General features: G+C 71.5%; 53 protein-coding genes, 1 pseudogene and 1 riboswitch (2 of these 55 only partly in view). Of the genes and pseudogenes, 40 read left to right on the plus strand and 14 right to left on the minus strand.

Annotation, left to right across the window (positions count from 1 at the left end; all coding sequences use genetic code 11):
- The 18 genes from proS to ABZ822_RS04820 form a co-directional block, all read left to right on the plus strand.
- Positions 1–609: the end of a proline--tRNA ligase gene (proS, locus tag ABZ822_RS04735; RefSeq protein WP_360846697.1), read on the plus strand. Its footprint begins 807 nt before the window's first position; 609 of the gene's 1,416 nt are visible here — the last part of the coding sequence; the start codon falls outside the window, past its left edge; it ends in the stop codon at positions 607–609.
- Between the two features lie 246 nt (positions 610–855).
- The gene (locus tag ABZ822_RS04740; protein WP_360846699.1) at positions 856–1,446 is read left to right on the plus strand and encodes a hypothetical protein; all 591 of its coding nucleotides are present in this window, start codon (positions 856–858) and stop codon (positions 1,444–1,446) included.
- A gap of 219 nt (positions 1,447–1,665) precedes the next feature.
- The gene (gene rpsP, locus ABZ822_RS04745; protein WP_360846701.1) at positions 1,666–2,109 is read left to right on the plus strand and encodes a 30S ribosomal protein S16; all 444 of its coding nucleotides are present in this window, start codon (positions 1,666–1,668) and stop codon (positions 2,107–2,109) included.
- 2 nt (positions 2,110–2,111) lie between these two features.
- Positions 2,112–2,351 carry an RNA-binding protein gene (locus ABZ822_RS04750; RefSeq protein ID WP_360846703.1) on the plus strand — a complete coding sequence of 80 codons (240 nt, stop codon included), beginning with the start codon at positions 2,112–2,114 and terminating at the stop codon, positions 2,349–2,351.
- 178 nt (positions 2,352–2,529) lie between these two features.
- Positions 2,530–3,051 carry a ribosome maturation factor RimM gene (gene rimM / locus ABZ822_RS04755; protein ID WP_360846705.1) on the plus strand — a complete coding sequence of 174 codons (522 nt, stop codon included), beginning with the start codon at positions 2,530–2,532 and terminating at the stop codon, positions 3,049–3,051.
- Positions 3,048–3,863: a tRNA (guanosine(37)-N1)-methyltransferase TrmD gene (trmD, locus tag ABZ822_RS04760; protein WP_360846707.1), complete on the plus strand. Its 816-nt coding sequence runs from the start codon at positions 3,048–3,050 to the stop codon at positions 3,861–3,863. The genes rimM and trmD overlap by 4 nt, the downstream gene beginning before the upstream one ends.
- Positions 3,864–3,995: 132 nt before the next feature.
- Positions 3,996–4,346, plus strand: a complete 351-nt coding sequence (gene rplS / locus ABZ822_RS04765) for a 50S ribosomal protein L19 (RefSeq protein ID WP_360846709.1) — start codon at positions 3,996–3,998, stop codon at positions 4,344–4,346.
- Between the two features lie 44 nt (positions 4,347–4,390).
- Complete coding sequence (gene lepB, locus ABZ822_RS04770; RefSeq protein WP_360846712.1) at positions 4,391–5,176, plus strand: signal peptidase I; 786 nt, start codon at positions 4,391–4,393, stop codon at positions 5,174–5,176.
- Entirely contained in the window at positions 5,169–6,245 is a 1,077-nt protein-coding gene (lepB, locus tag ABZ822_RS04775; protein WP_360846714.1) for a signal peptidase I, read from the plus strand. The genes lepB (ABZ822_RS04770) and lepB (ABZ822_RS04775) overlap by 8 nt, the downstream gene beginning before the upstream one ends.
- Positions 6,172–7,083 carry a signal peptidase I gene (gene lepB / locus ABZ822_RS04780; protein WP_360847083.1) on the plus strand — a complete coding sequence of 304 codons (912 nt, stop codon included), beginning with the start codon at positions 6,172–6,174 and terminating at the stop codon, positions 7,081–7,083. Before lepB (ABZ822_RS04775) ends, lepB (ABZ822_RS04780) begins: the two co-directional genes overlap by 74 nt.
- A gap of 39 nt (positions 7,084–7,122) precedes the next feature.
- The gene (gene lepB / locus ABZ822_RS04785; RefSeq protein ID WP_360846716.1) at positions 7,123–7,872 is read left to right on the plus strand and encodes a signal peptidase I; all 750 of its coding nucleotides are present in this window, start codon (positions 7,123–7,125) and stop codon (positions 7,870–7,872) included.
- 7 nt (positions 7,873–7,879) lie between these two features.
- A complete protein-coding gene (locus ABZ822_RS04790) occupies positions 7,880–8,386 on the plus strand; it encodes an NUDIX hydrolase (protein WP_360846718.1) in 507 nt (168 codons plus the stop codon).
- Positions 8,387–8,440: 54 nt separating this feature from the next.
- Complete coding sequence (locus ABZ822_RS04795; protein WP_360846720.1) at positions 8,441–8,767, plus strand: DUF2469 domain-containing protein; 327 nt, start codon at positions 8,441–8,443, stop codon at positions 8,765–8,767.
- Positions 8,768–9,001: 234 nt separating this feature from the next.
- Positions 9,002–9,376: a YraN family protein gene (locus tag ABZ822_RS04800; protein ID WP_360846722.1), complete on the plus strand. Its 375-nt coding sequence runs from the start codon at positions 9,002–9,004 to the stop codon at positions 9,374–9,376.
- Positions 9,376–10,989, plus strand: a complete 1,614-nt coding sequence (locus ABZ822_RS04805; protein ID WP_360846724.1) for a YifB family Mg chelatase-like AAA ATPase — start codon at positions 9,376–9,378, stop codon at positions 10,987–10,989. Before ABZ822_RS04800 ends, ABZ822_RS04805 begins: the two co-directional genes overlap by 1 nt.
- Positions 10,990–11,000: 11 nt before the next feature.
- Positions 11,001–12,236 (plus strand): DNA-processing protein DprA, encoded by a 1,236-nt coding sequence (gene dprA / locus ABZ822_RS04810; protein WP_360846727.1) that lies wholly within the window; start codon positions 11,001–11,003, stop codon positions 12,234–12,236.
- A 242-nt stretch (positions 12,237–12,478) separates the two neighbouring features.
- Positions 12,479–13,315: an RNA polymerase sigma factor WhiG gene (whiG, locus tag ABZ822_RS04815; protein WP_360846729.1), complete on the plus strand. Its 837-nt coding sequence runs from the start codon at positions 12,479–12,481 to the stop codon at positions 13,313–13,315.
- Positions 13,316–13,421: 106 nt separating this feature from the next.
- A complete protein-coding gene (locus tag ABZ822_RS04820; RefSeq protein WP_360847086.1) occupies positions 13,422–13,979 on the plus strand; it encodes a helix-turn-helix domain-containing protein in 558 nt (185 codons plus the stop codon).
- Between the two features lie 297 nt (positions 13,980–14,276).
- On the opposite strand, the pseudogene ABZ822_RS04825 reads toward ABZ822_RS04820, so the two are convergent.
- Positions 14,277–14,960 (minus strand): annotated as a pseudogene (locus tag ABZ822_RS04825) (peptidoglycan DD-metalloendopeptidase family protein); the annotation flags it as partial.
- A 540-nt stretch (positions 14,961–15,500) separates the two neighbouring features.
- On the opposite strand from ABZ822_RS04825, the gene rpsB reads away from it, so the two are divergent.
- The 5 genes from rpsB to ABZ822_RS04850 all read left to right on the plus strand — a co-directional run bounded on the left by rpsB (position 15,501) and on the right by ABZ822_RS04850 (position 20,183).
- Positions 15,501–16,445: a 30S ribosomal protein S2 gene (gene rpsB / locus ABZ822_RS04830; RefSeq protein WP_360846731.1), complete on the plus strand. Its 945-nt coding sequence runs from the start codon at positions 15,501–15,503 to the stop codon at positions 16,443–16,445.
- 92 nt (positions 16,446–16,537) lie between these two features.
- Entirely contained in the window at positions 16,538–17,374 is an 837-nt protein-coding gene (gene tsf, locus ABZ822_RS04835) for a translation elongation factor Ts (protein ID WP_360846733.1), read from the plus strand.
- 193 nt (positions 17,375–17,567) lie between these two features.
- Complete coding sequence (gene pyrH / locus ABZ822_RS04840) at positions 17,568–18,353, plus strand: UMP kinase (protein WP_360846736.1); 786 nt, start codon at positions 17,568–17,570, stop codon at positions 18,351–18,353.
- A 151-nt stretch (positions 18,354–18,504) separates the two neighbouring features.
- A complete protein-coding gene (gene frr / locus ABZ822_RS04845) occupies positions 18,505–19,062 on the plus strand; it encodes a ribosome recycling factor (RefSeq protein WP_360846738.1) in 558 nt (185 codons plus the stop codon).
- A gap of 131 nt (positions 19,063–19,193) precedes the next feature.
- On the plus strand, positions 19,194–20,183 hold the full coding sequence (locus ABZ822_RS04850; protein ID WP_360847089.1) for a phosphatidate cytidylyltransferase: 990 nt from the start codon (positions 19,194–19,196) through the stop codon (positions 20,181–20,183).
- A 113-nt stretch (positions 20,184–20,296) separates the two neighbouring features.
- On the opposite strand, the gene ABZ822_RS04855 is transcribed toward ABZ822_RS04850, so the two are convergent.
- Positions 20,297–21,292 (minus strand): asparaginase, encoded by a 996-nt coding sequence (locus tag ABZ822_RS04855; RefSeq protein ID WP_360846740.1) that lies wholly within the window; start codon positions 21,290–21,292, stop codon positions 20,297–20,299.
- A 110-nt stretch (positions 21,293–21,402) separates the two neighbouring features.
- Between ABZ822_RS04855 and ABZ822_RS04860 the strand changes: the two genes are divergently transcribed.
- Positions 21,403–22,299: a hypothetical protein gene (locus ABZ822_RS04860; protein ID WP_360846742.1), complete on the plus strand. Its 897-nt coding sequence runs from the start codon at positions 21,403–21,405 to the stop codon at positions 22,297–22,299.
- Positions 22,300–22,356: 57 nt separating this feature from the next.
- On the opposite strand, the gene ABZ822_RS04865 is transcribed toward ABZ822_RS04860, so the two are convergent.
- Entirely contained in the window at positions 22,357–23,199 is an 843-nt protein-coding gene (locus tag ABZ822_RS04865) for an AraC family transcriptional regulator (protein ID WP_360846744.1), read from the minus strand.
- A gap of 49 nt (positions 23,200–23,248) precedes the next feature.
- On the opposite strand from ABZ822_RS04865, the gene ABZ822_RS04870 reads away from it, so the two are divergent.
- From ABZ822_RS04870 to ABZ822_RS04890, 5 genes are all read left to right on the plus strand, one after another.
- The gene (locus ABZ822_RS04870; RefSeq protein WP_360846746.1) at positions 23,249–23,680 is read left to right on the plus strand and encodes a DUF2000 domain-containing protein; all 432 of its coding nucleotides are present in this window, start codon (positions 23,249–23,251) and stop codon (positions 23,678–23,680) included.
- 236 nt (positions 23,681–23,916) lie between these two features.
- Positions 23,917–25,023 carry a 23S rRNA (adenine(2503)-C(2))-methyltransferase RlmN gene (rlmN, locus tag ABZ822_RS04875; RefSeq protein ID WP_360846748.1) on the plus strand — a complete coding sequence of 369 codons (1,107 nt, stop codon included), beginning with the start codon at positions 23,917–23,919 and terminating at the stop codon, positions 25,021–25,023.
- Between the two features lie 31 nt (positions 25,024–25,054).
- Positions 25,055–25,164, plus strand: a riboswitch (TPP riboswitch).
- The gene (locus ABZ822_RS04880) at positions 25,160–26,230 is read left to right on the plus strand and encodes a thiamine ABC transporter substrate-binding protein (RefSeq protein ID WP_360846750.1); all 1,071 of its coding nucleotides are present in this window, start codon (positions 25,160–25,162) and stop codon (positions 26,228–26,230) included. Its footprint overlaps the riboswitch before it by 5 nt.
- 71 nt (positions 26,231–26,301) lie before the next feature.
- Positions 26,302–27,936 carry an iron ABC transporter permease gene (locus ABZ822_RS04885; protein WP_360846752.1) on the plus strand — a complete coding sequence of 545 codons (1,635 nt, stop codon included), beginning with the start codon at positions 26,302–26,304 and terminating at the stop codon, positions 27,934–27,936.
- Positions 27,937–28,968 carry an ABC transporter ATP-binding protein gene (locus ABZ822_RS04890; protein ID WP_360846754.1) on the plus strand — a complete coding sequence of 344 codons (1,032 nt, stop codon included), beginning with the start codon at positions 27,937–27,939 and terminating at the stop codon, positions 28,966–28,968. It abuts the gene before it with no gap.
- Positions 28,969–29,009: 41 nt separating this feature from the next.
- Here ABZ822_RS04890 and ABZ822_RS04895 read toward each other — a convergent pair whose 3' ends face one another.
- From ABZ822_RS04895 to ABZ822_RS04910, 4 genes are all read right to left on the minus strand, one after another.
- Positions 29,010–30,218 (minus strand): hypothetical protein, encoded by a 1,209-nt coding sequence (locus tag ABZ822_RS04895; RefSeq protein ID WP_360846756.1) that lies wholly within the window; start codon positions 30,216–30,218, stop codon positions 29,010–29,012.
- The gene (locus tag ABZ822_RS04900; RefSeq protein WP_360846758.1) at positions 30,200–30,928 is read right to left on the minus strand and encodes an ATP-binding cassette domain-containing protein; all 729 of its coding nucleotides are present in this window, start codon (positions 30,926–30,928) and stop codon (positions 30,200–30,202) included. The genes ABZ822_RS04895 and ABZ822_RS04900 overlap by 19 nt, the downstream gene beginning before the upstream one ends.
- A 219-nt stretch (positions 30,929–31,147) precedes the next feature.
- Positions 31,148–32,788, minus strand: coding sequence for a thiamine pyrophosphate-binding protein (locus tag ABZ822_RS04905; RefSeq protein ID WP_360846760.1), 1,641 nt, complete (start codon positions 32,786–32,788; stop codon positions 31,148–31,150).
- A 203-nt stretch (positions 32,789–32,991) separates the two neighbouring features.
- Positions 32,992–34,467 carry a sodium:solute symporter gene (locus tag ABZ822_RS04910; RefSeq protein ID WP_360846762.1) on the minus strand — a complete coding sequence of 492 codons (1,476 nt, stop codon included), beginning with the start codon at positions 34,465–34,467 and terminating at the stop codon, positions 32,992–32,994.
- A 145-nt stretch (positions 34,468–34,612) separates the two neighbouring features.
- On the opposite strand from ABZ822_RS04910, the gene ABZ822_RS04915 reads away from it, so the two are divergent.
- The gene (locus tag ABZ822_RS04915; RefSeq protein WP_360846764.1) at positions 34,613–36,205 is read left to right on the plus strand and encodes a PucR family transcriptional regulator; all 1,593 of its coding nucleotides are present in this window, start codon (positions 34,613–34,615) and stop codon (positions 36,203–36,205) included.
- Between the two features lie 144 nt (positions 36,206–36,349).
- Here ABZ822_RS04915 and ABZ822_RS04920 read toward each other — a convergent pair whose 3' ends face one another.
- Both ABZ822_RS04920 and ABZ822_RS04925 read right to left on the minus strand, forming a co-directional pair.
- Complete coding sequence (locus ABZ822_RS04920; RefSeq protein WP_360846766.1) at positions 36,350–37,729, minus strand: aspartate aminotransferase family protein; 1,380 nt, start codon at positions 37,727–37,729, stop codon at positions 36,350–36,352.
- Positions 37,714–38,187: an Lrp/AsnC family transcriptional regulator gene (locus ABZ822_RS04925; protein ID WP_360846768.1), complete on the minus strand. Its 474-nt coding sequence runs from the start codon at positions 38,185–38,187 to the stop codon at positions 37,714–37,716. The genes ABZ822_RS04920 and ABZ822_RS04925 overlap by 16 nt, the downstream gene beginning before the upstream one ends.
- A 178-nt stretch (positions 38,188–38,365) precedes the next feature.
- On the opposite strand from ABZ822_RS04925, the gene ABZ822_RS04930 reads away from it, so the two are divergent.
- Both ABZ822_RS04930 and ABZ822_RS04935 read left to right on the plus strand, forming a co-directional pair.
- Entirely contained in the window at positions 38,366–39,802 is a 1,437-nt protein-coding gene (locus tag ABZ822_RS04930) for a gamma-aminobutyraldehyde dehydrogenase (protein WP_360846770.1), read from the plus strand.
- A gap of 120 nt (positions 39,803–39,922) precedes the next feature.
- On the plus strand, positions 39,923–41,122 hold the full coding sequence (locus ABZ822_RS04935) for a spermidine/putrescine ABC transporter substrate-binding protein (RefSeq protein WP_360846772.1): 1,200 nt from the start codon (positions 39,923–39,925) through the stop codon (positions 41,120–41,122).
- Between the two features lie 103 nt (positions 41,123–41,225).
- Here the strand turns inward: ABZ822_RS04935 and ABZ822_RS04940 are convergent, their stop codons facing one another.
- Together ABZ822_RS04940 and ABZ822_RS04945 are read right to left on the minus strand one after the other, a co-directional pair.
- Positions 41,226–41,906, minus strand: a complete 681-nt coding sequence (locus ABZ822_RS04940) for a glycerophosphodiester phosphodiesterase (RefSeq protein WP_360846774.1) — start codon at positions 41,904–41,906, stop codon at positions 41,226–41,228.
- Positions 41,894–42,916, minus strand: coding sequence for an adenosine deaminase (locus tag ABZ822_RS04945; protein WP_360846776.1), 1,023 nt, complete (start codon positions 42,914–42,916; stop codon positions 41,894–41,896). Before ABZ822_RS04945 ends, ABZ822_RS04940 begins: the two co-directional genes overlap by 13 nt.
- Positions 42,917–43,134: 218 nt before the next feature.
- On the opposite strand from ABZ822_RS04945, the gene ABZ822_RS04950 reads away from it, so the two are divergent.
- A complete protein-coding gene (locus tag ABZ822_RS04950; protein WP_360846778.1) occupies positions 43,135–43,914 on the plus strand; it encodes a DUF308 domain-containing protein in 780 nt (259 codons plus the stop codon).
- Between the two features lie 52 nt (positions 43,915–43,966).
- On the opposite strand, the gene ABZ822_RS04955 is transcribed toward ABZ822_RS04950, so the two are convergent.
- Entirely contained in the window at positions 43,967–44,533 is a 567-nt protein-coding gene (locus ABZ822_RS04955) for an NADAR family protein (protein WP_360846780.1), read from the minus strand.
- Positions 44,534–44,745: 212 nt separating this feature from the next.
- Between ABZ822_RS04955 and ABZ822_RS04960 the strand changes: the two genes are divergently transcribed.
- From ABZ822_RS04960 to ABZ822_RS04985, 6 genes are read left to right on the plus strand one after another with little or no spacing between them, the layout of a single operon-like run.
- A complete protein-coding gene (locus tag ABZ822_RS04960; protein ID WP_360846782.1) occupies positions 44,746–46,260 on the plus strand; it encodes a gamma-aminobutyraldehyde dehydrogenase in 1,515 nt (504 codons plus the stop codon).
- 27 nt (positions 46,261–46,287) lie between these two features.
- Positions 46,288–47,535 carry a spermidine/putrescine ABC transporter substrate-binding protein gene (locus ABZ822_RS04965; protein WP_360846784.1) on the plus strand — a complete coding sequence of 416 codons (1,248 nt, stop codon included), beginning with the start codon at positions 46,288–46,290 and terminating at the stop codon, positions 47,533–47,535.
- A 45-nt stretch (positions 47,536–47,580) separates the two neighbouring features.
- Complete coding sequence (locus ABZ822_RS04970) at positions 47,581–48,744, plus strand: ABC transporter ATP-binding protein (protein WP_360846786.1); 1,164 nt, start codon at positions 47,581–47,583, stop codon at positions 48,742–48,744.
- Complete coding sequence (locus ABZ822_RS04975) at positions 48,741–49,676, plus strand: ABC transporter permease (protein WP_360846788.1); 936 nt, start codon at positions 48,741–48,743, stop codon at positions 49,674–49,676. Before ABZ822_RS04970 ends, ABZ822_RS04975 begins: the two co-directional genes overlap by 4 nt.
- Positions 49,676–50,461 (plus strand): ABC transporter permease, encoded by a 786-nt coding sequence (locus ABZ822_RS04980; protein WP_360846790.1) that lies wholly within the window; start codon positions 49,676–49,678, stop codon positions 50,459–50,461. The genes ABZ822_RS04975 and ABZ822_RS04980 overlap by 1 nt, the downstream gene beginning before the upstream one ends.
- A 6-nt stretch (positions 50,462–50,467) precedes the next feature.
- Positions 50,468–51,907 (plus strand): FAD-dependent oxidoreductase, encoded by a 1,440-nt coding sequence (locus ABZ822_RS04985; protein WP_360846792.1) that lies wholly within the window; start codon positions 50,468–50,470, stop codon positions 51,905–51,907.
- A gap of 47 nt (positions 51,908–51,954) precedes the next feature.
- On the opposite strand, the gene ABZ822_RS04990 is transcribed toward ABZ822_RS04985, so the two are convergent.
- Positions 51,955–52,584 carry a phosphatase PAP2 family protein gene (locus tag ABZ822_RS04990; RefSeq protein WP_360846794.1) on the minus strand — a complete coding sequence of 210 codons (630 nt, stop codon included), beginning with the start codon at positions 52,582–52,584 and terminating at the stop codon, positions 51,955–51,957.
- 379 nt (positions 52,585–52,963) lie between these two features.
- Positions 52,964–54,313: a 4-aminobutyrate--2-oxoglutarate transaminase gene (gabT, locus tag ABZ822_RS04995; RefSeq protein ID WP_360846796.1), complete on the minus strand. Its 1,350-nt coding sequence runs from the start codon at positions 54,311–54,313 to the stop codon at positions 52,964–52,966.
- A 316-nt stretch (positions 54,314–54,629) separates the two neighbouring features.
- On the opposite strand from gabT, the gene ABZ822_RS05000 reads away from it, so the two are divergent.
- Positions 54,630–56,528 carry the 5' portion of an ATP/GTP-binding protein gene (locus ABZ822_RS05000; RefSeq protein ID WP_360846798.1) on the plus strand. The gene runs 405 nt beyond the window's last position, so only the first 1,899 of its 2,304 coding nucleotides appear in the window; its start codon is at positions 54,630–54,632; its stop codon lies beyond the right edge, outside the window.

The raw sequence follows: 56,528 nt of genomic DNA on the forward strand, positions 1-56,528 counted from the left end.
CTGGTGATGGTGCACGGCGACGACAACGGCCTGCGCGTACCGCCGCGCCTGGCCCCCGTCCAGGTCGTGGTCCTCGCCATCAAGGGGGACGACGCGGTGATCGCCGCGGTCCGGGAGATCGGCGACCGGCTCTCCGCCGCCGGGCTCCGCGTCCAGGTCGACGACCGCACCGACACCCCCTTCGGCCGCCGCGCCGTCGACTGGGAGCTCAAGGGCGTACCGATCCGGATCGAGGTCGGCCCGCGCGACCTGGAGAACGGCACGGCGATGGTCGCCCGCCGTATCCCGGGCGGCAAGGAACCGATGCGGACCGAGGCCCTGGACACCCTGCTGCCGAAGTACCTCGAGGACGACCAGGCTCTGCTCCTGCGCCAGTCCCGCGAGCGCCGCGAGACGCGCACCACCGACGTGGCAGACGTCGAGGAGGCCCGCGAGGCGGCGCTGGCGGGCGGCTGGGCCCGGATCCCGTGGGCCGTGCTCGGCGAGCAGGGCGAGGCGAAGCTGGCCGAGCAGGCGGTCACGGTCCGCTGCCTGGTGGGGGAGGACGGGTCGGTCCCGGCCTCCGACGACGCCCCCGGTACGTTGGCCGTCGTCGCCCGCTCCTACTGATCGCCCCGCCCGGCGGGCGCGGGGCCTCCATGTCCCGGGCAGGAAGCGCCCCGGTGTCGCAGATTTTCTACGCGCTGGGGCGTACGGGCCGGTACACACCGGCTTGGCAGGAGCTGCGCCGCTCCTCCACAGATCGACGGATCCTGCCCTCGTCACGGCGCATGAGCTGAAACTGACTGGTACGTGCAAAATATTTGGGATGGCCCGGAATCGGAACACCAGGGCACCTCGGATCGTTCTTACGACGTGAGCACGACACCACCTGTTCTCGCCGCGGAACTGGCGCAGGCGTGGGCCGACATTCAACGGCACCACCCCGAGCTGCCGGATCTCGCCGCACCGGAATCGCTGATCGGAGAATCCTCGTCCGCCTGCGGCGCGGAACTCTCCTTCGAACGGCTGCTCCACGAAGCCGTCCACGGCATCGCCGCCTCGCGCGGCGTTCGTGACACCTCGCGGGCCGGCCGCTACCACAACCGCAGATTCCTCGCGATCGCCGAGGAGCTCGGGCTCGACCATCCCGACGAGCCGCATGCGAGCAGCGGCTTCTCGCTGGTCGTCCTCAGCCCCGACGCGAAGAAGCGCTACCGCACCACCATCGAGCGGCTGCAGCGCGCCCTCAAGGCGCACTCGGTCGCCACGACGGCGGACACCACCCGCAGCTTCCGGGGCCCTGCCGCCCGGCACGGCTCCTCCGGCGGCGGCGTGCGCGTCAAGGCGGTCTGCGACTGCGGGAGGAATGTGCGGGTCGTTCCGTCCGTCCTCGCCCAGGCGCCCATCGTCTGCGGCGGGTGCGGCAAGCCCTTCCGGATCCCCGAGACGGCCGCGGCCGCCTAGACGGCGCAGCGTCGTACGGCCCCGCAGTGACCGTTCGCGGTCACCCGGGGGCGTACGGCGGCCTGTCCGCGGTGTGGCACAATGGTCCGCTGAGTACTCGACAGCCGGATCGGACCCCTCTCTCCCTCGGCTGACGCGTCCATCGGGCGCCCGGATCCCACAACCCCACGTGGAAGCCGTCGCGTTCAAACACGTCGTAGAGCAGGAGACACCACACCCGTGGCAGTCAAGATCAAGCTGAAGCGCCTGGGCAAGATCCGGTCGCCGCACTACCGCATCATCGTCGCCGACTCCCGTACCCGCCGTGACGGCCGGGCCATCGAGGAGATCGGTCTGTACCACCCGGTGCAGAACCCCTCGCGCATCGAGGTCGACACCGAGCGTGTCCAGTACTGGCTGGGTGTCGGCGCGCAGCCGACCGAGCCCGTCATGGCCATCCTCAAGGTCACCGGCGACTGGCAGAAGTTCAAGGGCCTGCCCGCCCCGGAGCCGATGAAGGTCGCCGAGCCGAAGGCCGACAAGCGCGCGCTCTTCGAGGCCGCCGCCAAGGAGACCGGCGACGAGCCGAAGGGTGAGGCCATCACCCCGAAGGCGAAGAAGGCCGAGAAGAAGGCGGACGAGGCGGCCGAGTCCGCTGACTCCACCGCGTCGACCGAGGCCTGAGGATGCTCGAGGAGGCCCTCGAGCACCTGGTCAAGGGCATCGTCGACAACCCTGAGGACGTGCAGGTCGCTTCGCGCAACCTGCGGCGGGGGCGCGTACTGGAGGTCCGGGTCCACCCCGACGACCTCGGCAAGGTGATCGGCCGCAACGGCCGCACCGCGCGCGCTCTGCGCACCGTCGTCGGCGCCATCGGGGGCCGTGGAGTCCGGGTCGACCTCGTCGACGTGGACCACGTCCGCTGAAACGCGCACAGAACACCGGCTGAGGCCGGGGAGGGCCTGGCCCTCCCCGGCCTTTGTCGGCAGCGGCCGTTCACGACAGCGGCCGCGGCAACCGTCCACCTCCACCCGGAGCCTCGACGGCGAGGGACCGCCTCCGCCGCAAGCGGGCGACCCGGAGCCGCACAGAGGAGCAGCAGCAGTGCAGTTGGTAGTCGCGCGGATCGGCCGCGCCCACGGCATCAAGGGCGAGGTCACCGTGGAGGTGCGCACCGACGAGCCCGAGCTGCGGCTCGGGCCCGGTGCCGTCCTGGCGACGGATCCCGCCTCGACGGGCCCGCTGACGATCGAGAGCGGCCGCGTCCACAGCGGGCGGCTGCTGCTGCGCTTCGAGGGAGTGCGCGACCGCTCGGGCGCAGAGGCCCTGCGGAACACCCTGCTCATCGCGGAGGTGGACCCGGAGGAGACCCCCGAGGATCCCGAGGAGTTCTACGACCACCAGCTCATCGACCTCGACGTGGTGACGGTGGACGGCACCGAGGTCGGGCGGATCACCGAGATCAGCCATCTCCCTTACCACGACCTGCTGATCGTCCGGCGCCCCGACGGCAGCGAGGTCATGGTGCCGTTCGTGGGCGAGATCGTGCCGGACATCGACCTGGAGGAGCAGAAGGCGGTCATCGACCCGCCGCCGGGCCTCCTCGACGAGGGCGGGACGGCATGAGGCTCGATGTCGTCACGATCTTCCCGGAGTACCTGGAGCCGCTGAACGTCTCCCTGGTCGGGAAGGCGCGCCACCGCGGGCAGCTCGACGTGCACATCCACGACCTGCGCGCATTCACCCATGACCGGCACAACACCGTCGACGACACCCCGTACGGGGGCGGGCCCGGCATGGTCATGAAGCCCGAGCCGTGGGGCGAGGCGCTGGACGAGGTGATCGCGTCGGGTTCCGACGGCGTACGGCCCACGCTCGTCGTCCCCACGCCGAGCGGCCGCCCGTTCACGCAGGCCCTCGCCGTCGAACTCGCCGAGCGCCCCTGGCTGGTCTTCGCGCCCGCCCGCTACGAAGGCATCGACCGGCGTGTGATCGACGAGTACCGCGAGCGGCTGGAGGTGCACGAGGTCTCCATCGGCGACTACGTGCTGGCGGGCGGCGAGGCCGCGGTCCTGGTGATCACCGAGGCGGTCGCCCGGCTGCTGCCCGGCGTGCTGGGCAACGCCGCGTCCCACCAGGACGACTCCTTCGCCCCCGGCGCGATGGAGAACCTGCTGGAGGGCCCCGTCTACACCAAGCCCCCCGAGTGGCGCGACCGCGGCATCCCCGAGGTCCTTCTCAGCGGTCATCACGGCCGGATCGCCCGCTGGCGGCGCGACGAGGCGATCCGCCGTACGACCGCCAACCGGCCCGAGCTGCTGGAGCGTTGCGACCCGGCGGCCCTGGACAAGCACGACCGTACGACCCTCGCCGAGCTGGGCTGGACCGAGGACCCCGAGGGCCGATTTTGGCGGCCGCAGGGTGACGTGGAAGAATAAGCCGCTGCTGTGTGCGTCCGGTGCGCGTCCCCTGCCACAGGGGGAACGACGCCCGCCCGACGGCGCGGCTCCTTCAACTCATCACGACGTACCGCCGATGACCTGTGGCATCGGCGAGGAAAGCAGACGACCATGTCTCACCTTCTCGACACCGTCGACGCGGCCTCGCTGCGCAGCGACGTCCCCGCCTTCCGCCCCGGCGACACCGTGAACGTCCACGTTCGCGTCATCGAGGGCAACCGCTCCCGTGTCCAGCAGTTCAAGGGTGTCGTCATCCGCCGCCAGGGCGCCGGCGTCCGCGAGACCTTCACGGTCCGCAAGGTGAGCTTCAGCGTCGGCGTCGAGCGCACCTTCCCGGTGCACACCCCGATCGTCGAGAAGATCGAGGTCGTCACCCGCGGTGACGTGCGCCGTGCCAAGCTCTACTACCTCCGTGAGCTGCGCGGCAAGGCCGCGAAGATCAAGGAGAAGCGCGAGAACTGAGTTCTCGCCGGGTGTCCCGGCCCGGCCGGATAGGCTCTGGCCCGATGGACACCGACACGCAGCCCTCGGAGCGCGACCGCTCTTCCGCCCCCGATGTGGGGCATGAACACCGGTCGCGCTCCCTGCGTATTCGGGGAGGGGAACTTCCGCGAAGGGAGGCTCCGGGGAGGGAACGGCTCTCCTGGCCCGGACGGCGTGGCCCATGGCGCCGCGCCGCTGTGCTGACGGGCGTCTGTGCGGTCCTGGTCGGACTGTTCAGTGCCTTCGTGATCCAGCCGTTCCTGATCCCCAGCGGATCGATGGAGCCGACGCTGAGGGCCGGGGACCGGGTGTTCGTGAACAAGCTGGCGTACCGTTTCGGTGATGAGCCGCGGCGGGGCGAAGTGGTGGTGTTCGACGGCACCGACTCGTTCGTCCGCGGCGGAACGGCCGGGGACCCGGTGACCGGACTGCTGCGGGAGGGGGCGGCCGCGGTGGGCCTTGCCGAACCGGCCGAGACCGACTTCGTCAAGCGCGTGGTCGGCGTCGGCGGTGACCGGGTCACCTGCTGCGACAAGCGGGGGAGGATCACAGTGAACGGCGAGGCCGTCGAGGAGGCGTACCTCCATCCCGGGGACGCCCCGTCCCAGGTGCCCTTCGACATCGTGGTGCCCGAGGGCAAGCTGTGGATGATGGGGGATCACCGCAGCGACTCCCGGGACTCCCGCGACCACCTCGGGGAGCCGGGCGGTGGCATGGTTCCCGTGGACCGGGTCATCGGCAGGGCGGACTGGATCGGCTGGCCCCAGAACCGCTGGACCGAGCTGGACCACGGGCGCGGGCATGGGTAAACGAGGCCGGCCGAAGCACGGGCTCCACCGCCACGACACGCGGCTGCCCACCGGCACGCGCCCGACCACCGGCAGGCTGACGCCAGGGCGGGCCGAGCGCCGCAAGGCCGCGAAGCGCATCAAGCGGCGCCGCCGGACCAAAGCCGTGCGCGAGGTGCCGATCCTCATAGGGGTCGCCCTGCTCATCGCGCTGGTGCTCAAGACGTTCCTCGTCCAGGCCTTCGTCATCCCGTCCGGCTCGATGGAGCAGACCATCCGGATCGGCGACCGCGTACTGGTCGACAAACTCACACCGTGGTTCGGGTCCAAGCCCGAGCGCGGGGACGTCGTGGTCTTCAAGGACCCGGGCGGGTGGCTGGAGAAGGAGCAGAAGCCGCCCAAGGACGACCCGGTCGTCGTCAAGCAGGTCAAGGAGTTCCTGACCTTCATCGGCCTGCTGCCGTCGGAGGACGAGCAGGACCTGATCAAGCGCGTCGTCGCCGTCGGCGGGGACACCGTGAAGTGCTGCGGCAAGGACGGGCGGGTGACCGTCAACGGCACGCCGCTCAACGAGCCGTATCTCCATCCCGGGAACGCCCCGTCCGAGATGAAGTTCTCGGTGACCGTCCCGCCGGGGCGGATCTTCGTGATGGGCGACCACCGGGAGAACTCCGCCGACTCCCGCTTCCACCTGAACGAGCCCGGGAGCGGTACGGTCTCCGAGGATCTTGTCGTCGGCAGGGCCCAGGTCATCGCCTGGCCGCTCGGCCACTGGCGACGACTCGAGGAACCGGGCACGTACGCCTCCGTGCCCGACTCGGGCGCTGCCTCGACGGCCGGGGCCTCCGCTGCCTCTAGGCTGTCGTCGGGACCCGAAGGGTCCCTGAAGTCCCCGGACGTGCAAGTGGCGCCCCGTCTCCCGAGCCCTGCGGAACTCCCGCTCGTTATGGGAGTGGTGGGCCTGCACCGTGCATGGGGCAGGCGGCAGCGCGGAGTGAGGAGTGGATGTGGGGGATTTGGCGGTCGGCGCACGATCCGGTCACGAAGAGCCCGAGAACCAGCCGGAAGAGCGGCGCGAAGAGCTCGCTGATCCACCCGCGGCGAAGGAGGACGACGGCCGCGTGAAGCAGCAGAGGGGCAAGCAACGCTCCTTCTGGAGGGAATTGCCGATTCTCATCGGCATCGCCCTGCTGCTCGCCCTCCTGATCAAGACGTTCCTGGTGCAGGCGTTCTCGATCCCCTCGGACTCGATGCAGGACACGCTGCAGCGCGGGGACCGGGTGCTCGTCGACAAGCTGACCCCGTGGTTCGGCTCGGAGCCCGAGCGCGGCGAGGTCGTCGTCTTCCACGACCCGGGCGGCTGGCTCGGCGAGGTGCCGCAGTCCGATGCGGGCCCGGTGGCCGAGGGCATCCAGAACGTGCTGAGCTTCATCGGCCTGATGCCCTCCTCCGAGGAGAAGGACCTGATCAAGCGCGTCATCGCGGTCGGCGGCGACACCGTCGAGTGCAAGGGCGGCAACCAGAAGGTCGAGGTCAACGGCAAGGAACTGGACGAGCCGTACCTGCGGCCGGGCAGCTCGCCCTGCGGGGACAAGCCGTTCGGTCCGGTGAAGGTGCCGGAGGGCCGGATCTGGGTGATGGGCGACAACCGCCAGAACTCCCTGGACTCGCGCTACCACCAGAACCTCCCGGGCAAGGGCACGGTCGCCGAGGACGACGTGGTCGGCCGGGCGATCGTCGTGGCCTGGCCGTTGAACCGATGGGGCACCCTGCCCGTGCCGAGCACCTTCGACCAGCCGGGCCTGGGCGCCCAGCAGGCGGCGAGCGCGGCCGGTGCCGTGGCCCCGGGCGCGCTCGGGCTCGCCGGTGCGGTCCCGCTGGTGCTCTGGCGCCGCAGGCGGCTGACTGCCGGGGGTACCGCCGGGTAGGGTGCCGCCCAGATCTTCGACGCACCACGAGGAGCTGGGATGAGCGCAGCGGTACGTACCGGTGGTACGAACGACGGCCACGGCCGGCTGGGCAGCAAGCTGTCCGGTCTGGCGGTGGCCGTCGGCTGTGTGCTCTTCCTCGGCGGGTTCGTCCTCGGTGCGGTCCTCTACCAGCCCTACACGGTGCCCACGGACTCCATGGCGCCCACCGTGGACACCGGCGCCCGGGTCCTCGCACAGCGCATCGACGGCGACGAGGTCCGGCGCGGCGACGTCGTCGTCTTCAAGGACGCCGTCTGGGGCGACATGCCCATGGTCAAGCGCGTGGTCGGTGTCGGCGGGGACAAGGTCGCCTGCTGCGACAAGCAGGGCAGGCTGACGGTGAACGGCAAGCCCGTCACCGAGTCGTACCTGCCCGAGGGCGAACCGGCCTCGCCGTCCGACTTCGACACCTCAGTACCCAAGGGCAACCTCTTCCTGCTCGGCGACCACCGCAGCACGTCCCAGGACTCCCGGGTCCACATGGCCGACAGCGACCACGGGTCGGTGCCCCGCGGAGCGGTCAGCGCCCGCGTGGAAGGGACGGCGTGGCCGCTGGACGGCTTCGGGACGATCGGCGAGGCCACACCGTTCGCGGACCTGCCCGGCGGGATCTCCGAGCCCGGGCCGCTGAGGCCGATCTTCCTGGCCGTGGTGGCCGGCGCGGTGCTGATCCTGGGCGGCGCGGCGTACGGACCCCTGGCCCGGCGCTCGGGCCGGAAGGCGCGCGCCCGCGTCCGGGCGGCCTGAGGCCGCCGTGTCCGAGGAGGATTACGTTCCGGCCGGTGTGCGCAGGGTCGCGCGGGTCGTCCTGCTCGACCCCGACGACCGGATCCTGCTGCTGCACGGCTTCGAGCCCGCCGACCCGGCGTCGACCTGGTGGTTCACCCCGGGCGGTGGCCTGGAGGATGGCGAGACCCGGGAGCAGGCGGCCCGGCGGGAACTCGCCGAGGAGACCGGGATCACGGACGTCCGGCTCGGTCCCGTGCTGTGGCGGCGCCGCTGCTCCTTCCCGTTCGACGGGCGGCGCTGGGACCAGGACGAGTGGTACTACCTGGCCCGCACCGAGCAGACACGGACCGAGACGAGCGGGCAGACCGACCTGGAACGGCGCAGCGTCACGGGCCTGCGATGGTGGACGTACGAGGAGCTGTCGGCGACGCGTGAGACGGTGTATCCGACCAGGCTCGCCGGGCTGCTGCGGACCCTGTTCGCCGAGGGTCCTCCGCGCACACCGGTGATCCTGGCGGCGGAAGTCGTCTAGCGCCCGCGCGTCTGACGCACAATAGGGGGACGCACGGCTGAAGGGGAACATGCCATGAGCGCCGAGGACCTCGAGAAGTACGAGACCGAGATGGAGCTGAAGCTCTACCGGGAGTACCGCGACGTCGTCGGGCTGTTCAAATACGTGATCGAGACGGAGCGTCGCTTCTACCTCACGAACGATTACGAGATGCAGGTGCACTCGGTCCAGGGTGAGGTGTTCTTCGAGGTCTCCATGGCCGACGCGTGGGTGTGGGACATGTACCGGCCGGCGCGGTTCGTCAAGCAGGTCCGGGTGCTCACGTTCAAGGACGTGAACATCGAGGAGCTCAACAAGAACGACCTCGAGCTGCCGTCCGGGGAGTCCGGCTTCAACGAGTAAACGCGTCACCGGGTCTCCTTCGCCTCTCCGCACAGGGCGCCATCGGGTTCCGGGAGGGCCGCGCCGTCTCACCGCGCGCGTGTCCCCGCTTGCCCGCGCATCCGCGTCGCCGTGCCCCCGCATCACCCCATCGAGTGGCCGGGATATCCACAATCCGCGGGCTGTCCACCGATCTCGACCATGATCCCCTGAAACCCGCTCGATCCGTCACTGTCGGTGACGGAGGTGGGGCCGATGAACGCGCGAGGAGCGCTGGGCCGCTACGGGGAAGACGTGGCGGTCCGCACGCTGGCCGAGAGCGGGATGACGGTTCTGGAGCGCAATTGGCGCTGCAGGGCCGGTGAGATCGACATCGTGGCCGCGCACGGCGACGCGGTCGTGGTGTGCGAGGTCAAGACGCGCCGGGCGGGTGCCTATGAGCATCCGATGGCGGCCGTCACTCCGCGCAAGGCCGAACGGCTGAGACGACTGGCGGAGCGGTGGCTCGCCGACCGCTGGCTGCCACGGCACGACGGACTGCCCGAGGGCGGGGTGCGGATCGATCTCGTCGGTGTGCTGCTGCCGCGGCGCGGCGCCCCGGTCGTGGAGCACGTACAGGGGGTGGCGTGATGGCGTTCGCTCGTACCTGCTCGGTCGCGCTGGTGGGGGTCGAGGGCGTGGTGGTCGAGGTCCAGGCGGACCTCGAACCGGGCGTGGCCGCCTTCACGCTGGTGGGCCTGCCCGACAAGAGCCTGGTGGAGAGCCGTGACCGTGTCCGGGCCGCGGTGGTCAATTCCGGGGTGGGCTGGCCGCAGAAGAAGCTCACGGTGGGGCTGAGCCCGGCCTCGGTGCCCAAGGGGGGCAGCGGGTTCGATCTGGCGGTCGCCTGCGCCGTGCTCGGGGCCGCCGAACGGATCGACCCACGGGAGCTCACCGATCTGGTGATGATCGGCGAGCTGGGTCTCGACGGACGGGTGCGGCCCGTGCGCGGGGTGCTTCCCGCCGTCCTGGCGGCCGCGGAGGCGGGCTACCGCCAGGTGGTCGTCCCCGAGCGGGCGGCGGCGGAGGCGGCGCTCGTCCCGGGTGTCTCGGTGCTCGGCGTGCGCAGCCTGCGCCAGCTCATCGCGGTCCTGACCGACGAGCCGGTCCCCGAGGAGGAGGAGTTCCGGGACGACGGCAGGCCGGACCCGATGCTCGCGGGCCTCACCGTGCCCGGTGCCGGGATGGGGGCAGGGTTTCTGCGCTCCGAGGCGGTGTCGGAGCCGGACCTTGCGGACGTCGCGGGGCAGGCGGGCCCGCGCCTGGCCCTGGAGATCGCGGCCGCCGGGGGCCACCACATCTTTCTCAAGGGGCCGCCGGGTGCGGGCAAGACCATGCTGGCCGAGCGGCTGCCCGGCATCCTGCCACCGCTGACCCGCGAGGAGTCCCTGGAAGTCACGGCGGTGCACTCGGTGGCCGGGCTGCTCCCGCCCGGCAGGCCGATGGTCGAGGCGGTGCCCTACTGTGCCCCGCACCACTCGGCCACCATGCCGTCCCTCGTCGGGGGCGGGAACGGCCTGCCCCGGCCCGGCGCCGTCTCACTGGCGCACCGGGGTGTTCTCTTCCTGGACGAGGCCCCCGAGTTCAGCAGCCGGGTCCTGGACGCGTTGCGCCAGCCGCTGGAGTCCGGACATGTGATCGTCGCCCGTAGCGCCGGGGTGGTGCGCCTGCCCGCCCGGTTCCTCCTCGTGCTCGCCGCGAATCCGTGCCCGTGCGGGCGCCACACGGTCCGTACGGGCTGTGAGTGCTCGCCGTCCGCGGTCCGCCGCTACCGGTCACGGCTGTCCGGGCCCCTGATGGACCGGGTGGATCTGCGGGTCGGGGTCGAGGCCGTCGGGCGGGCCGAGCTGGTCGGTGCGGCGGGAGGCGGTGAATCCAGCGAGATCGTCGGCGCCCGGGTGCGGGTCGCGCGCGAGCGGGCCGCCGCACGGATGCGCGGCACCCCCTGGCGCCTCAACGGCGAGGTTCCCGGACATGAACTGCGCACCCGTTGGCGCCCGGCGCCGGGCGCCATGCTGGAGGCCGAGCGCGACATGGAGCGGGGCATGCTGACGGCCCGGGGCATGGACCGGGTGCTGCGTGTGGCCTGGACTGCCGCCGACCTCTCGGGACGGGACCGTCCCGAGGCGCAGGACGTGCTCCTCGCGCTCCAGCTGCGGACCGGTGTCGAGCGGGCAGCGGCCGTCGCGGGGGGCTCTCGATGAGTGCCGGAAGCATGACGCGGAGCGTTCCCGGGGCGGGGTCAGCGCCCGAGGCGGGCCGCGTGCCCGGGCCGGAGGCCCGGACCTGCACGGACCAGGAGCGGCTGGCGCGGGCCGCGCTCAGCAGAGTCGCGGAACCGGGCGACGAGGTCGTCGGGGCCTGGCTGCGGGACATGGGCCCGGTCGCGCTGATGCGGCTGCTCACCGGCAGAGACGAGCCCCTGCTCCCCGCCGTCGCGGGGAAGGCCGTCAGCGCGCGGCGGATGGCTGGGTACCGCATCCGTGCGGCCGGGCTCGACCCCGCCGCGGACCTCGCCGCGGCGGATGCCGTGGGCGGCCGCCTCGTCTGCCCCGGGGACGCCGAGTGGCCCCGGCAGCTCGACGACCTCGGGGATGCCCGTCCGATCGGGCTCTGGCTGCGGGGGCGGCCATCCCTGCGCAAGTGGGCGCTGCGGTCCGTCGCCGTCGTCGGCGCACGGGCCTGCACCGACTACGGCGCCCACGTCGCCACCGCCCTCGGGGCCGGGCTCGCGGAGAGCGGCTGGGTCGTGGTGTCCGGAGCGGCCTACGGGGTCGACGGTGCCGCCCATCGCGGCGCACTCGCCGTGGACGGCGCGACCATGGGCGTACTCGCCTGCGGTGTGGACGTCGCCTATCCCCGCGGACACACCGAGTTGATCGCACGCATCGCCGAACGCGGCCTGCTGATGGCCGAGTTGCCACCCACGGGTCATCCCACACGCAGCCGGTTCGTGATGCGCAACCGCGTCATCGCCGCGTTGACCCGGGGCACCGTGGTGGTGGAGGCGGAGTACCGCAGCGGGTCGCTGGTCACCGCCCGCCGCGCGCAGGAACTGGGGCGGGTGGTCATGGGCGTACCAGGGCCCGTGACGTCGGGCCTCTCGGCCGGGGTCCACGAACTGCTGCGCGGCGAGGCCGCCCTCGTCACCGACGCCGCGGAGGTCAACGAACTCATCGGGCGTATCGGGGAACTGGCCCCCGAGCGCCAAGGGCCGGTGGTGGCGCGCGATCTGCTGGACCCCGCCTCCGCCAGGGTGCTCGATGCCCTGCCCGCCCGAGCGAGCCGGGACACGCGGCGGCTCGCGCGAGATGCGGGTACGGGAATTGACGAGGCGTTGGCAAAACTGTACGAACTTCAGTCACTGGGGTTCGTCGAACGGCACGGCGAACTTTGGCAGTTGGCACAGAATTCACCGGCCTCCCGATGTGAACCGCGAGGCGGTCCTTGACCTGCGACGTTCGGGTGACAGGGTTGGGCCGATGACCGCAACAGCCGACTTTGTGTTCCGTTCACGACCGCTGAGCACCGGGGGTGTCGTAACCCTGCAGAGCGGCACGCGGAACGTATCTGCCCCAGCGCGAGCCTGGAGCGTTCGCACGCTGCGACAGGTCAGTCACGCTACGCTCACAAGCGTTCCGACCACGACAGACGTCCTCACCCCGGTGACGGCAGAACAGCTCAAGGCGACGAATGCCCCAGCACACCTCCGGGTCTGACCGCGCGGCGGTGCCGCCCGCCGCCCGCGGCAGCGTGCGCCCGGCCGCACCCTCGTCGCTCGACGAACTGTGGCGGTCGTACAAAGCCACGTCTGACGGCCGGCTGCGGGAGCAGCTCATTCTCCACTACTCCCCGCTGGTCAAGTACGTGGCGGGCCGGGTCAGCGTCGGCCTGCCGCCCAACGTCGAGCAGGCGGACTTCGTTTCCTCCGGAGTCTTCGGGCTCATCGACGCCATCGAGAAGTTCGATCCCGAGCGTTCGATCAAATTCGAGACGTATGCGATCACCCGGATCCGCGGGGCGATGATCGACGAACTGCGCGCCCTCGACTGGATCCCCCGCTCGGTCCGGCAGAAGGCCCGCGCGGTGGAGCGGGCCTACGCCACCCTCGAAGCGAAGCTCCGAAGGAGCCCGTCCGAGGCCGAAGTGGCCGAGGAGATGGATATCGGGCTCGACGAACTGCACAACGTCTTCAGCCAGTTGTCCCTGGCCAACGTGGTGGCCCTCGAGGAACTCCTGCACGTCGGCGGCGAGGGCGGCGACCGCCTCAGTCTGATGGACACCCTGGAGGACACCGCCGCCGACAATCCGGTGGAGGTCGCGGAGGACCGCGAGTTGCGCCGGCTGCTCGCCCGGGCCATCAACACCCTGCCGGAGCGCGAGAAGACGGTCGTGACCCTCTACTACTACGAGGGCCTCACGCTCGCCGAAATCGGCCAGGTTCTGGGCGTCACCGAAAGCAGGGTGAGTCAGATCCACACCAAGTCGGTGCTCCAGCTCCGGGCGAAACTCGCTGACGTCGGCCGCTGAATCTGCTGAATCGTCCCTTCCCGGTGTCGCGATGTCGTCGTGGGGAGTGCGACGGCGGACACCTCCTCCGTACAGTGGAGGCGTGCCAAGGATTCGAGCGGCCTCCGTGGCCGAGCACCGGACCATGCAGCGCAACGCCCTGCTGGACGCTGCCCGATCCCTCCTGTCCGAAGGCGGCACGGAAGCCCTGACCTTCCCCGCACTCGCCGAGCGCACGGGGCTCGCGCGCTCCTCCGTCTACGAGTACTTCCGGTCCCGCGCCGCGGTGGTCGAGGAGCTGTGCGCCGTCGACTTCCCCGTCTGGGCTGCGGAGGTCGAGGCCGCCATGGAGCGTGCCGAGACACCTGAGGACAAGGTCGAGGCGTATGTGCGGCAGCAGCTCGCCCTCGTCGGTGACCGGCGGCACCGGGCCGTCGTGGCGATCTCGGCGGGGGAGCTGGACGCCGGTGCGCGCGAGAAGATCCGCGCCGCCCACGGCGGCCTCATCGCCATGATCGTCGAGGCGCTCGGAGCCCTGGGCCACGAGCAGCCGCGGCTCGCGGCGATGCTGCTGCAGGGCGTCGTCGACGCCGCGGTGCGCCGTATCGAGATCGGCGCGGCCGAGGAGCCGGGACAGATCACCGAGGCCGCTGTCGCGATGGCTCTGCGCGGCGTCAGGGGCTGAAGCGCCGGGCGGCAGCCTCCCTGACCCTGACCGATGCCTCGCTGTCCCTCGTGCCGCTGTTCGGCGGGTACGCAGGCGGCGGTGCGCCCAGAACGCCGATGCGGCCAGGGCCGCGCCCCAGCCCAAGGACGCGGGGCCAGGTGCGGCCGAGGTGGTGGGGCCCACGGAAGCGGAAAGCATCGCCTCCGTGGGGCCCTGCTCCGACGCTCCCCGCGAGCCCGGCGCAGCCGAGCCCTCCGCGGCCGAGCCTGCCGCGGCCCAGGCCCCCGTCCCCGTACCGGTCACCGCGCTCGTCCGTGGCTCCGGCACCCCGAAGACGGGGAGCAGCCGGGACGGTCCGCTGCGCAGCATCCCGTCAGGTAGCAGGGACAGGGGATCGAGATAGCGCTCACCGCGCCTCAGCCCCCAGTGCAGACAGCCCTCCGGGCAGTGGAACGGGCCCTTGCCGAGGGTCCCGACCCGTTCGCCGGCCGTCACCCGGTCTCCCTTCCTGACATCCGGCCGCACCGGCTGATAGGTGAGGCGCAGCGGTGGCTTCCCCGTGCCGTCCAGTTCGATGGCCAGCACACCCCGGCCAGCGACCGTGCCCGCGAACGAGACCCGACCCGCAGCCGCGGCACGGACCGCCTGGCCCGGCCGGGCGGCGAGATCGACCCCCCGGTGCCCTGCCGCGTACGGAGTGGGAGGCGGCTCCCAGCCGCGCACCATCTCCGGGCGGGCACTGCCGGCCGAGCCCTGCACCGGCCAGGCGCGCTCGCCACTCCGGCCCTGATACCCCCTGCCCACGTCGTCCCCATCACCCTCGCTCTCCCCACCGTCCCGGCCCTGGCCCCGCCCCTCGTCCTTGGACGGCAGTCCGGCAGGGGCGAGCCTCGGTAACTGCGGTGCCGTGACCAGGTCGCCGGATCCTCGGGCATACGCCGCTCCCACCGTCGTGATCAGCATCGAAGCCAGTGCCAAAGCCACCACCGGCACAAGCACCAGCGCTGGAAGCCGGGCCAGGGCCACGGCCCCGCCCACCCGCCCCCGCACCGCTCGCCTCCCGGCCCCCCACACCTCGCGCGCTCGGAGACCCGGTCCCCACCACGCCGCCGCCCGCCGTCCCGCCGTCGCCTCGCATCGCATGCCCTGAGCCTGGCCCGCGGCGGCGCGGCTCGGGGATCATGAGGGAGACCTGTGGACAGCCCGCGATGTGGGGACAAAAGCGTCACTCGTACGGGTGGGATTTACGGCGCGAGCCCGTCCCGTCCTGCGGCGCGCTTCCCGCCCTGGCAGGAAGCCGCCGTGTGTCGCTCGGCGGCTCAGCGGTCCCGTACACTTCTGGTGGCGATCCGGGTCACCGGGTCGACTTCGCACGCCCCGCCGCCGGCGCTTCCATTTCCCATCGGACAGCTCCGCGGCCGCGTCCCTCGGTCCACGGCAGGTCCTCGCAAGAGCGCCCTCCATGGCAGAACGCGTCGGGGCGTCAGGCACGACGGCCGACCGGCCGGCGTGGAACCGAGTACCTCAAGGAGTACGGCCATGGCCGTCGTCACGATGCGGGAGCTGCTGGAGAGCGGCGTCCACTTCGGGCACCAGACCCGCCGTTGGAACCCGAAGATGAAGCGCTTCATCTTCACCGAGCGCAACGGCATCTACATCATCGACCTGCTCCAGTCGCTGTCGTACATCGACCGCGCCTACGAGTTCGTCAAGGAGACCGTCGCCCACGGCGGCTCCATCATGTTCGTCGGCACGAAGAAGCAGGCCCAGGAGGCCATCGCCGAGCAGGCGACCCGGGTCGGTATGCCGTACGTCAACCAGCGCTGGCTGGGCGGCATGCTCACCAACTTCTCGACCGTCTACAAGCGCCTGCAGCGCCTGAAGGAACTCGAGGCGATCGACTTCGAGGATGTGGCCGCCTCCGGCCTCACCAAGAAGGAGCTCCTCGTCCTCTCCCGCGAGAAGGCCAAGCTGGAGAAGACCCTCGGTGGTATCCGCGAGATGCAGAAGGTGCCCAGCGCCGTCTGGATCGTGGACACCAAGAAGGAGCACATCGCCGTCGGTGAGGCGCGCAAGCTCAGCATCCCGGTCGTCGCGATCCTCGACACCAACTGCGACCCGGACGAGGTCGACTACAAGATCCCGGGCAACGACGACGCGATCCGCTCCGTCACCCTGCTCACCCGCGTGATCGCCGACGCTGTCGCCGAGGGCCTCATCGCCCGCTCCGGCGCCGCCGAGGGCAAGGGCGAGAAGGCCGCGGGCGAGCCGCTGGCCGAGTGGGAGCGTGACCTGCTCGAGGGCGAGAAGAAGGCCGAGGAGCCGGCTGCCGCCGCGGCTGAGAAGCCGGCCGAGGCCGAGAAGCCCGCCGAGGCTGCGGCTGAGGCCGACAAGCCCGCCGAGGCCGAGAAGCCCGCCGAGGCTGCGGCTGAGGCCGACAAGCCGGCCGAGGCCGAGAAGCCCGCGGACGCCGAGCAGGCCTGACGACACCGTCACGGCTGCCGACGGCGGGGGCCCTCGGGCCCCCGCCGTCCCACCGTAGATCCGATCGACTTTCGAGAAGAGACTGACAGACCATGGCGAACTTCACCGCCGCTGACGTCAAGAAGCTCCGTGAGCTCACCGGCGCCGGCATGATGGACTGCAAGAAGGCGCTGGACGAGGCCGAGGGCAACGTCGACAAGGCCGTCGAGATTCTCCGCGTCAAGGGCCAGAAGGGCGTCGCCAAGCGCGAAGGCCGCAGCGCCGAGAACGGCGCCGTCGTCTCCCGGCTCGCCGCCGACAACGCCTCCGGCGTTCTGGTGGAGCTGAAGTGCGAGACCGACTTCGTCGCCAAGGGTGACAAGTTCGTGGCCGTCGCCGACGCCATCTCCGAGCACGTCGCCAAGACCTCCCCGGCCGACCTGCAGGCCCTGCTCGCCTCCGAGATCGAGGCCGGCAAGACCGTCCAGGCGTTTGTGGACGAGGCCAACGCGACCCTCGGCGAGAAGATCGTCCTCGACCGCTTCGCGCAGTTCTCCGGCGGCTACGTCGCTTCCTACCTGCACCGCACCAGCCCTGACTTGCCCCCGCAGGTCGGTGTCCTGGTCGAGCTGGACCAGGAGAACGCCGAGGTGGCCAAGGACATCGCGCAGCACATCGCCGCGTTCGCGCCGAAGTTCCTCTCCCGCGAGGAGATCCCGGCCGAGAGCGTCGAGAACGAGCGCCGCGTCGCCGAGGCCACGGCTCGCGAGGAGGGCAAGCCCGACGCCGCCCTCCCGAAGATCGTCGAGGGCCGGGTGAACGGCTTCTTCAAGGAGAACGTCCTCCTGGACCAGGCGTTCGCCAAGGACAACAAGAAGAGCGTGCAGAAGATTCTGGACGAGTCCGGCGTTACGCTGAAGCGGTTCGCCCGCTTCCGTGTCGGCGCCTGACCCGTACCACCGCTTCGTACGGCTCGGTACAGCTCCGTTCAACGACGGAATACGCCCGACCCGCTAGGGTCGGGGGCAGTCGGCCGCCATATGCGCCGGACGACCGCAGATGTGACGAGGAGGCCATTGCCGCAGAGGGCTCGACCAGATCCCACCGGCAATGGCCTTCTCGTATGTGCACGAGGAGATCTCCATGAATCAGGGCGCGGACACCGCTGACACGGCAGACAAGGCCGACCACGGCCTCTACGGGAAGAAACGCCGCCGCTTCCTGCTGAAGCTGTCCGGCGAGGCATTCGCCGGTTCAGGGGCGCTCGGTGTGGACCCCGACGTCGTGCACAAGATGGCCCGTGAGATCTCCGCAGTGGTCCGTGACGGCTACGAGGTCGCGGTCGTCATCGGCGGCGGCAACTTCTTCCGCGGTGCCGAACTGCAGCAGCGCGGCATGGACCGGGCCCGCTCCGACTACATGGGCATGCTCGGCACGGTCATGAACTGCCTCGCCCTCCAGGACTTCCTGGAGAAGGAGGGCATCGACTCCCGCGTCCAGACCGCCATCACCATGGGACAGGTCGCGGAGCCGTACATCCCCCTGCGGGCCGTACGGCACCTGGAGAAGGGACGCGTCGTCATCTTCGGTGCGGGCATGGGCATGCCGTACTTCTCCACCGACACCACCGCCGCCCAGCGTGCCCTGGAGATCGACGCCGAGGCGCTGCTGATGGGAAAGAACGGCGTGGACGGGGTCTACGACTCCGACCCGAAGCAGAACCCGGACGCGGTGAAGTTCGACGCGCTCGAGTACGGCGAGGTGATCACCCGCGGCCTCAAGGTCGCCGACGCCACCGCCATCACCCTGTGCATGGACAACAAGCTCCCGATCCTCGTCTTCGAGCTGCTCGCCGAGGGCAATATCGCGCGTGCGGTGAAGGGTGAGAAGATCGGCACGCTCGTCAGCGATCAGGGTACGCGGGCCTGACCACCGGCCCCTACGGCCGGGGAAATCCGGCAACTCCGGGCCGCACGAACAGCCCGGCACGGGGATGGACAACGACCTGCCGGTCGTACACCGTGCAGGAAACACGCGCGAGGGGCGAGGCTGTGCTCACTCACGAGACCAGGAGCAAGTGGTGATCGAAGAGATCCTCCTCGAGGCCGAGGAGAAGATGGAGAAGGCCGTCGTGGTCGCCAAGGAGGACTTCGCCGCGATCCGCACCGGGCGTGCGCACCCGGCGATGTTCAACAAGATCGTGGCGGACTACTACGGTGCGATGACGCCGATCAATCAACTGGCGTCGTTCTCGGTGCCCGAGCCGCGCATGGCGGTCGTGACTCCTTTCGACAAGAGTGCGCTGCGCAACATCGAGCAGGCGATCCGTGACTCCGACCTCGGGGTCAACCCGTCCAACGACGGCAACATCATCCGCGTGGTGTTCCCCGAGCTGACGGAGGAGCGCCGCCGCGAGTACATCAAGGTCGCCAAGGGCAAGGGCGAGGACGCGAAGATCTCGATCCGCAGCGTCCGCCGCAAGGCCAAGGAGTCCATCGACAAGCTCATCAAGGACGGCGAGGTCGGCGAGGACGAGGGCCGCCGCGCCGAGAAGGAGCTCGACGACACCACGTCCAAGCACGTGGCGCAGGTGGACGAGCTGCTCAAGCACAAGGAAGCCGAGCTGCTCGAGGTCTGATGAACGACTCTTCCTGGGGGGGCCGCCCCGTGTCCCGGGCCGGCGGGGCACCGGTTCCTCATGCCGAACGGGGTGTTCCCGGCGACGCCAGGGGGAGCCACGGCCCGGTGCCGTCGGCTGCCGGCCTCTGGATACCGCCCGACCAGGGGTCTACCCCGGCGGGTCCTGCGCACGGGATGCCGGAAGCGCAGCAGACTCGGGCCATGCCCAGCGTGTCCGAGTCCGGCGGAAACCAGGACGACCGTGACCGGGGGGCCGCTCGTCACAGCGGCCCTCCGCCGCAGTCGCCGGCCGCCCCGCAGAAGAAGCGGGCCGGAAGGGACCTCCGCGCCGCGATAGGGGTCGGTCTCGGCCTCGGCGCGGTGATCATCGCGTCGCTCTTCATCGAGAAGGCCGTCTTCGTCGCGGTGATCGCCGCCGCGGTGGTCGTCGGCCTGTGGGAGCTGTCCTCCCGGCTGTCGGAGAAGAAGTACATCCGCGTCCCGCTCGTACCGCTCGCGGTCGGCGGGGCCGCCATGGTCGTCGCCGGATATCTGCGGGGCGCGGAGGGCGCGTCGGTGGCCATGGCCCTGACCGCGCTGGCCACGCTCGTATGGCGGATGGCCGAGCCCCCCGAGGACTATCTGCGGGATGTCACGGCCGGTGTCTTCGCGGCCTTCTACGTGCCGTTCCTGGCCTCCTTCGTGGCCCTGATGCTTGCCGCGGACGACGGTGCGTGGCGGGTGCTCACCTTCCTCCTGCTCACGGTCGTCAGCGACACCGGCGCGTACGCCATCGGCTGGCGGTTCGGCCGCCACAAGCTCGCCCCGCGCATCAGCCCCGGCAAGACCCGCGAGGGGCTGCTCGGCGCCGTCGGCTTCGCGATGGCCGCGGGCGCGCTGTGCATGGAGTACCTGATCGACGGCGGGAGCTGGTGGGAGGGGCTGCTGCTCGGCCTCGCCGTGGCGGTCAGCGCCACCCTCGGCGACCTCGGTGAGTCCATGATCAAGCGGGATCTCGGCATCAAGGACATGGGGAACCTGCTGCCGGGCCACGGCGGGATCATGGACCGGCTGGACTCGCTGCTGCCGACCGCGCCCGTGGTGTGGCTGCTGCTCGTGGTCTTCGTCGGCTCGGGCTGACCCGGGACGTACGTCGTCGTCGAAGGGGCCCGCCGCATTGCGCGTGCGGGCCCTTCGCCGTTCCCTGTGCCTGTCCGCCGCCGGGCGACCGGCACCCTGCGCGGATCGGCCGCTCAGCCGTGCCGGGCGAAGGCGGCCGAGATCTCCTCACGTCCCGCGCCGGAGGCGAGCAGGAGACGGAGCAGCACCCTGGCCTTGTACGGGTCGAGGAGGCCGCCGTTGACCAGTCCACGCCGCAGGAGATCCCTCTCGGACCCGACCGCTCCATAGGTGTTCCGCAGCACGGACCCGCTGCCCGTACGCGAGGTCAGGACGACCGGCATGTGTTCGGCCAGGGCACCGAGTTCCGGGGCGAGCGCGGAGGGCACATGACCGACCCCGAAACCGGCGACGACGAGCCCGTCACAGGTGTCCGCGACCGCGCGGAGGAGCGCACCGTCGTCATCGAGGGCGACGACGTGGAGGGCGACGCGCGCCGCGTCAGGGCGCTCTGCGAGGCGCCCGGCCGGGGAGGGCAGCGGCTCGTGGCGCCGCGGCATCGCCAGAACCCGCACCCGGCCCTCGACGACCTGGCCGAGAGGGCCGGCGTTGGGGGAGGCGAACGTGGCCGTGCTGGTGCTGTGGGCCTTGCGGACCCAACGCGCCGCGTGGATCTCGTCGTTGAGAACGACCAGCGCGCCCAGGGAACGGCCGTGATCCGAGGCGGCGACCCGTACGGCGGCAAGGACGTTCGCGGGACCGTCGGCGCCGGCGAGCGTGGGGTTGCGCATCGCGCCGGTGAAGACGAGGGGTTCCTCGTGCGGCCAGACCAGGTCGGCGAGGAACGCCGTCTCCTCCAGCGTGTCCGTGCCCTGGGTGACGACGGCGCCGATGGCACCGTTCCGCACGGCGGTGGAGGCGGCGGCCACCACGTCCAGCATCTCTGCGAAGGTCAGGTTCGCGCTCGGCACCGCCTGGGTGTCGCGGACGTCCAGCTTCACCCCGAGCTCGGTCACCCCCGGTACGGCCGCGGTGATGTCGGCACCGGTCAGCCGCGGCACCAGGCCGTCGTGGCCGGGACCGCCCGACACCGAGATGGTGCCTCCGAGTGCGAAGAGCGCGACGTTCACCGACCGCCTCCAACTCCCTTTGCCCGCACCGGTTTCGGTGACCCTGACGCCGCGACAGTAGCGCAGCCGTAGGATCGGCCGGCCGTTGAGGGCGAGTCGAGAGGATCTCCATGCTGCTTGCGTTATCCCTGACGGGAATGTCGCCCCATGTCGTCAGTGCTCTCATCTCGGGAGTCGTGGCCCTGCTCGTCTCCGTGGTGGGTCCGTCCCTGAAGCACGGATTCGACAAGCGCTTCCTGCGGCGGAAACTCGAATTGGAGTACCGGTACGAGCAGCAGAAGAACCTGCGCGACCACATCGCCCGTTTCAAGGGACTGTTTCTCGAGACGGGCGGAAGCCTGAGCGGCCGCATGTGGAACTTCTACAAGAACGAATCCCAGGGCTGGCTTGCCTTCGACAGCCGTGACCTGCCCCGTGGTTACTACGTCAACTCCTTCGCCTACCGGATTCTGATCACGGTGGCCGCCTGCCGGCTGATCGAACGTCAGGCCCTGTTCTTCGACACCACGGTGGCCGCCAAGAAGGACAGGAAGTTCCTGGAGGCGATGAAGCTGAACATCGCCACGTGGACGGAGATCGAGCTCTTCGACGGGCTCGGCTACGCCAGCGACGCCACCATCGACCACATGTACCGCGACGACCTCGCCGCCATGGCGGACTCTCTGCACCAGGACGAGGCGCTCACCCCGTTCCAGAAGTTCCGTGACGACGTCGCCGGCGGGAACCGTGACTGCGTCAAGGTGTTCGAGTTCCTCAACGGGATGTGCAAGGGCGAAAGCCGGTTCCGGTTCGACCGGGTCGTCGCGGCCCATCTGGTGCTTCTGGCCACACTGAACCGATTCGGCTACGAGTACCAGAAGAAGGGGCGGGAGGAATTCCTCGACGTGGCCCGCAGATGCAACCATCCGGCGACTCTGGCGAACCTCGGGAAATCCGTCCGGGCCATGAAGCTCCATCGGGAGAGCGGATTCCGGGATCTGGTGTGGGCGATCGAACGCGCGACATGAGCGGCGGGGACCGGAACCGGAAACAGCCGACGGGGCGCGCCGGGCCCCGGGCCCCGGTCACCGTGACGTCAGCTGCTCGCCGCGGGGAGCATCCCTCGGGGCTGTGCTCGCGTGGCGGGCGTACCGTCCCGGGGCTACCCCCACCAGCCGCGTGAAGTGCCGGCTCAGATGCGCCTGGTCGTAGAAGCCCGCCGCGGCCGCCACCTCACCGGGCCGCTGCCCGTCGAGCAGCAGCCGCCGGGCCCGGTCCACCCGGCGGGCCATCAGGTACTGGTGCGGGGCGATGCCGAAGGCGGCGCTGAACGCCCGCACCAGGTGCGTGGGGTGGGCGTGCACCAGCTGCGCGGCATCGGCCAGGGTCACACCCTGGACCAGCCGTTCGTCGAGGAGTTCCCGCAGTGTGCGGGCCACGGCGCGATCGGGCCCCGGGGCGCGGGCCACGCATCGCGGTCGCAGGTGGCCGCGAAGCCGTTCCCCGACGAGGGCGAGACGGCTCTCCGCCTCCAGTTCGTCGCCCCGGCCGGCGAGGGCCGTGTGCAGCTGCCCGATGCGCCGGCGCAGGACGGGGTCGACGAGGTCCGGACCGTCCACGGCCGGGCCGATGAAGCTCTCGTCCAGCAGGGTCATGTCCAGATAGAGCACCCGCTTGCGGAAGCCCTGCGGGGTGGCGGGTGAGCCGTTGTGGGAGACGTGCGGCGGGAGCAGGGACACCGTGTCGTGCGGAGTGCCGTGCTCATGGCGATTCAGCTCGTACCGCACCGCCCCGTCGTCGACGATCAGCAGGGTCCACGCGTCGTGGACGTGCATGGGGTACGCGTGCTCGGTGAAACGGGCGTGGAAGACCTCCACGACGCCCGCGACCTGCGGCCGCCATGCGGAGATGTCCTGCCGGACCACCATGCAAAGAACGTACAAGACGCGACGGCGGTGCGGACGCCAGCCTGGAAGCATGACGACCGAGAACGAGCCCGTACGGTTCGACACCAAGATCGCCGTCCTGCTGCGTGACGACCTGGAGCCCTGGCAGCGACTCAACGTGACCGCGTTCCTGGTGAGCGGCCTCGGCACGGAGGCCCCCGAGGTGATCGGCGAGTCCTACGCGGACGCGGACGGCACCGCCTACCTGCCGATGTTCCGCCAGCCTGTCCTGGTTTTCGAGGGGACGAAGGAGATGCTGACCGCCGCGCACGGCCGGGCCCTGTCCCGCGCGCTTCCCTGCGCGGTGTTCACCTCCGACCTCTTCACCACCGGCAACGACCGGGACAATCGCGCGGCGGTGCGAGCGGTGCCGAAGGACCGGCTGGATCCGGTGGGCCTCGCTGTGTACGGGGCGCGCAACGCGGTGGACAAGGTGCTGAAGGGTGCCCGGATGCACCCCTGAGGAGTGCCGGGGGGTGACCGGTCTCCCACCGCTCCGGCCTGCGGGCGCCCCAGCGGGTGTGCGGACGGGTGCGGTCCCACGGACAACCCCGTGTGACGAAGTCGGGCGCGGGCAGATCGCGACGGTTCCCGATGGGGCAGGTGCGACAGAGAACCACTGCGAGTGACCGGTCTCCCACCGGTCCCTTACGGCTCCGGCCTGGGGCTCGGTAGTTGATCTGCCACACTGGTGCAGTTATGCCTGCACCCGGAGAACTCACCTTCGTCGCGCCGCGCGGGGCCAAGAAGCCGCCGCGGCACCTTGCCGATCTCACGCCCGCCGAGCGCCGTGACGCCGTGGCCGCGCTCGGGGAGAAGCCGTTCCGCGCCGGTCAGGTGTCGCGTCACTACTTCGCCCGCTACACCGACGACCCCGCGGCCTGGACCGACATCCCCGCCGCCGCGCGCGAGAAGCTGGCGACCGGGCTGCTGCCCGAGCTGATGTCCGTGGTGCGGCACATCTCCTGCGACGACGACACGACCCGTAAGACGCTGTGGCGGCTCTTCGACGGCACGCTCGTCGAGTCCGTGCTGATGCGCTATCCCGACCGGGTCACCATGTGCATCTCCTCGCAGGCCGGCTGCGGCATGAACTGCCCGTTCTGCGCGACCGGGCAGGCCGGGCTCGACCGCAACCTCTCCACCGCCGAGATCGTGCACCAGATCGTCGACGGCATGCGGGCGCTGCGCGACGGTGAGATCCCCGGGGGCCCGGCGCGGCTGTCCAACATCGTCTTCATGGGCATGGGCGAGCCGCTCGCCAACTACAACCGCGTCGTCGGCGCCATCCGCCGCCTCACCGACCCCGAGCCCGACGGCCTGGGTCTCTCGCAGCGCGGCATCACCGTCTCCACCGTCGGCCTCGTGCCCGCGATGCTGCGCTTCGCCGACGAGGGCTTCAAGTGCCGTCTCGCGGTGTCCCTGCACGCCCCCGACGACGAGCTGCGCGACACCCTCGTCCCGGTCAACACCCGCTGGAAGGTCCGCGAAGTCCTCGACGCGGCATGGGAGTACGCGGAGAAGTCCGGCCGCCGGATCTCCATCGAGTACGCCCTGATCCGGGACATCAACGACCAGGCGTGGCGGGGCGATCTGCTCGGCCGGCTCCTGAAGAACCGCCGGGTGCACGTCAACCTCATCCCGCTCAACCCGACCCCCGGGTCGAAGTGGACCGCCTCCCGTCCCGAGGACGAGCGGGCCTTCGTCGCCGCGATCGAGGCGCACGGTGTGCCCGTGACCGTACGGGACACCCGGGGGCAGGAGATCGACGGCGCCTGCGGGCAGCTCGCCGCCACCGAGCGCTGACCGCGCTGGTAGCGTGCATTCGTACAAATGAACACTCCGACAGGGGAGCGCAGCGAGCGCTGAGAGTGCGGCCGTACGACGCCGCAGACCCTCGGACCTGATCCGGGTCATACCGGCGTAGGGAGTCAGCCAGACGATGAACACCAACCTTCGGCGTGCCATGGGCGCGGTGCTGATCGGCGCGCTCGGTGTCCCGGCACTGGCCGCGTGCGGCGGTTCGGACGACGACGGCGGCAAGGCCGGGGACCGCAGGACGGTCACTCTGGTCACTCACGACTCGTTCGAGGCGTCGTCGGCGGTCCTCAAGCAGTTCACCAAGGAGACCGGTTACAAGGTCGAGGTGCTGCGCGGCGGTGACGCCGGTTCGGCGGTGAACCAGGCCGTCCTCTCCAAGGACAACCCGCAGGGCGACGTCTTCTTCGGCGTCGACAACACCCTGCTCTCCCGGGCGCTCGACGCCGGGCTGTTCACCCCGTACGAGGCGAAGGACCTGGAGAAGGTCCCGGCCGCGCTCCGGCTCGACGGCGACCGGCACCGCGTCACCCCGGTCGACAGCGGCGACATCTGCGTCAACTACGACCGGAAGTACTTCGCCGACAAGAAGCTCGCGCCGCCGCGGACGTACGCGGACCTGCTCAAGCCCGCGTACAAGAACCTCCTGGTCACCGAGAACGCCGCCACCTCGTCCCCGGGGCTCGGCTTCCTCCTCGGCACGGCCGCGTCCACGGGGGACTGGGAGGACTACTGGAAGAAGCTGAAGGCCAACGGCGTCGAGGTCGTCGACGGCTGGGAGCAGGCCTACTTCGACCGGTTCTCGGGCGCGGGCAAGGGCGACAAGCCGCTCGTCGTCTCCTACGCCTCCAGCCCGCCTGCCGGGGTCGTGGGGATGAAGCCGCAGCCGAAGGAGGCCCCGACCGGGGTCGCGACCGGCACGTGCTTCCGCCAGATCGAGTTCGCCGGGCTGCTGAACGGCGCGAAGAACGAGAAGGGCGGCAAGGCGCTGCTGGACTTCCTGCTGAGCAGGACGTTCCAGGAGGACGTGCCGCTGAAGATGTACGTCAACCCCGCGCGCGAGGACGCCGAGCTGCCCGAGGTGTTCACCCGGTACGGCGAGACCATCGACAAGCCCGCGACCATGGCGCCCGGGAAGATCGCCGAGAACCGTGAGCAGTGGGTCGAACAGTGGTCGTCGCTGGTCCTGAAGTAACTACCGCCAAGGCGGCGCGCGTACGGTCCCGGCCCCGTGGCCGCAAGGACACCGCGCTGCGGCTCGCGCTCATGGCCGTGCCCGTCGCCTTCTTCGGGGTCTTCTTCGGCTACCCGGTCGCCGCCATCGTCGGCCGGGGCCTCAGGGAGGGCGGGCACTGGCAGCTGGGACGGGCGGCCGAGGCACTGACCGATCCGGACGTGCTGGACGTCCTGTGGTTCACCGCCTGGCAGGCGGCCGCCTCCACCGCCCTGACCCTCGCGATCGCGCTGCCCGGTGCCTATGTCTTCGCCCGCTTCGCCTTCCCCGGCAAGGAGGTGCTGCGGGCGGTCGTGGTCGTGCCGTTCGTGCTGCCCACGGTCGTCGTCGGCTCGGCGTTCCTCGCGCTGCTGGGGCGCGGCGGCATGCTCGACGAGCTGTGGGGTTTCCGTCTGGACACCACGGTCTGGGCGATCCTCCTCGCCCATGTCTTCTTCAACTACGCGGTCGTGGTCCGCACCGTCGGCGGGCTGTGGGCGCAGCTCGACCCGCGCCAGGAGGAGGCCGCCCGGGTCCTGGGCGCGAGCCGCTTCGCGGCCTGGCGGCGGGTGACCCTGCCCGCGCTGGCGCCCTCCGTCGCTGCCGCGTCCCTCATGGTGTTCCTCTTCACCTTCACCTCCTTCGGCGCCGTGCAGATCCTCGGCGGGCCGCGCTACGCGACGCTGGAGGTGGAGATCTACCGCCGGACCGCGCAGTTCCTCGATCTGCCGACGGCCGCCGTCCTCACCCTCGTCCAGTTCGCCGCGGTCGCCGCCATCCTCGCGCTGCACGCCTGGACCGTGCGGCGGCGGGAGTCCGCGCTCGCGCTCGTGGACGCGGCACGCACGGCGCGGCGCCCGGAGGGGCCCGGCCAGTGGGCGCTGCTCGCCGGGGTGCTCGCCGTGGTGGCCGTTCTGATCCTGCTGCCCCTCGGCATCCTCGTCGAACGCTCCCTCGCCGGGCCCGGGGGATACGGGTTCACCTTCTACCGGGCCCTGCAGTCGTCGGCCGCGGGCGGCGGCACGTTCCTCGTCCCGCCGCTGGAGGCCGTCTGGAACTCCCTGCGGTACGCGGCCGCCGCCACGGCCATCGCCCTGGTGATCGGCGGGCTCGCAGCGGCCGCGCTGACCCGGCGTGCCGGTCGGTTCGTACGGGGCTTCGACGCGCTGCTCATGCTGCCGCTCGGCACCTCCGCCGTGACCGTCGGCTTCGGCTTCCTCATCGCCCTGGACGAGCCGCCGCTCGATCTGCGCTCCTCCTGGCTGCTGGTGCCGCTGGCCCAGGCGCTGGTCGGCGTGCCCTTCGTCGTACGGACCATGCTGCCCGTGCTGCGCGCCGTCGACGAGCGGCTGCGGGAGGCGGCCGCCGTCCTCGGCGCCTCGCCGTTGCGCGCCTGGCGCGAGGTGGACCTGCCGCTGGTGCGCAGGGCGCTGCTGGTGGCGGCGGGCTTCGCGTTCGCGGTGTCGCTGGGGGAGTTCGGCGCGACGGTGTTCATCGCCCGGCCCGACAGCCCGACGCTGCCGGTGGCCGTGGCGCGTTTCCTCGGGCGTGCGGGCGAGCTCAACTACGGGCAGGCGATGGCCCTGAGCACCATCCTCATGCTGGTCTGCGCGGCCGCGCTGCTGACGCTGGAGCGCATCGCCCCGCGCATCACCGGGGCACCGGACGACCGCCCGGGAGGGTTCTAGATGTCCCTGCTGCGACTGGAGGGCGTGACCGTACGCTTCGGCGGCCGCGTGGCGCTGGACTCGGTGGACCTGGAGGTCGGCGCCCACGAGACGGTGTGCGTCCTCGGGCCCAGCGGCAGCGGCAAGTCCACCCTGCTGCGGGTGGTCGCCGGGCTGCAACGGGCCGACGCCGGACGGGTGTTGCTGGCCGGACGAGACCAGAGCGGGGTGCCCGCGCACCGGCGCGGAGTGGGCCTGATGTTCCAGGACCACCAGCTCTTCCCGCAGCGTGACGTGGGCGGCAACGTCGCCTTCGGGCTGCGGATGCGCGGCACCCCGCGCTCCGAACAGCGTCGTACGGTCGAGGAGTTGCTGGATCGCGTGGGGCTGCCGGGGGCACAGCGCCGGGCGGTCGCGACGCTGTCGGGCGGCGAACAGCAGCGTGTGGCGCTCGCCCGTGCCCTCGCGCCCGAGCCGAAGCTGCTGATGCTCGACGAGCCGCTGGGCCAGCTCGACCGCACCCTGCGGGAGCGCCTGGTCGTCGAACTGCGCGAGCTCTTCGGCCGGTTGGGGACCACGGTGCTGGCCGTCACCCATGACCAGGGGGAGGCGTTCGCACTCGCCGACCGGGTGGTGGTGATGCGGGACGGCCGGATCGAGCAGACCGGGACACCGCTGGAGGTGTGGCAGCGTCCGGCCTCGGAGTTCGTCGCCCGCTTCCTCGGCTTCGACAACGTGGTCCCGGCGACCGTACGAGGCGAGGCCGCGGAGACCCCGTGGGGCACGATCCCCGTACCGCCCGGGACCGCCGACGGGACGTGCCGCCTGCTCGTCAGGCCCGCGGGCGTCCGTCTCGTCCCGGTCGCCGAGGGACTGCCGTGCACGGTCACGGCCCGCACCTTCCGCGGCAACCACGTCGCGCTGCTGCTCCAGCCGGAGGGCGGGCCGCGCCTGGAGGCCGCTTGCGCCCTGCGCGACGCCCCGGAACCGGGCGCGACCGTGGGGGCCGCCTTCCGGAGCGAGGACGTCATGGCGCTGCCCTCCGCCGACTGACGAGACGTCGGCGAAGGGCAGCGGGGGTCAGGCGGCCGGGGTCACCCGGAGAGGGGCAGCGCGGCTAGTTCGGCCACGGCCCAGGCGATGGGCACGAGGACGGCGGCCATCACCAGTCCGCGCAGCGCGGCCGCGCGGCGCAGCAGCGACGGCGAGGCCCCGATCCGCAGCAGCGCCGCCGTCGTGTCGGTCCGGGCGCCCTTGGTCTCGAGGGCGACGGTGAGGACGGTCGCCGTGGCGCAGGCCATGACCAGAGCCGCACCGACCCCGGTCAGCGGTCCGAACGGGCGGTCGCCGGTCGAGTCGAGCGCCGTGCCGTAGAGCTGGGTGGCGGCCATGGCGCCGGAGGCGACCGCGCACAGGACACCGAGCGGGCGGCCCAGGCGCGTCGACTCCTCCTGCAGGACGCGTCCGGACAGCAGCCGCAGCGCGCCCGGCTTGCCCGAGGCCAGCAGCTTGCCGCACAGGTGGGTCAGGCCCGGGCACGCCAGGACGAGCCCGATCACGATCAGCACCCAGCCGCCGACGACACCCGCCGGGATGGTGTCCAGACGGCCCGGCAGCGGCAGCAGTCTGTCGGAGGAGGCCGGGGTGGTCCGCGCCGCGTACGAGCCGAGCGCGATGCCGGCCGCCGTCAGCGCGACACCCCACGGCAGGCCCGCCGAGACGGTTGAGCTGGCGGACGCGGGCGCCCCCTCGGCCGCCGCGGGACGGCTGGGCTCCGGTGAGTTGTCGGGTGCGGGCTTGCGGGGACGCAGGGCGATGGCGGTCGTCACGCCGGAGAGCGCCGGCACGACGAAGAGCAGCGTCACCAGACCGGCGTACGGCAGCGTGTGCCCGGCGCCGAGCATGTCCGCCACCCCGGGGTACGGGGAGCGGCCGATGTCGCCGCGCAGTCCCAGGAAGGCGACCAGCGCGAACACGCTGCCCAGCGTGCAGGACACGGCCGTCGACACCGCCGCCAGCAGCGCCAGCCCGACCGGGCCGAGCCCGACGGACGACAGCCCGGGCTGCGTACGGGCCGCCGGGTCCGTCCGGGCCACGGCGACGGAGAGCTGGACGACGGCGGCGATCGGGACGATGCACCACAGGAGGCGGACGGCCGAACCGGCTGCCTGCTCGGGGTGCGCGAGTGCGTGGCCGAGGGCGGACAGCAGCAGGAAGCCGACGCCGGCGGAGGCCGCGGCGACCATCAGCCGCCGCAGCAGGACGAGGGGATGGGTGCCGCGGGCTAGACGGAGAGCGAGCACTCGGCTCTACCCTCCTTGTCCGGATTGGGGATGGCGCCGACCCGGCGGCCGTCCACCAGCGCGACGGTACGGTCCGCGAGCGCGGCCACCTCGGCGTCGTGGGTGGCGAGCACGACGGTGATGTTGTGCGAGCGCGCGGCCGTGGTGAGGGTGCGCAGCACATGGGCGCGGTCGGCGCGGTGCAGCGGCGCGGAGGGCTCGTCGGCGAAGAGCACGGACGGCTCGGAGGTGAGCGCCCGCGCGATGGCGATGCGCTGCCGCTGGGCCTGGAGCATCGCGGACGGCCGCTTGCGGGCGGCCTCCCCGACGTCGAGGCGGTCCAGCCACTCCAGGGCGGCGGTCTTCGCGGTCCGGTGCGGGGTGCCGCGCAGCAGCAGCGGAAGGGCCGCGTTCTCCCAGCCGGTCAGCTCGGGCACGAGCTGCGGCTCGGTGTCGATCCAGCCGAACCGGTCCCGGCGCAGCCGCTCGCGCCCCCCGGGGCCGAGCGTGTGCACCGGGGCGCTGTTGAACCAGACCTCACCGCTCTGGGGGGCCAACTGGCCCGCCAGGCACCGCAGCAGCGTGGTCTTCCCGCTGCCGCGCGGCCCGGTGACGGCGAGGATCTCGCCTTCCCGCACACCGACGGAGACACCGGCGAGTGCGGGTGTCTCGCCGTGCGCATAGTGCAGGGAACGTGCCCAGAGCACGTCGTTGTCCGGTGGGGCCTCCATGGCGAACACCTCGGCTTGGTTGCGACAGTCCGTTCCCCTGGCCGGGTGAACGAACATGAGCCCAATCGGTCACTTGGCACCGTAAGGACTCGGCCGCGCGCGACGCGGCGCGCGCGCCCCGGGTCGGCTGATGTTCCTTCGAAAGGCTCATATGAACCGATGGTGTTCACTCCGTCCGGCCGAACCCGTCCGAACGCGGCCATGCCCCGTGCCGGAGGGTCAGGTCGGGTCCGCGAGGTGCGTGGGGGCGAACATCCGCAGCAGGGCCGGGAGGACGACGACCGAAGGGCCCGGGGTGCCGAGGGCTGCGGCCAGGTCGGTGGCGAGCCGGTCCGGGGCGGACCGCAGGGCGGGGACGCCGAAGGACTCGGCCAGGGCGGCGAAGTCGGGGCGGGCCAGCTCGGTCGCGGTGGCCTCGCCGAAGGCGTCGGTCATGTACTCACGGAGGATGCCGTAACCGCCGTCGTCGACGATCAGCCATGTGACGGGGAGGCCGTACTGGCGTGCCGTGGCCAGTTCGGCGATCGAGTACATGGCACCGCCGTCGCCGGAGACGGCCAGCACCGGCGTCGACGGGTCCGCCGCGGCGGCGCCGAGCGCGGCCGGGAAGCCGTAGCCGAGGCCGCCCGCGCCCTGGGCGGTGTGCATCGCGCCCGCCCGGGGGTCGAAGGCGGACCACGCCCAGTAGGCCAGGATCGTCATGTCCCAGAAGCTGGGTGAGCCGTCGGGCAGCGCGTCGCGCACGGCGGTGAGGACCTGCTGCTCCAGCTCCAGGCCCTGGGCGGCGACACGGTCCCGGACCCGGGTCAGCAGCTCCGCCGCCTCCTTGGCGGCGCTGCCCTCGGGGCGCCGCCCGACCGCGTCCGCGAGCGCTTCGAGGGCGAGCCGGGCGTCGGCGTGGAGGCCGAGGGCCGGGTGGTTGGACTCCAGCTTGCCGAGGTCCGCCTCGATCTGGACCACCCGGCCGCGGGGGCGGAACGTGTGGTAGTTCGAGGAGAGTTCGCCCAGTCCCGAGCCGGCGACGAGGAGGACGTCGGCGTCCTCCAGGAAGTCGGTGGTGTACCGGTCCTCCAGCCACGACTGGAGCGACAGGCGGTGCTCCCAGGGGAAGGCGCCCTTGCCGCCGAAGGTCGTGGCCACGGGAGCGTCCAGCTTCTCCGCCAGCGCGCGCAGGGCTGCCTGCGCCCCCGCGCGGACGACCCCGCCCCCCGCGAGGATCACCGGCCGCTCCGCACCGTCCAGCAACTCCGCCGCGGCCGCGACCAGTTCGGCGCGGGGCGCGAGAGGGCGCGGCTCGGCGCTCAGCGACTCGACGGGCGGTACGGACGTGGGCGCGAGCAGCACGTCCTGCGGGATCTCCACCCACACCGGGCCGCTGGGCGCCTCCAGGGCCGACGCCCAGGCGGCGGCGAGCGCCGAGGGGATCTGCGAGGCCGTACGGACGGTGTGCACCGACTTCACCACATCGCGGAACGACGCCTTCTGGTCGGTGAGTTCGTGCAGATAGCCATGGCGCCCGCCGCCCAGTCCCGCGGTGGGCACCTGGCTGCTGATGCCGAGCACCGGCGCCGACGCGGCGGCCGACTCCTGCAGCGCCGCGAGGGTCATCAGGGCGCCGGGGCCGGTCGACACCAGCAGCGGTGCGACCCGGCCCGTCGCCCGGGCGTAGGCGTCGGCAGCGAAGCCGGCGTTGTTCTCGACCCGCAGGCCGACGTACTCGAGCGAGGAGCGGCGCAGCGCGTCGAACGTGCCGAGCGCGTGCTGCCCCGGCAGTCCGAACACGGTGCCGGCGCCGAGCGCGGCGAGGGACTCGACGACGACGTCGCCGCCGTTCCGCGGGGGACGCTGGGCGCTGCTCATGGAGGTGGTGGTGCCTTTCATCGGGGGGTGTCGTTCCGTGGCGCGCAGACGTGGGGACGGGGGTCACTCCCGTCATTCCGCGGCCGGTCGGACGTGCGAAGCGAGAAGTGGGGCGTGCGGTGCCCGCTCGGGGGCTGAGGGCACCGCACGCTCCCGGCCCCCCGGGAGCGGGGGCCGTTCCCTGCCGTGACCAGCGGCAGGGGTTACGCGCCCGCCGTGGCGGGGGATGCCTCGGCGGACACGTCGGCCGGTGTCTCGCCCGCGAGGCGGGCGCGCCAGGCGGCGAGGACGGCGGCGTCGGTGGGCTTGGTGGCGAGGGAGACCACGACGTAGGCGGCGAGCGAGGCCAGCAGGCCGTAGTACACGGGCTCGTTGGCGAGGATGCCCTTCCAGGCCATGAGCGCGACGACGGTCACGCCGCCGACGCCGACCGAGGCGAGCGCGCCCGTCCCCGTACCGCGCTTCCACAGCAGGCCGCCGAGGATGGGCACGAGCAGTCCGCCGACGAGCAGGTTGTAGGCGACGGTCAGTGCCTCGACGACGTTGTTGAGCGCGATCGAGGTGCAGATGACCGCCGCGCCCATGACGAGGATGAAGACGCGGTTGCCCTTCACCTCGTCGTGCGCCCCGCTGTCACCGCCGGGGGTCACCTTGCCGCGCAGCCGCGACCAGATGTCGTTGTTGGCCACGGTCGCGCAGGCGATGAGGGCGCCGGAGGAGGTCGACATGACGGCCGACAGCGCGGCGGCCAGCACCAGCCCCTTCACCCCGATCGGCAGGGCGTCCCTGACGATGGTGGCGAACGCGTCGTCGGGGCTGCCGAGGTTCGGGTAGAGCACCTTGGCCGCGGTGCCGATGACCGCGCCCGCCACCGCGTAGGCCAGGCAGTAGACGCCCGCGGCCGTGCCGCCGAGCTTGGCGACCTTGTCGCCGCGGGCGGTGAACACCCGCTGCCAGATGTCCTGGCCGATGAGCATGCCGAACGAGTAGATCAGCACGTAGGTGAAGACCGTCTGGCCGCCGATGCTCATCGGCGAGAAGTAGTCGTCGGGCAGTTCGGCGGCCATCTTCGAGAAGCCGCCCGCCTTGACCACCGCGATGGGCAGGAGCAGGAGCAGCACACCGATCGTCTTGACCACGAACTGCACCATGTCGGTCAGGGTGATCGACCACATGCCGCCCAGCGTCGAATAGGCGACCACGATCGTCCCGCCCAGGATGATCGCCAGGAACCGCTCGAGCCCGAAGATCACGTCGAAGATGGTGGCGTAGGCGATGGTGGAGGTGACCGCGAGCATCAGGGTGTAGGACCACATCACGATCCCCGAGATGAGACCGGACGAGCCGCCGTAGCGCAGGTCCAGCATCTGGCTGACCGTGTAGACCTTCAGCCGGGCGATCCGCGCCGAGAAGAAGATGCTCAGCGCCAGCAGCCCGAGGCCGATGGCGATCACCATCCACGCGCCGGACAGCCCGTGCTGGTAGCCCAGGCCCACGCCGCCGATGGTGGAGGCGCCGCCGAGCACGATGGCGGCCATCGTGCCGGAGTACATCGTCGGGCCGAGTCGCCGCCCCGCCACCAGGAATTCGCTCTTGGACTTGGCGCGGCGCATGCCCCACCAGCCCACGGCGAGCATGCCCACCAGATAGACGACGATCACCGCGTAGTCGACGGCCATGGGTGCTCCTCGGGGTCGGCTGGCTGATTCGCGGGGGGCGGCATGCCTGGGGTGAGACCTTAGGTGCCGTCGAGGAGGCCGAGAAGTGTACGTTTCCTCCACCAGGAGCCCCTGGACCGTACGAACCATCCATAGGGATCCGGCCATGTCCGAGCTGACGCCGCCCACCGTGCCCGTACCGCTGTCGCTGCTCCTGGAGCAGCCGGACCTCGGCCTGCGCCAGGTCGCGGGCCCGCGCGAGGACCGTCCGGTGTACGCGGTCCACACCAGCGAGATGGAGGACCCGGTCCCGTATCTGCTGGGCGGGGAGATGCTGCTCAGCGCCGGGGTGCACTGCCCGGACACCGAGGGCACCGGGGCCTACTGGGACGGGTACGTGTCCAGGACGGTGGAGGCGGGCGCGGCGGCGCTCGGCTTCGGTATCGCGCCCGTGCACGACACCGTCCCGCCCGCGCTGGCCGGGGCCTGCGACCTCCACGGGCTGCCCCTGGTCGAGGTACCGCGGGAGACCACGTTCACGGCGGTGGCCCGCGCGATGTGGCAGGCGTCGGCCGAGCGCCGCCACCACGAGCTGCGCCGGCTGACCGAGGCGCAGCAGGCCCTCGCCGGCGCGGCGGCCAGGGCGCACCCCGTCCCCGCCGTCCTGCGGCAGCTCGCGCAGCGCCTCGGCGGCTGGGCGGTCCTGTTCGGGCCGGACGGGACGGAGCTGTCCGCCGCCGGCACCCGGCCCGCTTCCGCGGTGGACGCGGCGTTGCCGGCGCTGGCCGCGCGGCTCCGCTCCGGCCGCCTGTCCTCCGCGTCCGACACCGTGGCCGGGCCGGACGGTCAACTGCACTTGAGCGTGTACGGACTGCCGGGCCCGGCCCCGGCGGGCGGCCGTCTCGCCCTCGGGGTGTGCGCGGCCCACCGGGACGCGGTCGACGGCGCCATCGCGGGCGTCGCGGTCGTCCTGCTCTCCCTGCTGACCGGCGCGCGTACGGCGGGTGCGGGCGCCGGGCGTACGGCGGCCCTGGTGCGGCTGATGCTCGGCGCCGCACCGGAGGCCGTGGCGCCGCTGCTCCTGGCCTCCGGGCGGGATCCGCGGTCCCCGGCGGGGGACGCGGCGTCCGGTGAGCGCGGGGCCACGAGCCGTACGGCGACGGGGAGTTCGGAGGAGAACGGCGGGCCGGTCGTATGGACGGTGGTGCGCGGACGGCGCCGCGGGCGGGCGCGGGCGGGCGAGGCCCTGTGGGCGGCCGAACTCGCCGCGGGCCTGCGGACCTCGCTCATCGACGTGGACGGTGACGAGTTGAGCGCCCTCGTCCCGGGCGCCGAGCCGGTGACGGCCCAGGCGGGCTGGACGCTGGGCGCGGGATCCCCCGTGCCCGCGGACGAACTCGCCCGCGGCGAAGCCGGGGCGGAGCGCGCCCTGCGCCGCGCCCTGGCCGAACGCGCCCCGCTCGTACGGCACCGGGACGACACCGCGGCCGGGGTGGACTCACTCGTGGCGCCCGGCGAGGCCCGCGCGCTCGCCCGCACGCGGCTCGCTCCGCTGACCGCCGCCCACGCCCTGACCGAGACGCTCCGCACCTGGCTGTCCCTGCACGGGAGTTGGGACCGTACGGCCGTGGCGCTCGGGGTGCACCGCAACACCGTGCGGCAGCGGATCGCCCGTGCGGCGGAGCTGCTGGAGGCGGACCTCGGAGATCCGGACGTCCGCATGGAGCTGTGGTTCGCGCTCAAATGGCTCGAAACCTGATGCCGGGCGAACCCTGATGCCGGGCGAACTTCGTTCCTGATGCCGGGCGAACCGGCGCCAGGAAAGGCGTCGGCCCTCCCCCGCGGAGGGATGAGGCCGCGGGGAAGGGCCGGACCGTGGGCAGCCGGGCGCCGGGCGGTCGGGTCAGATCTTGGTCCAGGCCTCGGTGAGGACCTGGCGGATGATCTGCTCGATCTCGTCGAACGTCGACTGGTCCGAGATCAGCGGCGGCGAGAGCTGGATGACCGGGTCGCCGCGGTCGTCGGCACGGCAGTACAGCCCGTACTCGAACAGCTTCTTGGACACGAAGCCGTAGAGGATCCGCTCCGACTCCTCGTCGGTGAAGGACTCCTTGGTCGCCTTGTCCTTGACCAGCTCGATGCCGTAGAAGAAGCCGTTGCCGCGGACGTCGCCGACGATCGGCAGGTCGTGCAGCTTCTGCAGGGTCCGCAGGAACGCCGGCTCCTGGTCCAGCACGTGCTGGTTGAGGCGCTCGCGCTCGAAGATGTCGAGGTTGGCCAGGGCGACCGCCGCGGAGACCGGGTGGCCGCCGAAGGTGTAGCCGTGCAGGAAGGTGTTGCCGCCCTTGTAGAAGGGCTCGGCGATGCGGTCGGAGACGATCGCGGCGCCGATGGGGGAGTAGCCCGAGGTCATGCCCTTGGCGCAGGTGATGATGTCGGGGACGTAGCCGAACTTGTCGCAGGCGAAGACGTGGCCGAGGCGGCCGAAGGCGCAGATGACCTCGTCCGAGACCAGCAGCACGTCGTACTGGTCGCAGATCTCGCGGACCCGCTGGAAGTAGCCGGGCGGGGGCGGGAAGCAGCCGCCCGCGTTCTGCACCGGCTCCAGGAAGACGGCGGCGACGGTCTCCGGGCCCTCGAAGAGGATCTGCTGCTCGATCTGGTCGGCGGCCCAGCGGCCGAACGCCTCCGGGTCGTCGCCGTGGATCGGGGCGCGGTAGATGTTGGTGTTGGGCACCTTGTGCGCGCCCGGGACCAGCGGCTCGAACGGGGCCTTGAGGGCGGGCAGTCCGGTGATGGACAGGGCGCCCTGCGGGGTGCCGTGGTAGGCCACCGCCCGTGAGATCACCTTGTACTTGGTGTGGTTGCCGGTGAGCTTGTGGTACTGCTTCGCCAGCTTCCAGGCGGTCTCGACGGCCTCACCGCCGCCGGTGGTGAAGAAGACCTTGTTCAGGTCGCCGGGGGCGAGGTTCGCCAGGCGCTCGGCGAGCTCGACGGCCTTGGGGTGCGCGTAGGACCAGACCGGGAAGAAGGCCAGCTCGGCCGCCTGCTTGGCGGCGACCTCGGCCAGCTCCTGGCGGCCGTGACCGGCCTGCACCACGAACAGGCCCGCGAGGCCGTCGAGGTACTTCCTGCCCTTGTCGTCGTAGATGTACGTGCCCTCGCCGCGGACGATCGTCGGGACGGGGGCGTTCTCGTACGACGACATGCGGGTGAAGTGCATCCACAGGTGGTCGTACGCCGTCTTGGAGAGGTCGGCGCTCATGGCTATCGGGTTCCCCATGTGTAGGTCTGCTTCTTGAGCTTGAGGTAGACGAAGCTCTCGGTGGTGCGCACGCCGGGAAGCGCGCGTATCCGCTTGTTGATCATTTCGAGAAGGTGGTCGTCGTCCTCGCAGACGACCTCCACGATGAGGTCGAAGGAGCCCGCGGTGACGACCACGTACTCGACCTCGCCCATCTCGGTCAGCGCGTCCGCCACCGGGTCGAGGTCTCCCTCGACGTTGATGCCGACCATCGCCTGGCGCCGGAAGCCCACGGTGAGCGGGTCGGTGACGGCGACGATCTGCATCACGTTCTGGTCGAGCAGCTTCTGCACGCGCTGCCTGACCGCGGCCTCGGAGAGGCCGACGGCCTTGCCGATCGCCGCGTAGGGACGCCTGCCGTCCTCCTGGAGCTGCTCGATGATCGCCAGGGAAACGGAGTCGATCGTCGCGTTGCCGTTCTTGTCTCGTGTGGCCACGGGCAACACTGTGCATGAGTAGTCGACAGTCTGGCAACTACCAAGCGATGAAATTCGTTGTTGCGATCGTTGAATATCACTGATTCCGTAGGTCGTGGGTGGCGGGTATGTCGAAAGCGTCGCCTCAGTCAGTAGGCTGGATGTCTCACCCATCGGACACCGATTAGGAGGGGTGGCAGTGACCACCGAGCTGCGTCGTCTGCGCAACTACATCGACGGGGAGTTCCGGGATGCCGCCGACGGGCGGACCACCGAGGTGGTCAATCCGGCCACAGGAGAGGTGTACGCCACCGCTCCGCTGTCCGGATCGGCGGACGTCGACGCCGCCATGGCCGCCGCCGAAGCCGCTTTCCCGGCATGGCGCGACCTCGTACCGGGCGAGCGCCAGAAGGCACTGCTCAAGATCGCGGACGCGGTCGAGGCGCGTGCCGAGGAGCTGATCGCCGCGGAGAGCGAGAACACGGGCAAGCCCATCGGACTGACCCGGTCCGAGGAGATCCCGCCCATGGTCGACCAGATCCGCTTCTTCGCGGGTGCCGCGCGGCTGCTGGAGGGCCGCTCGGCCGGCGAGTACATGGACGGTCTGACCTCGATCATCCGCCGGGAGCCGGTCGGCGTCTGCGCCCAGGTCGCCCCGTGGAACTACCCGATGATGATGGCCGTGTGGAAGTTCGCCCCGGCGCTGGCAGCGGGCAACACGGTCGTCCTGAAGCCGTCGGACACCACCCCGGCGTCCACGGTCCTGCTCGCCGAGATCATCGGCTCCGTCGTCCCCAAGGGCGTCTTCAACGTCGTCTGCGGCGACCGTGACACCGGCCGCCTGATGGTCGAGCACGAGACCCCGGCGATGGCCTCCATCACCGGCTCCGTGCGGGCCGGCATGCAGGTCGCCGAGACCGCGTCGAAGGACCTCAAGCGGGTTCACCTGGAGCTCGGCGGCAAGGCCCCGGTCGTGGTCTTCGAGGACACCGACATCCCCAAGGCCGTCGAGGACATCTCGGTCGCGGGCTTCTTCAACGCCGGCCAGGACTGCACGGCCGCGACCCGCGTCCTCGTCCACGAGTCCATCCACGACGAGTTCGTCGCCGCGCTCTCCAAGGCAGCGGCCGACACCAAGACGGGTCAGCCGGACGACGAGGACGTCCTCTTCGGCCCGCTCAACAACGCCAACCAGCTCGCCCAGGTCTCCGGGTTCATCGACCGGCTGCCCTCGCACGCCAAGGTCGAGGCGGGCGGCCACCGGGTCGGCGACAAGGGCTTCTTCTACGCCCCGACCGTCGTCTCCGGCCTGAAGCAGGACGACGAGATCATCCAGAAGGAGGTCTTCGGCCCCGTCATCACCGTCCAGAGGTTCACGGACGAGGAGCAGGCCGTCACCTACGCCAACGGCGTCGAGTACGCGCTCGCCTCCTCGGTGTGGACCAAGGACCACGGCCGCGCCATGCGGATGTCCAAGGCGCTCGACTTCGGCTGCGTGTGGATCAACACCCACATCCCGCTGGTCGCCGAGATGCCGCACGGCGGCTTCAAGAAGTCCGGCTACGGCAAGGACCTCTCGGCCTACGGCTTCGAGGACTACACCCGTATCAAGCACGTGATGACGTCCCTGGACTGAGCGGACGGTTCCTTCGCGTCAGTTGGGCGGCGCGCCCCGACACATCGTCGGGGCGCGCCGTCGCCGTTCCGGACGTACCGTCTGTTGCCGCCTCGGCATGTCCACGGCATCCTGCGGCCCATGCCGGAGATCACCGCGGCCGTCCGCCGCCTCACGCCGTCCCGCCGGTCCGTACTGCGCGCCCTGGGCGGCGGGGCCGCGGCCTCCGCCCTCGCCGGATGCGGCATCCCGGCCGCCTATGTGGCACCCGGCGACCGCGCGGTCCCCGACAGGTCCGCCGGTGACCGGCGGCTCGCCTTCGCCAACTGGCCGCTCTACATCGACGTCGACGACGACAACGAGCAACGCAGGCCCACGCTCGCGGAGTTCGAGCGGCGCACCGGCATCGCGGTGGACTACACCGAGGAGATCAACGACAACGACGAGTTCTTCGGCAAGGTCGGCCCGGCCCTGATGAACCGTCAGGACACCGGCAGGGACCTCGTGGTGATGAGCGACTGGATGTGCGGGCGCTTCGTCCGGCTGGGCTGGGTGCAGGAGATGGACCGCGCCGCGCAGCCCAACGTCACGCGCCATCTCGACCCGCTGCTCCGCGACCCGGCGTTCGACCGGGGACGCAGGCACGCCGTGCCGTGGCAGTCCGGCATCACCGGCATCGCGTACGACCGCGAGGCCCTGGGCCGGGAGATCCGCAGCACCGCCGAGCTCTTCCACGACGACCTGCGCGGCAAGGTGACGCTGCTCGCCGGACTCGACGAGGCCTTCGCCCTCCTCATGCAGGGCAACGGCGTGGACATCACCCGCTGGACGGCCGACGACTTCCACACCGTCACCGACCAGGTGCGCCGCCTGGTCTCCCGCCGCCACATACGCCGCTTCACCGGCAACGACTACATCAAGGACCTCGCCTCCGGCGACGTGCTCGCCTGCCAGGCCTACTCCGGTGACGTCATCCAGCTCCGGGCCGACCGCCCCGGCATCGAGTTCGTGGTGCCGGAGGAGGGCGCCGAGCTGTGGTCGGAGAGCCTGATGATCCCCAACCGGGCCCGCCACAAGCGCAATGCCGAGGCGCTGATCGACTACTACTACGAGCCGGAGACGGCCGCCGCGCTCGCCGCCTGGGTCAACTACGTGTGCCCGGTGCCCGCCGCCCGCGACGTCCTGGCCTCCGCCAAGGACAAGGAGACGGCCGAACTGGCCGAGGACCCCCTGATCTTCCCCGACGACGCGATGCGCACACGGCTGGCCGTGGCGCGCGACATCACCCCGCGGGAGCGCCGCGGCTTCGCCCGGGAGTGGTACGCCATCGTCGGACTGTGAACGGGCCCCGGGTGAGGGGCGGTTCACCGCACGGATACGGGATCGCGCCCTGCACCGGACGTACGGACGCAGGCCGTACGGCCCCGCTCGTACGGGCCCGGGCTCAGCGGTCCAGCAGGCGGCGCAGGCAGTCGATGCGGTTCGTGGTGACCGAGTCGACGCCGTGCCGCAGCAGGCGCTTCATCGTCCGTCCGGTGTCCGCGGTCCAGGCGGAGACCAGCAGGCCGTCGGCGTGGTGGCGGGCCACGAGATCCTGACTCACCAGCCCGAAGCGGTAGTTGAGCCAGCGCGGGCGCACGGCCGCCAGGAGCGCGGGCGGCGGCGGGGAGAGCGTGGTCCAGGTGAGGGCGATCTCCGCGTCCGGGTCGGCCGCGCGGACGGCAAGCATGGCGGGGGCGCCGCCGCAGTAGTAGGCGCGGCCGTCGAGCCCGGCCGCACGGACCTCGGCGACCGCCGCAGGGGCCGCCGCCGGATCCGGCAGATCGATCATCGGGCGGGCCGCGGACCCCTCGCAGACCGCCGCCAGCCCCTCGGAGAGCGGCGGTACGCCTCCGCCCGTCAGCTCACGCACCACGTCGGCCGTGACCTCGGCGAGCGGCCGGTCCACGTCCCACATCCGCTTCAGGGTCGCGTCGTGGAGCAGCACGGGTACGCCGTCGCGGGTCAGCCGTACGTCGCACTCCACCGCGTCCGCGCCCTGCCGGACCGCCGAACGCAGCGACGGCAGGGTGTTCTCGCGGACGCGGTACGGGTCGCCGCGGTGGGCGACGGCTACTGCAGCCACGAGGCGGTGTAGCCGTCGATCTCGGCGATGAGCTTCTCCTTGCCGGACGGGTCGAGGAAGGACGCCTCGACGGCGTTCTTGGCGAGCCCGGCGACACCCCGCTCGTCCAGGTCCAGCAGCCGCGCGGCCACCCCGTACTCGGTGTTGAGGTCGGTGCCGAACATCGGCGGGTCGTCACTGTTGACGGTCACCAGCACGCCGGCCGCCACCATCTCCTTGATGGGGTGCTCGTCGAGGTGCGCCACGGCGCGCGTCGCGATGTTCGATGTGGGGCACACCTCCAGCGGAATGCGGTGCTCGGCGAGATGCGCGAGCAGCCGAGGGTCCTTCACCGCGCTGGTGCCGTGCCCGATGCGCTCGGCGCGCAAATGCGTCAGGGCGTCCCAGATCGTCTCCGGGCCCGTCGTCTCGCCCGCGTGCGGCACGCTGTGCAGCCCGGCCGCGATGGCCCGGTCGAAGTACGGCTTGAACTGCGGCCGGGGAACGCCCAGTTCGGGACCGCCGAGACCGAACGAGACCAGCCCCTCGGGCTTCAGGTCCACCGCGATCCGCGCGGTCTCCTCCGCCGCGTCGAGGCCCGCCTCGCCCGGGATGTCGAAGCACCAGCGGAGGATCACGCCGAGATCGGCCTCCGCCGCCCTGCGGGCGTCCTCGATGGCCTCGACGAACGCCACGTCGGGGATGCCGCGCCGGACGGAGCTGAACGGGGTCACGGTCAGCTCCGCGTACCGGATGCTCTGCTGCGCCATCTCGTGCGCCACCTCGTACGTGAGCAGCCGCACGTCGTCGGCGTCGCGCACCAGGTCCACGACGGACAGATAGACCTCGATGAAGTGGGCGAAGTCCCGGAAGGTGAAGTAGTCGACCAGCGCCTCGTGGTCGGTGGGGACCTTCGAGTCGGGGTGGCGGGCGGCCAGTTCGGCGACGATGCGCGGCGAGGCCGAGCCGACGTGGTGGACGTGGAGTTCCGCCTTGGGCAGTCCCGCGATGAAGGTGTGGAGATCGGCCATCGGTCCTCCTGGGGACAAGAGCGCTGGTTCCGGGCAGGGATCATCGTAGGCACCGGGCGCGGCGGGGCCGGGCGCGGGCCCTGGTGGAAGCCGGGTGACGGGGACCGGGAACGGGCGCGGGCGCCGCAGGGAGCCCGGCCGCTTCCGGAGGCGCGACCGCTCCGGAGCCCGTCCGCGCGCCAGGCCGTAGCATTGCCGGACGTCCGAAGGGGAGGAACATGTCCGACGCCGAGAAGCCCCAGCAGCCCGAGCGGCGGGACCCGTGGGCTCCGCCGGAGCAGGTGTCCCTGGACAAGCCGAGGACCGCACCGCCGGCGCCGGAGCAGCACACGCCCGCCGGTCATCAGCCCCCGGCCGCCCACCAGCCTCCGCCCCCGGCCGCGCACCAGCCTCCGCCCCCGGCGGCTCATCAGCCCTCGCCTCCGGCCGCGCACCAGTCCCCGCCCGCAGGGGCGGGCGGTGCGGTGCCGCCACCGCCGATCGCGCCCACCGGCCCCGCCGCCTACGCCCCGCCCTACGGCTCCGACCCCTACGCCCCGCCCTACGGCTCCGACCCCTACGGCTCCACCGGCTACGGCAGCGGCAGCCCGTACGGCGGCTATCCCGCCTACCCCGGCTACGCGTCGGCTCCCGGCGGTTACGGGTCGGGCGGTTACGGCGGAGGCTGGCAGTCCGGGCAGCCCCTGGCGACCAACGGGCTGGCGATCGCGGGCATGGTGATCGGCATCGTCGGCACCGTCCTCTTCTTCACCAGCGTCTTCGCGATCATCCTCGGCGTGATGGCGATCATCTTCGGCGCCCTCGGCCGCGGAAAGGCCAAGCGAGGGGAAGCCGCGGGCGGAGGCCAGGCGCTGGCCGGGCTGATCCTCGGGATCGTCGCGGTCGTCGCGGGCGCGCTGATGCTGGTGCTGATCATCGCCACGTCCGAGGACGAGAGCGGCAGCTACTCCAGCGGCGCGGCCGCACCCCGCGCGGCGGCCGTGAGCGCCCTGCGCTGACGCAGGCCCTTCCCCCAGCCGCGGCCCGAGCCCGCCGCCCGCTCGACTCCGCTCACCCGCCGCCCGCGCGCAGCCGCTCCCGTGCCTCCATCAGCGCGAAGCCCAGCAGATTCAGCCCCCGCCAGCGGGCCGGGTCATGGGCCGCCTCGTCGTCCGCGGCCAGTCCGATACCCCAGATCCGGTCCAGCGGGCTCGCCTCGACCAGGACGCGCTCGCCGGTGCCTAGCAGATACGCGCCCAGCTCCGGGTCGCGGCCGAACTTGTGCAGGCTGCCGGCCACCACGATCCCGTAGCGGTGCGCCCGCCAGGTCTCCTCGTCGAAGCCGCGGACCAGGCGTCCCGCCTTCTGCGCCGCGGCCGGGCTCGTCGCCTCCAGCGCCTCGCGCTCGGCGTCGCGGTCCCCGAAGAGCCGCGCCTTCTCCGCCATCATCCAGTGCTCCGCCGTCGCGTACGCGATGCCCTCGACCGTGAACGGCGAGGGCCACCACTGGGAGAAGCAGGCCGCGTCGATGCGGCCCTCCCGCTGCGGCCGGTTCCGCCAGAAGTGGACGTACTTGATCTTTTCGCCACGCTCCGCCCGCTCGATCAGTGCGGCGATGCTCTCGTCGTGCCTCCCCATGGCATGGCAGTCTCGCACCCACCCCTGACACAGCGTCCATCGAATTCAGGGGCCGCCCGACACATTGACCGACAGATTCCGTCGCGCAACCAAAAAGCAACAACGGAATCACTTGTTGAATGCCCCCTGCTCTGCCAGGATCGGCGTTCAATCGAAGCTGGAGCTACGCCGACCGCCGCCGCAGGGGGACCGGGTCGGCGGAGGAGAGCGATATGAGCAATCCCTTCCAGGCGGACGAGCGCTTCGCCGACGGTGCCCAGTACATCGCCGGTGAGCTGCGCCCCGGGACCTCCGGCCGGGAGCACGCGGTCGTCGACCCGGCCACCGGCGAGGCGGTGTACACCTATCGGCTCGCCGGCACCGCCGAGGTCGACGCCGCCGTCGAGGCCGCCGCCCGTGCCTTCCCCGAGTGGGCGGGCGCGACCCCCGGCGAGCGTTCCGACGCCCTCCACCGCTTCGCGTCCGTCCTGGGCGACCAGGCCGAGGACTTCGCGCAGGCCGAGACGCTCCAGTGCGGCAAGCCGATCAAGCTGTCGAGGGAGTTCGACGTCCCCGGCTCGATCGACAACGCCTCCTTCTTCGCGGGCGCGGCCCGGCACCTCGAAGGCAAGTCGGCGGGGGAGTACACCGGGGACCACACCTCGTACATCCGCCGCGAGCCGATCGGCGTCGTCGGGTCCATCGCCCCGTGGAACTACCCGCTGCAGATGGCTGCCTGGAAGGTGCTCCCGGCCGTCGCCGCGGGCAACACGATCGTGCTCAAGCCCGCCGAACTCACCCCGTTCACCTCGCTGATGTTCGCCCAGGCCGCGGACGAGGCGGGCATCCCCGCCGGGGTGATCAACATCATCAGCGGCGCCGGACGGGACGCGGGCGAGCACCTCGTCGGCCACCCGGGCGTCGCCATGACCTCCTTCACCGGCTCGACGGCCGTGGGCAAGCGCGTGGCCGAGATCGCCACCAGCACCGTCAAGCGCCTCCACCTCGAACTCGGCGGCAAGGCCCCCTTCGTGGTCTTCGACGACGCCGACCTGGAGGCCGCCGTGCACGGCGCCGTCGCCGGCGCCCTCATCAACACCGGCCAGGACTGCACCGCCGCCACCCGCGCCTATGTACAGCGGCCGCTGTACGACGCGTTCGTCGCCGGGGTCGCCGACCTCATGGAGACCGTGCGCCTGGGCGACCCGGCCGACGGCTCCACCGACCTCGGCCCGCTGATCTCGCACGCCCAGCGCGACCGGGTCGCGGGCTTCGTGGACCGCGCCCGCTCCTACGCAGAAGTCGTCACCGGAGGCGAGGCACCGCAGGGAGAGCTGGCCAAGGGCGCGTACTACCGCCCGACCCTGGTCACCGGCGCCGCCCAGGACAGCGAGATCGTCCAGGCCGAGATCTTCGGTCCTGTCCTGGTCGTGCTGCCCTTCGACGGCGACGACGAGGGCATCGCCCTCGCCAACGACACCCCGTACGGCCTCGCCGCCTCCGCCTGGAGCCGCGACGTCTACCGCACCGGCCGGGCCACCCGCGACATCAAGGCGGGCTGCGTGTGGATCAACGACCACATCCCGATCCTCAGCGAGATGCCGCACGGCGGCTACAAGGCCTCCGGCTTCGGCAAGGACATGTCGGCGTACTCCTTCGACGAGTACACCCAGGTCAAGCACGTGATGTACGACAACACCGCGGTGGCGCGCAAGGACTGGCACCGCACCGTCTTCGGTGACCGCTGACCGACTGCCGTGAAAGGGCACAGCGCAATGGAGAGTCACGAGCCAGAGTCCCTGTCGGCGCCCCAACTCGCCGCGATACGCCGCAGCATGACCGAGGGCCGCATGGCGATGAGCCGCCGGTCCCTGCTGCGTTCCGCCGGTGCGGGAGCGCTGGCGGTCGGAGGGCTGAGCGCCCTTTCCGCGTGCGGCATCCCGCCCGCCGCCCGGACCGGCGAGTCCAGCAAGGCGGACGACCACTCCGACGAGGAGAAGTGGCTCAGCTTCTCCAACTGGACCGAGTACATCGACGTCAGCGACGACAACAAGCACCGCCCGTCGCTGGAGGAGTTCAAGCGCCGCACAGGCATCCGCGTCAAGTACACCGAGGACATCAACGACAACGTCGAGTTCTTCGGGAAGATCAAGCCGCAGCTCGCCGCGGGCCAGGACACCGGCCGCGACCTGATCTGCGTCACCGACTGGCTCGCCGGCCGCATGATCCGTCTGGGCTGGATGCAGAAGCTCGACCAGACCAACGTGCCCAACGCGTACGCGAATCTGGCCGAGGGTTTCCGCAGCCCCGACTGGGACCCCGTCCGCGCACACTCCTACGCCTGGACCGGCATCCCCGCGGTCATCGCGTACAACGAGAAGGCCACCGACGGCCGCAAGGTCACCTCCATGACCCAGCTCCTGGAGGACCCCAGCCTCAAGGGCAAGGTCGGCATGCTGACCGAGATGCGCGACACCGTCGGGCTGACCCTCCTCGACATGGGCAAGCGCCCCGAGGACTTCCGCGCCGACGACTTCGACGCCGCCGTCGCCCGCCTCCAGAAGGGCGTCGACCGCAAGCAGATCCGCCGCTTCACCGGCAACGACTACGTCGACGACCTCAGCAAGGGCGACATCGCCGCCTGCGTGGCCTGGGCCGGCGACCTGGTCCAGCTGCAGGCCGACAACCCGGCGATCAAGTTCACCATCCCTGACGCCGGGTTCATGATGGCCACCGACAACCTGCTGATCCCCAACAAGGCCCGGCACAAGCGGAACGCCGAGCGCTTCATCAACTACGTCTACGAGCCGAAGGTCGCCGCGAAGATCGCCGCGTTCATCAACTACGTCTGTCCCGTCGACGGCGTGCGCGACGAGCTGGCGAAGATCGACAAGGAGCTCGCGGCCAATCCGCTGATCCTCCCCGACGCGGAGTTCACGAAGAAGTCGCACACCTTCCGGCTGCTCTCCGCCGAGGAGGAGACGGACTTCGAGCAGAAGTTCGCCAAGCTCATCGGCGCCTGACGGCCACCGGCTCCCGACCGCCCCCGAGAACACTGGACTGCCCTCATGACAGAGACCGCCTCCAACAGCAGCAGCGGCGGAGACGTCCGCCTCACCGGGATCAGCAAGACGTACGGGTCCTTCACCGCCGTCCAACCGCTCGACCTCTCCATACCGGCCGGCTCCTTCTTCGCCCTGCTCGGCGCATCCGGCTGCGGCAAGACCACCACCCTGCGCATGATCGCCGGACTGGAGGACCCCACCACGGGCACGGTCCTGCTCGGCGGCAAGGACGTCACCGACCTGCCGCCGTACAAGCGCCCGGTCAACACCGTCTTCCAGAACTACGCGCTCTTCCCGCACCTCGACATCTACGAGAACGTCGCCTTCGGGCTCCGACGCCGCGGCGTCAAGTCCGTGAAGAAGCAGGTCGGGGAGATGCTGGACCTGGTCCAGCTCGGGTCGATGGCGCGCCGCAAGCCGCACCAGCTCTCCGGCGGCCAGCAGCAGCGCGTCGCCGTCGCCCGCGCGCTCATCAACCACCCGCAGGTCCTGCTGCTCGACGAGCCGCTCGGCGCGCTCGACCTGAAGCTCCGCCGCCAGATGCAGCTCGAGCTCAAGCGCATCCAGACCGAGGTCGGCATCACCTTCGTGCACGTCACGCACGACCAGGAGGAGGCCATGACCATGGCCGACACCGTCGCGGTGATGAACGCGGGCCGCGTCGAGCAACTGGGCGCCCCCGCCGACCTCTACGAGAACCCGGGCACCACCTTCGTCGCCAACTTCCTGGGCACCTCCAACCTCATCGAGGCCGAGGTCGCCGAGTCCTCCGGTGACGACGTGCTGCTCAAGGCCGGGGAGGCCAAGCTCAGGCTGCCCGGCCGGCGATGTTCGGCGGCGGTGCGCACGGGAGGGAAGGTGCTCGCCGGCGTACGCCCCGAGAAGGTCTCACTCGTCCACGCCGACGACGCCGGGACCATCCCCGAGGGCCGCAACCGGATCACCGGACGCATCGCCGACTCCAGCTTCATCGGGGTCTCCACCCAGTACGTGATCGACACCCCCGTCTGCCCGGAGATCGCCGTCTACGAGCAGAACGTCGAGCGGGACGCCCGGCTGCGGCCCGGCGCCGAGGTCGTCCTCCACTGGAACCCCGCCCACACCTTCGGTCTCGACGCGGACCAGGACATCGACGCGGGCACCGAGACCGTCGAGGAGGGCGCATGACCGCGACCCAGGCGGCGGAAGCGCCCCCCGCACCCCCCTCGCCCGACGCCCCGGTCCGCAAGCCCGCCACCCGCAAGCGGCTCGTACCGTACTGGCTGCTCCTGCCGGGCATCGTCTGGCTGGTCGTCTTCTTCCTGGCGCCGATGATCTACCAGGCGTCGACCTCGGTGCAGACCGGAACCCTGGAGACCGGCTACCAGGTCACCTGGCACTTCACGACCTACTGGGACGCGCTCACCGAGTACTACCCGCAGTTCCTGAAGTCGGTCCTGTACTCCGGCACCGCCACCGTGCTGTGCCTGCTGGTCGGCTACCCGCTCGCGTACACGATCGCCTTCCGCGCGGGCCGCTGGCGCAATCTGGTCCTGATCCTGGTCATCGCGCCGTTCTTCACCAGCTTCCTCATCCGCACCCTGGCCTGGAAGACGATCCTCGCCGACGGCGGCCCGCTGGTGGAGCTCCTCAACACCCTGCACGTCCTGGACGTGACCTCGCTGCTGGGCGTCACCGAGGAGAACCGCGTGCTGGCCACGCCGCTGGCGGTCATCTGCGGTCTGACGTACAACTTCCTGCCGTTCATGATCCTTCCGCTCTACACCTCCCTGGAGCGGATCGACGGCCGGCTGCACGAGGCCGCGGGCGACCTCTACGCCCGTCCCTCCACCACCTTCCGCAAGGTGACCTTCCCGCTGTCGATGCCGGGCGTCGTCGCGGGCACCCTGCTCACCTTCATCCCGGCCACCGGTGACTACATCAACGCCGAACTGCTGGGCTCCACGGACGAGAAGATGGTCGGCAACGTCATCCAGTCGCAGTTCCTGCGGGTCCTCGACTACCCGACGGCCGCCGCGCTCTCCTTCATCCTCATGGCGGCGATCCTCGCGATGGTCACCGTCTACATCCGCAAGTCCGGGACGGAGGACCTCGTCTGATGAGCTGGCTCCGACGCAATCTCGTGGTGATCGCGGGTGTGCTCACGCTCGCCTACCTCATCGTGCCGAACGTCATCGTTCTGGTCTTCTCCTTCAACAAGCCCAACGGGCGGTTCAACTACGAGTGGCAGCGGTTCTCCACCGACGCCTGGACCGACCCCTGCGGCGTCGCCGACCTGTGCGGCTCCCTCGGGCTCAGCCTGCAGATCGCGCTCTGGGCGACCGTCGGCGCGACCGTCCTCGGCACGATGATCGCCTTCGCGCTGGCCCGCTACCGCTTCCGCGCGCGCGGCGCCGTCAACAGCCTGATCTTCCTGCCGATGGCCATGCCCGAGGTCGTCATGGGCGCCTCGCTCGGCACCCTGTTCCTCAACCTGGGCGCGGAGTTCGGGTTCTGGACGATCCTCATCGCGCACATCATGTTCTGCCTGAGCTTTGTCGTCACCGCGGTCAAGGCCCGCGTGATGAGCATGGACCCGCGCCTGGAGCAGGCCGCCCAGGACCTCTACGCCGGTCCGGTGCAGACGTTCGTACGGGTCACGCTGCCCATCGCCGCGCCCGGCATCGCCGCCGGAGCGCTGCTGGCCTTCGCGCTCTCCTTCGACGACTTCATCATCACCAATTTCAACGCGGGCTCGACCGTCACCTTCCCCATGTTCGTGTGGGGCTCGGCGCAGCGCGGCACGCCCGTCCAGATCAATGTCATCGGCACGGCGATGTTCGCCGTCGCCGTCCTGTGCGTGCTCGCCGGGCAACTGCTCAGCGGCCGCCGCAAGAGGAGCTGAAATCCCATGGCCGTCCGTGCCATGCCTCTCCCCTCCGGGGGACCCACCGCACCGTCCTCCGCCCGTTCCCTCGCCGAGGCCCGCCCCGTCCCGTACTGGCTGGACGACCCCGGCAAGCCCGAGGCCCTGCCCGCCCTCGTCGGCGACGAGCACTGCGACCTGCTCGTCGTCGGCGGCGGGTACTCGGGCCTGTGGACCGCGCTCATCGCCAAGGAGCGCGACCCCGCCCGCGACGTCGTCCTCATCGAGGGCAAGGAGATCGGCTGGGCCGCCTCGGGCCGCAACGGCGGCTTCTGCGCCGCCTCGCTCACCCACGGCTTCGCCAACGGCCTCTCCCGGTGGCCCGGCGAGCTGTCCCGGCTCCAGGAGCTGGGCCGGGACAACCTCGACGCGATCGAGTCCGCCGTCGACCGCTACGGCATCGACTGCGCCTTCGAGCGCACCGGCGAGATCGACCTCGCCACCGAGCCCCACCAGGTCGGTGAGCTGCGCGAGACCGCGGACCAGGCGGCCGCGCTCGGCATCGAGCTGACCTACCTGGACCGCGACGCGGTGCGGGCCGAGGTCGACTCGCCGACCTTCCGCGCCGGGCTCTGGGACCGCACCGGCGTCGCCATGCTCAACCCGGCCCGCCTCGCCTGGGGCCTCAAGCGCGCCTGCCTCGAAAAGGGCGTGCGGATCCACGAGCACACCCCGGCCACCGAGCTGGCCCCGCGCGGCGCGGGCATGGGCGTGCGCACCCCGTACGGCAGGGTCCTGGCCCGTCAGGTGGCGCTGGGCACCAACGCCTTCCCGAACCTGGTGCGGCGTGTGCGCCCGTACGTGGTGCCGGTCTACGACTACGCGCTGATGACCGAGCCGCTCAGTGAGGAACAGCTCGCCGCGATCGGCTGGAAGAACCGCCAGGGCCTCTCCGACAGCGCCAACCACTTCCACTACTTCCGGCTGACCGAGGACAACCGGATCCTGTGGGGCGGCTACGACGTCGTCTACCACTACGGCGGGCGCATCGCCGAGGAGTACCACCAGCGCCCCGAGACCTACCTCAAGCTCGCCGACCACTTCTTCCGCTGCTTCCCGCAGCTCGAGGGCGTGCGGTTCAGCCACACCTGGGGCGGTGTCATCGACACCTGCTCGCGGTTCTCGCCCTTCTTCGGCACGGCCCACCGCGGGCGCGTGGCGTACGCCGTCGGCTACACGGGCCTCGGTGTCGGGGCCACCCGGTTCGGCGCCGACGTGATGCTCGATCTGCTCGGCGGTGAGCGCACCGAGCGCACCGAGACCGAGATGGTGCGCTCCAAGCCGCTGCCCTTCCCGCCCGAACCGGTGCGCTGGGCGGGTATCGGCATCACCCAGTGGTCACTGGCCCGCGCGGACGCGGGCGGCGGCCGGCGCAACCTCTGGCTGAAGGCCATGGACCGGATCGGTCTGGGCTTCGACTCGTAGCGGTCCGCGGACCCGTCGCCGTCCCGCTCACGGCCGCCGCGTGCGGTTCAGGAGCGCCGTCGGCGCGTCAGCGGTACGGACAGCGCGCACAGGAGTCCGCCGAACAGCAGCCAGCTCCCCAGCACGTCGATCGGCCAGTGGTAGCCGCACAGGATCAGCCCCGCGCCGACGAGCAGGTTGAGCAGCAGCGCCGCGCCCGCCAGCAGCAGCCGGGACAGGGCGCGGCGCAGTGCGGGGGCTAGCAGGAGAGCCGCGGTGCCGTACGCGACGGTGGCGGTCGCCGCGTGGCCCGAGGGGTACCAGCCGTAGTTGTCCACCGGCCCGAACGGGCCCGGCCGTCCGATCAGGTCCTTCAGCGGGACGACGAGGGCCGGGACCGACGCCATGGCGGCCGCGGCGAGGAGCGGCGGCAGCCACCAGCGCCGTACGTGGTCGCGCAGGCCCGTCCACACCGAGCAGCCCATCGCCGCCACCAGGGCGACCAGGGCCACCTGCGTGTTGCCCAGGTCGGCGGCCAGCTCGGCGAAGGGGTGCGCGGTACCGGGACGGAAGAGCCGGTGGCCGACGCGCTCGTCCATGGAGAGGAGGCGTCCGCCGTCCGCGACCTGCCAGGTGAGCAGAGCGAAGAGGATCGCGCACAGCACGGGAAGGACGAGGGGGACGAGCAGTCGCTCCAACAGCGACCGCCCCGGAACAGGGGGGAGAGTTCCAGGGCGGTCGTCTCGACCGGTGTGCCGCGCGCCCCGGGGGGTTTGGGGCGGGCGGCCGTCCGATCGGTGAGGAGTTCCGGAGCCGGAAGCTCCGGTGGTGTGCGCGAGGGCACGGCCGGGCCGAGGCTGGGGATGCGCCGACTCGACATCGCCCGCAGTCCCCTGCGAGCGGGGTGTTTCTCTCATCTGCAGGAACCGTACGCCAGGCGGGGCAGGCCCGACAGACGGATTGCCCGTCCGCCATCGGCCCCCCACACATTCTTCACGAGGCATCACAGATGGCCCAGTGGATCATGGTGGGAGGCCGGTGGGCGGTGGAACGCCCGTACGGTTCCCGGGAGTCGGTTCAGAGCCCCGCGAGAGCGCCCTCGAGGATGCCCAGACCCTCGTTCAGCAGGTCCTCACCGATGACCAGCGGAGGCAGGAAGCGCAGCACGTTGCCGTACGTGCCGGTCGTCAGGACGAGGAGTCCCTCCGAGTGACATGCCTTGGCCAGCGCGGCCGTCGCCTCCGGGTTGGGCTCCTTCGAGCCGGACTTCACCAGCTCGATCGCGATCATCGCGCCGCGGCCGCGGACATCGCCGATGACGTCGTACTTCTCCTGCATCGCGGCCAGGCGCGGCTTCATGACGTCCGCGATCCGCCGGGCCTTGGCGGGCAGGTCCAGCTCGCGCATCGTCTCGATCGCCCCGAGCGCCGCGGCGCAGGCGACCGGGTTTCCGCCGTACGTGCCGCCCAGGCCGCCGCTGTGCGCGGCGTCCATGATCTCGGCGCGGCCGGTCACGGCGGCCAGCGGCAGGCCGCCCGCGATGCCCTTGGCGGTGGTGATCAGGTCGGGGACGATGCCCTCGTCCTCGCAGGCGAACCACTGGCCGGTACGGCAGAAGCCGGACTGGATCTCGTCGGCGACGAAGACGATCCCGTTGTCCTTGGCGAACCGCGCGATCGCGGGCAGGAAGCCCTTGGCCGGCTCGATGAAGCCGCCCTCGCCGAGCAGCGGCTCGATCACGATCGCGGCGACGTTCTCGGCGCCGATCTGCTTCGTGATCATGTCGATGGCCTGGTCCGCGGCTTCCTTGGCGCAGTTCTCGGGACCGGTCAGCCAGCGGTAGGGGTACGCGACGGGCGCGCGGTAGATCTCCGGCGCGAAGGGGCCGAACGAGTGCTTGTACGGCATGTTCTTCGACGTGAGCGCCATCGTCAGGTTGGTCCGGCCGTGGTAGCCGTGGTCGAACACGACGACCGCCTGCCGCTTGGTGTAGGAGCGGGCGATCTTCACCGCGTTCTCCACCGCCTCGGCGCCGGAGTTGAACAGCGCCGACTTCTTGGCGTGGTCACCCGGCGTGACCTTGGCCAGCTCCTCGCACACCTCCACGTAGCCCTCGTAGGGCGTCACCATGAAACAGGTGTGGGTGAAGTCCGCGAGCTGCGCGGACGCCCGGCGTACGACGGCCTCGGCGCTGTTGCCGACCGTGGTCACGGCGATGCCGGAGCCGAAGTCGATGAACGAGTTGCCGTCCACGTCCTCGAGGACACCGCCGCCCGCGCGCGCGGCGAACACCGGCATCACGGACCCGACGCCGCCGGCGACCGCCGCGGTACGGCGGGCCTGCAGCTCCTGGGACTTCGGCCCGGGGATCGCGGTGACGACGCGGCGCTCCTGCGGGAGCGAGGGGCCTCCGGCGGTTGCGGTCATGGTGGATCTCCTGTGGTCCGGGGATGAACGCAGCCCATTCCGGGCTTACGCGGGCCTACTGGTCCTACTCACGCAGGCTAGGGCCGGAGGGTGGCCCGGGGCATGCTCCGATCGGTAGCGGTGCGCGTGTCACGTTGTCCGTGGTGGCCATAGCGTCCGGACGGCTGGCGCGCGGCCGCGCAACCGGCGGCTCGGGAGGTCTGGTCCGGCGCACCGCCCGTCGCGTGGGCGGATCGCTGAACTCCCCAGGCGGGGGCACTAGATTGAGCGGCGGCGCTTACCGAACACCCGGGCCGGTCAGGGGGCACAGCAGCAGATGGACACCGAGGGCACGTACGACCCGCGCAGCACGCGATCGGACCACGTGCCCCGGCCCGCGGGACCGCCGCCGGCCGGAGCTGTCCCCCCGCGCCCGGCCTCGGCTCCGCCCGTGCCGCCGCTTCCGCCCGGCCGTCCGGGCGAGGGCGCCTTCCTCGCCTGGCTGCGCACACCGCGTGCCCAGGCGGCCCCCGGCATCTGGGCCTTCGGCCACCGCCCCCGGCCCCCGGAGGAGCCGGACCGCATCCCGGGACGCCAGCTCCTCAGCGGCGCGCTGATCGCGTTCCTGTGCGGCTGGCTGCTCTGGTCGCTGCTGTGGAACCAGTACCTCGAGGGGTGGTGGATCTTCGTCAAGGACTGGTGGCTGCTGCCCATGCTGCTGCTGGTGCCCGACGACTGGAAGGCGACCCAGGGCTTCGTCGCCATCTCCTACCTCTACTACGCCCTGGTCCTGACGGGCCTCGCCATCGGCTTCGGACGCATCGGCAACTGGCACGAGCTGTGGCGCCGCTACGGCGTCCCGCTCTGGCCGCTGTTCGTGCTGCTGCCCGGCGTATGGCGCGAGATGCCGCGTACGGCGTCCTGGCTCGAAGCGGTGTCGAACCTCTACTACGCGCTGCTGGTCGCCGCCGTCGTCGCGGTCGTCGGGCGGGCCGGGACCTGGCCGAAGCTGCGGCAGCACCGGCGGGCCGAGCAGGCCGCACAGGCCCCGCCCGAGCCCGAGGCCGATCCCGCCGAGTGGCCCGACCTGCGCGCCGCGGGGGCCGGGGCCGCCGCCGACGCGCTCGCCGCCGAGGCGCGCGCCGGGCGGATGAACGACGTGGACCACGCGCGGATCGGCCGCGCCTGGCAGTCCGTCCAGGCCAGGCCCTCCCGCCTGGACGCCTTCGTCGAGACCGTGCGGCAGCAGGGCGCGGCGGCGTGCGCGCACCCGTCGGGCGCGCGCGATCTGCCCGCCCGCACCGGCCTCCACGACCTGCGCACCCGCCAGGTGCGGATCGGCGCCGCGGCCGACGAGGCGCGCAATCCGTACGCGTACCGGGGTGCCGGATCCGCCCTCGACCCGGGGCTGCTGGGGACCTCGCTGCTCGCCGTCGGGCCGCCCGGCGCCGGCAAGACCGGGCATCTGGTCCGGCCCGTCGTCGAGGCCCTGTGCCTGCAGGCGCTCGCCGGGCAGGCCGCGGTCGTCGCCGTCGGGGCGGCGGGCGCGGGGCTCGGCCCCGACGAGGCGTTCGACGTCGTGATCCGGATCGGGCAGCCCGACTCGGCCTATGACCTGGACCTCTACGGCGGCACGAGCGACCCGGACGCCGCGGCCGCGATGCTCGCCGAAGCCCTTGTCGGGGATCTGGCCGCCACGCTGCCCGGCGGGGACAGCCGCCGGGCCGCCACCGCGCTCGCGCAGGTGCTCGGGCCGTTCCGCGCCGTCCACGGCCGGTTCCCCGCCGTACCGGAGCTGCGCGAGCTGCTGGACGGATCGGAAGCCGCGCTCGGTGGGCTCCGCTCCGCGCTGGAGGCGTCGGGGGAGTCCACGCAGCTGCGTGAACTCGACGCGCGGGAACGGCAGTCGGGCCGTGCCGGTGACGCGGGTGCCCTGCTGGCCGACCGGATCGCTCTGCTGGACCGCCCCGCCTTCGCGGGCTTCTTCGACCCGGCGGGGGAGGGGAGCCCGTTCTCGCTGCGCGCCCTGGAGCACCCGCTGCGGGTCCGTATCGATCTGCCCGAGCGCGGGCACGCGGAGGCGTCCCGCCTGCTGGCCCGGCTGGTGCTCGCGCAGTTCGCCGAGTGCGCCACGGCCCGCAACGACCGCTCGCTGTTCACCTGCGTCGTGCTCGACGACGCCACGCAGACCGTCACGCCCGAGTCGCTGCGCGGCATCCAGCGGCTCCGCTCGGCC

This window comes from Streptomyces sp. NPDC047108, assembly GCF_040643575.1.
Lineage (GTDB): Bacteria > Actinomycetota > Actinomycetes > Streptomycetales > Streptomycetaceae > Streptomyces.

Coding starts and splice junctions, on each gene's coding strand:
- ABZ822_RS04750 (WP_360846703.1), top strand. CDS start 2,112: ATGCTCGAGGAGGCCCTCGAGCACCTGGTCAAGGGCATCGTCGACAAC.
- trmD (WP_360846707.1), top strand. CDS start 3,048: ATGAGGCTCGATGTCGTCACGATCTTCCCGGAGTACCTGGAGCCGCTG.
- rplS (WP_360846709.1), top strand. CDS start 3,996: ATGTCTCACCTTCTCGACACCGTCGACGCGGCCTCGCTGCGCAGCGAC.
- lepB (WP_360846712.1), top strand. CDS start 4,391: ATGGACACCGACACGCAGCCCTCGGAGCGCGACCGCTCTTCCGCCCCC.
- lepB (WP_360846714.1), top strand. CDS start 5,169: ATGGGTAAACGAGGCCGGCCGAAGCACGGGCTCCACCGCCACGACACG.
- lepB (WP_360846716.1), top strand. CDS start 7,123: ATGAGCGCAGCGGTACGTACCGGTGGTACGAACGACGGCCACGGCCGG.
- ABZ822_RS04795 (WP_360846720.1), top strand. CDS start 8,441: ATGAGCGCCGAGGACCTCGAGAAGTACGAGACCGAGATGGAGCTGAAG.
- ABZ822_RS04800 (WP_360846722.1), top strand. CDS start 9,002: ATGAACGCGCGAGGAGCGCTGGGCCGCTACGGGGAAGACGTGGCGGTC.
- ABZ822_RS04805 (WP_360846724.1), top strand. CDS start 9,376: ATGGCGTTCGCTCGTACCTGCTCGGTCGCGCTGGTGGGGGTCGAGGGC.
- dprA (WP_360846727.1), top strand. CDS start 11,001: ATGACGCGGAGCGTTCCCGGGGCGGGGTCAGCGCCCGAGGCGGGCCGC.
- whiG (WP_360846729.1), top strand. CDS start 12,479: ATGCCCCAGCACACCTCCGGGTCTGACCGCGCGGCGGTGCCGCCCGCC.
- rpsB (WP_360846731.1), top strand. CDS start 15,501: ATGGCCGTCGTCACGATGCGGGAGCTGCTGGAGAGCGGCGTCCACTTC.
- tsf (WP_360846733.1), top strand. CDS start 16,538: ATGGCGAACTTCACCGCCGCTGACGTCAAGAAGCTCCGTGAGCTCACC.
- pyrH (WP_360846736.1), top strand. CDS start 17,568: ATGAATCAGGGCGCGGACACCGCTGACACGGCAGACAAGGCCGACCAC.
- ABZ822_RS04860 (WP_360846742.1), top strand. CDS start 21,403: ATGCTGCTTGCGTTATCCCTGACGGGAATGTCGCCCCATGTCGTCAGT.
- ABZ822_RS04865 (WP_360846744.1), bottom strand. CDS start 23,199: ATGGTGGTCCGGCAGGACATCTCCGCATGGCGGCCGCAGGTCGCGGGC.
- ABZ822_RS04870 (WP_360846746.1), top strand. CDS start 23,249: ATGACGACCGAGAACGAGCCCGTACGGTTCGACACCAAGATCGCCGTC.
- rlmN (WP_360846748.1), top strand. CDS start 23,917: ATGCCTGCACCCGGAGAACTCACCTTCGTCGCGCCGCGCGGGGCCAAG.
- ABZ822_RS04880 (WP_360846750.1), top strand. CDS start 25,160: ATGAACACCAACCTTCGGCGTGCCATGGGCGCGGTGCTGATCGGCGCG.
- ABZ822_RS04885 (WP_360846752.1), top strand. CDS start 26,302: ATGGCCGTGCCCGTCGCCTTCTTCGGGGTCTTCTTCGGCTACCCGGTC.
- ABZ822_RS04890 (WP_360846754.1), top strand. CDS start 27,937: ATGTCCCTGCTGCGACTGGAGGGCGTGACCGTACGCTTCGGCGGCCGC.
- ABZ822_RS04900 (WP_360846758.1), bottom strand. CDS start 30,928: ATGGAGGCCCCACCGGACAACGACGTGCTCTGGGCACGTTCCCTGCAC.
- ABZ822_RS04905 (WP_360846760.1), bottom strand. CDS start 32,788: ATGAGCAGCGCCCAGCGTCCCCCGCGGAACGGCGGCGACGTCGTCGTC.
- ABZ822_RS04910 (WP_360846762.1), bottom strand. CDS start 34,467: ATGGCCGTCGACTACGCGGTGATCGTCGTCTATCTGGTGGGCATGCTC.
- ABZ822_RS04915 (WP_360846764.1), top strand. CDS start 34,613: ATGTCCGAGCTGACGCCGCCCACCGTGCCCGTACCGCTGTCGCTGCTC.
- ABZ822_RS04920 (WP_360846766.1), bottom strand. CDS start 37,729: ATGGGGAACCCGATAGCCATGAGCGCCGACCTCTCCAAGACGGCGTAC.
- ABZ822_RS04935 (WP_360846772.1), top strand. CDS start 39,923: ATGCCGGAGATCACCGCGGCCGTCCGCCGCCTCACGCCGTCCCGCCGG.
- ABZ822_RS04945 (WP_360846776.1), bottom strand. CDS start 42,916: ATGGCCGATCTCCACACCTTCATCGCGGGACTGCCCAAGGCGGAACTC.
- ABZ822_RS04950 (WP_360846778.1), top strand. CDS start 43,135: ATGTCCGACGCCGAGAAGCCCCAGCAGCCCGAGCGGCGGGACCCGTGG.
- ABZ822_RS04955 (WP_360846780.1), bottom strand. CDS start 44,533: ATGGGGAGGCACGACGAGAGCATCGCCGCACTGATCGAGCGGGCGGAG.
- ABZ822_RS04960 (WP_360846782.1), top strand. CDS start 44,746: ATGAGCAATCCCTTCCAGGCGGACGAGCGCTTCGCCGACGGTGCCCAG.
- ABZ822_RS04965 (WP_360846784.1), top strand. CDS start 46,288: ATGGAGAGTCACGAGCCAGAGTCCCTGTCGGCGCCCCAACTCGCCGCG.
- ABZ822_RS04970 (WP_360846786.1), top strand. CDS start 47,581: ATGACAGAGACCGCCTCCAACAGCAGCAGCGGCGGAGACGTCCGCCTC.
- ABZ822_RS04975 (WP_360846788.1), top strand. CDS start 48,741: ATGACCGCGACCCAGGCGGCGGAAGCGCCCCCCGCACCCCCCTCGCCC.
- ABZ822_RS04980 (WP_360846790.1), top strand. CDS start 49,676: ATGAGCTGGCTCCGACGCAATCTCGTGGTGATCGCGGGTGTGCTCACG.
- ABZ822_RS04985 (WP_360846792.1), top strand. CDS start 50,468: ATGGCCGTCCGTGCCATGCCTCTCCCCTCCGGGGGACCCACCGCACCG.
- gabT (WP_360846796.1), bottom strand. CDS start 54,313: ATGACCGCAACCGCCGGAGGCCCCTCGCTCCCGCAGGAGCGCCGCGTC.